The organism is Streptacidiphilus monticola (assembly GCF_042658505.1).
GTDB classification, from domain to species: domain Bacteria; phylum Actinomycetota; class Actinomycetes; order Streptomycetales; family Streptomycetaceae; genus Streptacidiphilus; species Streptacidiphilus monticola.
Genome location: NZ_JBHSQJ010000013.1, coordinates 1 through 52,700 on the forward strand (window position 1 = coordinate 1; position 52,700 = coordinate 52,700).

The window sequence follows — 52,700 nt, forward strand, 5'->3', positions numbered from 1 at the left end:
CCGCCTCCGGAGACGGGGCGACGGTGGCGGCGGCGTCCGGCCGGAGGGCTGCGGAGGAGGCGGTGGTCCCGGTGGGGGCCGGTGGCGCCGTCGGGGCGAGGGTGGCAGCGCCGGCTGTCCCGCCGGCCGGGGGCAGGGGCTGATGCGAGGTCAAGGACACGACGCCTTCCGCCGACTGAAGAGCCGTCAGCCACAGCTCCGGGAAGGACGACGGGGGCCGACGGCCAGGGAGCAGGGGCGGGGCGGTCTCCAGGGCGGCGCGGGCCTCCGCGTCGGTCAGGGCGGGGAGGACGGACTGGAGGAGCCCCATGGCCGTCGTGTCGGGCTGGGCGGCCAGGGCGATCGGCGGACAGGCGGCGGCCAGTGCCGCGGCCTCGCGGCGGTCCGCCGCCGTGGGCGCGGGGGACCAGCGCGCCTCCGGCCCCCCACGGCCGGAACGCAGCGCGGGCAGCACCCGGCCGCGGCCGACCAGTCGCCATGCCAGGTCGTGCACGCGGGTGAGCCAGCGCAGCGACGCGCCGAGCGGCACGTCCTGCAAGCCCTCACCCGGGAGGTCCGCCGTCACCGCCGCGTGGCGGGGATCGTAGAACTCGCCGAGCAGTTGGGCGGCTTGGGCGGGGGTCAACAGCAGGCCCGGCACCGCCCACGGGGCCGGCACCGCCGCGTCCGACGCGCCGTCGAGCGGACTCAGCTCGGGTGAGGGGAGCGGGCGGCTGCCGACGGTGGGCAGCCGCAGCCCGGTGTCGTCCTCGTCGGTGTGCCCGGCCAGCCAGCCCAGGCCGGGGCCGATCCGGCCCAGCAGATCGCGCAGCACCTGCGGGGGCGCGGCCAGCGGGTGCACGCCAGGGGCGGCCACGCCGCCCTCGGGCGGCGCGGACTGCTCGGCCCAGAGGGCCAGGCGACCGTCGGGCCGCCAGATCGCGTGCAGAACGAACACCGGGCTCCCGCCTTCCCCTCGCGCGCTGCTTCCGTGGAAGCCACAGTAGGCGCGGGGTGTGACAGGAGCCCGGTGTGCGGTCTCGCCTGTGGACGACTCAGCTCTGGTTGTAGAACCCGGACTCGTCGGACGCGTTGTCGACCACCAGGACCTCGACCTCGGGCGGCGCCAGCAGGAACACGCGGCGGGCGATCCGCTCGATCGCGCCGCGGGTACCGAAGGTGAGGCCGGAGGCGAAGTCGATGAGCCGCTTGGCGTCCGGGTCCGCCATCTCGGTCAAATCCATGATGACCGGGGTGCCGACCCGCACGTGCTCGCCGATCTCCCGCGCCGACTCGAAGCCGGTCGGGCGGACCCGCACGATCTGCGGAGCCCGGGGGGCGGGGGCGAGCTCCGGCGAGTCCCAGGGCTCCTCGAAGTCCGGCACCGCCACCGGGTAAGTCCCGGAAGGCGCCAGCCACCCGCGGTAGTCGTCACGCAGTGCCGCTCCCATGCCCTGCCTCCCCATCCGTCCTGCTGCCCCGTGTGGCGCACCGCGTTCTCACGCAGTGCGCTTGTTGCCGTACTTTCCCACCGTGCTGTCCGAGTATCGCATTGATCACCGACAAGGCACCCGTCCGGACGCGCGGACGCGCCGTTCGTGTCAACCGATCTGACGATTCGTTCGGACGTGATTGCGAATCAGTTGGTTCCATTCGCACAGCTGTGCGAATTTTCTTTCACTGGATCTGCTGACCTGCGCTGAGCATGAGTTTTCCTTCCCCCATGTCGGGGATGCTGGAGTATCGGACTTGCCGCCACGGATCACTCCTGCCACCCCGTGCCCCTCATGATTCCGCGTCAGTTCGTTTCAGGCCATGGGATTAACCATTGCTGTACAGGATTGGCATATTCAAAATCGGCCAGATGTTCGATCACTTGCGGCCACAAGCCGACTTCCGGGGACGGACGGTGACGGCGCGTCAGGCCTTGCGGTCGGGGGAGAGGATGCCGGCGCCCAGGACGAGGCCGAGCATCAGCGCGGTGACGACGGCGAAGGACACCGGCAGGGAGGTGCCCTGGGCGATGGCGCCCACGGTCGCCGGAGCCACCAGTCCCGAGGTGTAGGTGACGGTCGCGACGCCGGCGATGGCGCGACTGGGGTTGTCGCCCGCGTGGCCCGCCGCGGCGAAGCAGAGCGGCACCACGACGGCGATGCCGATGCCCACCAGGGCGAAGCCGCCGATGGCCGGGCCGGGCGTGCGGGCCAGGACCACGAGCAGGCCGCCGAGCAGTCCGGTGACGCCGCCCAGCCGCACCGTCAGAACGGCGCCGAGGCGGCGCACCAGCATGTCGCCCGCGAGCCGGGCGGCCGCCATCGTGCACGCGAAGGCGGTGTAACTGGCAGCCGCCACACCAGCGTTCGCGCCCGCGACGGTGTGCAGGTAGACACCGCTCCAGTCGCCGCTCGCGCCCTCCGCGAAGACGGCGCAGAAGCCCACCAGTCCGATCGCGACGGCGGACCGCGGCGGCAGGGTGAACCGCGGCGGCGCCTCCTCCTCGGCCTCCGGCCGCAGGTCGAGCAGGCCCTGACAGGCCGTCAGGGCGAGCAGCAGCAGGACGCCGGCCATCACCCCCAGGTGGACGGGCGCGCCGATGCCGACCGCGGCGGCGATCGCGCCGACGCCCGAGCCGAGCAGGCCGCCGAGGCTCCACATGCCGTGCAGGCCGGACATGATCGACCGCCCGTAGCGGGCCTCGACTTCGACCCCCTGCGCGTTCATGGCCACGTCGGCCACGCCCGCGCAGCCGCCGAAGACGAAGAGGAAGAGGACGAGCAGGGGGAGGTTGGGGGCGAGCGCGGGGAGCGCGAGCACGGCGCACCACAGCCCCATCAGCAGACGCAGGGCGTTGCGGTGCCCGAGCGAGTGGACGAGTCGCCCGGCGAGGGGCATGGCGACGAAGGAGCCGATCGCCGGTGCCATCAGGGCGAGCCCCAACTGCCCCGCGCCGAGGTGGAGATGGTCCTTGATCCACGGGATCCGGGTGGCGAAGTCGCCCTGGACCGCGCCGTGGACGGCGAAGATCGCGGAGACGGAGCGGCGGGCACGCCGCAGGACGGGGGCGGGCGCGGACACCTGGGCACTGGCTGCGGGCAGGGTGGACATGGGCTGCGGCACTCCGGTTGATCGACTGCGCCCCACGCTAGCGAAAGCGCTCTCCCGGGAGGAAGGCGGCCGGGACCGCGGGCCGACGCAAGCCCCGCTGACGGTGGGCGGGGCGGCGGGCATCGCGCCATGCACCAGCCCCGTGCGGGCGCGTGGGGACGCGCCCCCGGTGCCGGCCCTGCCGGGCCCAGCCGGGGCGCTCCCCGCTTCCGCCGAGGCCGGGGCCGGGGCGGAAAGGCAGACGGCGGCGGAGGCCGCTTGTCGGGTCGCACGTGCGAGGGATTTCCCTTCCGATCCCTCGCCTGTGCCATGCTACGAGTGACCACGTCCCAGCAGTTGCGACAGGATGACGCCTCGTGAACAGCGTGAATCGCTACCGGATCGGTGAGGCCGCGGGGCTGTTGGGTGTCAGTGCGGACACCCTGCGCCGTTGGGTCGACAGTGGGCGGCTCGCCGCCGAGCGGGACGAGCACGGTCACCGGATCATCCCAGGGCGGGAGTTGGCGGCGTTCGCACGTGAGCTCGCGAAGCCGGAGGCACGGGCGGCCGAGGGGCTGCCCTCGTCCGCGCGGAACCGGCTGGCCGGGATCGTGACCGAGGTGATCCTCGGTGACGTCGCCGCGCAGGTGGAGATCCAGGCCGGTCCGTTCCGGGTGGTCTCTCTAGTCAGCAGGGAGTCCGCGGAGGAGCTCGGGTTGGAGCCCGGGGTGCCCGCGGTCGCTGTCATCAAGTCCACCAATGTCGTCGTCGAGCGTGGGGGTAACTGATATGAAACTGCGGGTCGTTGGGATCGCCCTGGCGGGTGCCGGCCTGCTGGCCGGGGTGGCCGGCTGTGCCTCGTCATCGGGAGGGTCGGCCACTGCCGCGTCGAGCGGCAGCCCGTCCTCTGCCGCATCCGCCGCGCTGACGGGCAAGGTCACCGTCTTCGCGGCCGCGTCCCTGAAGAAGACCTTCACCGAGCTGGGCAAGGAGTTCCAGGCCGCCCACCCGGGCGTGACCGTCACCTTCAGCTTCGGGGGCAGCGACACCCTCGCCCAGAGCATCGTCGGCGGCGCCCCCGCCGACGTGTTCGCCAGCGCCAGCCTGGCCACGATGAAGACCGTCACGGACGCGGGCGACGCCGCCGGCGCGCCGGTGGACTTCGCCCGGAACCAGCTGGAGATCGCGGTCGCCGCCGGTAATCCGAAGAAGATCACCGATCTGAACGGGCTCACCGCCAAGGGCGTCAAGGTGGCGTTGTGCGCGAAGACGGTCCCCTGCGGCGCCGCCGCGGTCAAGGCGCTCAACGCCGCGAAGGTCTCGCTCACCCCGGTCACCTACGAACAGGACGTGACCGCCGCGCTGACCAAGGTCGAGCTCGGCGAGGTGGACGCGTCGCTCGTCTACCACACCGACGTGCAGGGCGCGGGCGGTAAGGTCACCGGCGTGGACTTCCCCGCCGCCGCGCAGGCGATCACCACCTACCCGGTGGTCGCGCTGAAGAACGCGCCCAACTCGGCCGCCGCGCAGGCGTTCGCCGCCTTCGTGGCCTCGGGCCAGGCGCAGCAGGTGCTGACGGCCGCGGGCTTCCAGAAGCCGTGAACCGCCGCCCGCCGCTCGGACTGCTGCTCCCGGGACTGGTCGGGCTGGCCTTCCTGGTGCTGCCGCTGGTGGGTCTGCTGGTACGGACCCCCTGGCGGCGGCTCCCGCAGGAGCTGAGCGGCGGCGTGGTGTGGCCCGCGCTGCGGCTGTCGCTGGAGACGGCGACGCTGGCCACGGCGGTGGCCCTGGTGCTTGGCGTGCCGCTGGCGTGGCTGCTGGCCCGGACCGAGTTCCCCGGGCGGCGGCTGGTGCGCACCCTCGTCACCGTGCCGCTGGTGATGCCGCCCGTCGTCGGCGGTGTCGCGCTGCTGCTGGTGTTCGGACGCAACGGCGTCGTGGGGCGATGGCTCGACTCGGCGTTCGGAGTGACGCTTCCCTTCACGACGGCGGGCGTGGTCGTGGCCGAGGCGTTCGTGGCGATGCCCTTCCTGGTGCTGAGCGTGGAAGGCGCGCTGCGGGCCGCCGATCCCCGCTTCGAGGAGGCGGCCGCGACCCTGGGCGCCTCACGGATGCTGACATTCCGTCGGGTCACGCTGCCCCTGGTCGCCCCGGGCCTGGCCGCGGGCGGCGTGCTCGCCTGGGCGCGGGCGCTCGGGGAGTTCGGCGCGACGATCACTTTCGCGGGCAACTTCCCGGGCACGACGCAGACCATGCCGCTAGCCGTCTACCTGGCCCTGCAGGACGACCCGGCGGCGGCGATCTGTCTCAGCGTCGTGCTGCTGACGGTCTCGATCGCCGTCCTCGCCTCCTTGCGAGGGCGGTGGTCCACGGCGTGAGCGCGGAGCAGATGCCCCACGCCCCGGGCCCGCGGCCAAAGCCGATGCGGGAGGAGGAGGGGGCGCCGGCGGGTGACGGCGGGCTGGACGCCGACCTGTGGGTGGAGCGGGAAAGCTTCACCCTTCACCTGAGCTTGAGGGCTGCCCCCGGCGAGGTCGTCGCGCTGCTGGGGCCGAACGGCGCGGGCAAGAGCACCGCGCTGCGCGCGCTCGCGGGGCTGGCTCCGCTGACGCGGGGTCAGCTCACCCTGGACGGGCGGGTACTGGAGGAGCCGGGGCTGCGCACCCGGACGGCGCCCGAGGAGCGGCCGGTCGGCGTCGTGTTCCAGGACTACCTGCTCTTCCCGCACCTCTCCGCCCGGGAGAACGTCGCCTTCGGCCTGCGCGCCCGCGGTCTGCCCAAGGCGCGGGCCCGCGCGGAGGCGGACGTCTGGCTGCGGCGCGTGGGCCTCGAGGAGTTCGGCGGGCGCCGCCCCGGGGCGCTGTCCGGCGGACAGGCGCAGCGGGTCGCCCTGGCGCGGGCGCTCGCGCCGCGCCCGCGCCTGCTGCTGCTCGACGAGCCCCTGGCCGCCCTCGACGCCCGCACACGTCTGGAGATGCGCAGCACGCTGCGCCGCCATCTCGCCGACTTCGAGGCCGTCGCGATCCTGGTCACCCACGATCCGCTGGACGCCATGGTGCTGGCCGACCGCATCGTCGTGCTGGAGGCGGGGCAGATGGTCCAGGAGGGCACGCCCGCCGAGATCTCCCGGCACCCGCGCAGCGACTACGTGGCCCGGCTGGTCGGCCTCAACTTGTTTCGGGGGCGGGCCGCAGGACACACCGTCAGCACCGCGGCCGGCGTGGAGATCCAGGCCGCGGACGCCCTCGACGGCGAGGTCCTGGTGGCCTTCCCGCCGGCCGCCGTCACCGTCCACCGGCACCGGCCTGAGGGGAGCGCGCGCAACCTGTGGCGGGCGACCGTCGTCGGCATGGAGCTGCACGGCGACCAGGTCCGGTTGGACCTGGACGGTCCGCTGCCGTTGTTGGCCGACCTGACCCCGGCTGCCGTGGGCGAGCTGGGCCTGGTGGAGGGCAGCACCGTGTGGGCGGCCGTCAAGGCGGCCCAGACGCACGCCTATCCGGCCTGACCGCTCCGGCCCGGGACGGCCCGAGCGCCCCGCCGGTCGGCCTGACCGTGCCGGCCCACGACGCCCTGACGCTCCGGCCAGGGCGGCCCGAGCGCCCCGCCGGTCGGCCTGACCGTGCCGGCCCAGGACGCCCTGAGCGCCCCGCGCCGAACGGCCTGAGCGCCCGGCGCCGGACGGTCCGTGTGCCCCGGTCGCCCGCCAGTCGGTCGGGTGTCCCGGCGTGCCCCGGGCGCACCGGGCGGCGAGCATGGTCGCGTGGCGGTGGAGCTGACGGGTGTGCCGGAGACGATGCTGTGGACGCTGTGGTTCCGCGCGGCGGAGGCGCGGCGTCCCGACACCGTCCTGGCCGACCCGGAGGCGGTGCGCGCGGTGGAGCGCACCGACTTCCCGTTCCGGGAGCGCTTCGGGCCGCCGCACGAGTTGATGGCCCAGCAGATGGCACTGCGCGCAGCCGCGTTCGACGCCGTGACCCGGGAGTTCCTCGACGCCTACCCCGAGGGGACCGTCGTCGCCCTCGGCGAGGGGCTGGAGACCTCGTACTGGCGCGTGGACAACGGGCGCCTGCACTGGCTCACGGTGGACCTGCCGGAGTCGCTGGCGCTGCGCACCCGGGTGCTGCCCGCCGCGCCTCGGCAGCGCACGCTGGCCTGCGACGCCCGCGACCCGCGCTGGCTCGACGGGCTGGATCCGGACGCCGGGGTGCTGGTCACGGCGGAGGGGCTGTTCATGTACCTGCGGCCGGCGGAGGTCCGTGACCTGATCCGGGCCTGCGCCGAGCGCCTGCCGGGCGGCGGACTGGTCTTCGACGCGGTGCCGCGCTGGTTCGCCGCCCGCTCGCGGCGGCAGCAGCTTCGGATGCCCACCGGCTGGACCGCCCCGCCGATGCCCTGGGGCATGGACGCGGACCAGCGGCCCGCGCTGCGCCGGGTGCATCCCGCGGTGGCCGAGGTGCGCGAGGTGCCACTGCCGCCGGGGCGGGGGCTGTTCTGGGGACGGCTGGCGCCCTGGGCGGCGGGGACGCCGCAGCTGGGGCGGCTGTGGCCCACGGTGACCCTGCTGCGCTTCGGCAGCAGGCGGCGGACGACAGGCCGGGCAGGCGAAGAGGCGGACGAGACATGAGGGAGCGTCAGTGATGAGGAGCCGCATGGTCCTTGGCGCGGCGGCGGTGCTGGCCCTGGTCAGTGCCTGCGGCAGCGGGCACCCCGGCAGCAGCGCCGCCGGGACCCCGTCCTCGGCGGTGACCGCCGGCCCGTCCGGCAGCGCCGTGGTCACCTCCCTGCCCACCCCCTCGCCGTGGCTGCAGGCCCGGTTGCAGAAGGCCGTCTCCGACCACGGCGGCGACTCCCGCACCGCGCGGAGCACCACCGTGACCGCGCGGGTGGGGGCGCTCTTCTCGCACGAGGGCGGCACCGACCACTTCTGCACCGGCAGCGTCGTGCAGAGCAGCGGTGGGAGCCTGGTGGTGACCGCAGCCCACTGCGTGCACGGCGGCAAGGGCGGCGGCTACAACACGGACGTCGTCTTCGTGCCGGACTACCGCAACGGCAGCAGGCCGGAGGGGGAGTGGCCGGTGTCCCGGATCGTCGTCGACCAGCGCTGGGCCGACTCCAGCGACCCGGACCTGGACGTGGCGTTCCTGGTGCTGGGCACGGTGGACGGGAAGAAGGTCAGCCAGGTGCTGGGGGCCAACAAGCTCGGCATCGGTCTCGGCTTCACGCACACCGTCGTGCTCACCGGCTACCCCAGCACCGCCGACGCCCCGCTCGGCTGCATCAACACCACCAGCCGGCAGAGCACCTACCAGCTCAGGATCGCCTGCAAGGCATTCTCCGGCGGCACCAGCGGCAGCCCGTGGCTGACCGGCTTCGACAGGGCGACCCACACCGGCACGGTGATCGGCGTCATCGGGGGTTACCAGGAGGGCGGCGACACCGCCGACGTCTCGTACAGCCCCTACTTCGACAGCGACGTGCTCACCCTCTACAACAAGGCGGTCTCCCTGGGCGGCTGAGCCGCCGTCAGCTGTCTGCTGACGGCGACCGCCGCCGCGCGTCCGGCGCGGTTGGCGCCGATGGTGCTTGCGGAGGGGCCGTAGCCGAGCAGGTGCACACGGGGGTCGCGGGCGGCGCGGGTGCCCTCCAGGCGGATGCCGCCGCCGGGCTCGCGCAGGCCGAGCGGGGCCAGGTGGGCCAGCGCGGCGCGGAATCCGGTCGCCCAGACCACCGCGTCGAAGGGCTCCTCGTGCCCGTCCGGCCACACCGCTCCGCGCTCGGTGAACCGCTGCGGCAGGGGGACCCGGTCCAGTGCGCCCAACTCCCGGGCGCGCAGCAGCAGTCGGGTGGGCGGCAGTCCGGTGACCGAGACCACGCTGGCGGGCGGCAGACCGGCGCGCACCCGCTGCTCCACCAGGGAGACGGCGGCGCGGCCGAGTTCGGGGGTGAACCGGTCGTCGCGGAACCGGGGTTCGCGGCGGGTGGCCCAGCGGGTCTTCGCGACCTCGGCCGCCTCGGCCAGGATCTGCACGGCGGAGGCCCCGCCGCCGACGACGAGCAGCCGCTGCCCGGCGAACTCCGCCGCGCCCTGCCACTGCGAGGAGTGCAGTTGACGGCCGCGGAAGAGGTCCGCCCCGGGGTGGCGAGGGACGAAGGGACGGGTCCAGGTGCCGGTGGCGTTGATCAGGGCGCGGGCGGACCAGTCGCCCCGGTCGGTCTCGACGAGGAGCCGTTCGCCGAGGTCGTGCACCGCGCGGACGCGGACCGGGCGCAGCACGGGCAGCCCGAAGCGCCGCTCGTAGTCGGCGAAGTAGCCGGGCAGCGCGTCGCGGGCCGGGACGGTTCCCGGAAAGTCCGGAACCGGTGCATCGGGCAGGGGGTGGAAGCCGTGCACGTCGGCCATGGTCAGCGACGGGGAGCGGTGCTGCCAGGCGCCGCCGGGAGCGGGATCGGCGTCGAGGACGACGAAGTCCGCGCCGGGCACCAGTCCGCGTCGGCGCAGGTGGTAGGCGGCGGACAGGCCCGCCTGCCCGGCTCCGGCCACCACCGCGTCCACGATCGTTGCGCTTTCCACAGTCACGCTCCCTCAACGCGGAACGGTTCGTTCACCTTCCCGGAGCCGGTTTGTGTGGCAACGATGTGCGGAACATATGGGCGAAGCTTGAATGAATCCGTGTACATGCCAGACCGCTTTGAGCCATGATGGCGGTCCGCACTGAACTCCCCCGTACCTCCCTTCAGTGCCACTGGCACATGCCGCCCGACCGACTCCGGGAGCGCCGAAACCGTGGGACGCCACTCGACCGAGACACCACCCTCGCCCGCCATGACCCGCACTCAACTGCGGGTGCTGTCGACGCTGTTGGCCCGCCATGCCGCCGACCTGCCGGACGAGGCGCTGCAGGACGCGGGGCAGCAGGACGCGGTGCGGTTGCTGGCCTGGTCCACCTCCGCCGCCGCGCTCGCCGCGGCCGCCCTCTCCGAGACCGACCCTGAGCAGGCAGGCCGCTACCGCGCCCAGGTCCGCGCCACCCTCGCCGAAGCGCACGCCCTGGCCTGGTACCCGCACGGTTAGGCGCTCGTCGCTTTGGTAGCGTCGCCCGCATGACCTTGATGGGGGAACTGCGCCGGATCGTGCGCTCGGCCCGGACCCGCACCCTGCCCGCCGTGACCGCGACCGAGCACGGCCGCGGCGGGGTCGTCGACTCAGCCGTGTACCGCAAGGGGCGCCGGGTGGAGACCCGGGAGGACCCCCTCGACCTGCCGCGCCGCCTGCGCGGCGAACCCGGCAACTTCGTCTGGATCGGCCTGTTCGAGCCCACCGCCGAGGAGTTGGCCGGCCTCGCCGAACGTTTCGGGCTGCATCCGCTCGCCGTCGAGGACGCCGTCCACGCACACCAGCGCCCCAAGGTCGAGCGCTACGACGACGTCCTGTTCACCGTCTTCAAGACGATCGGCTACGTCGAGCACGACGAGGTCACCGCGAGCGCGGAACTGATCCAGACCGGGGAGCTGATGGTGTTCACCGGCCCCCACTTCGTGATCACCGTCCGGCACGGACGCCACGGCGGCCTGCACGCGCTGCGCCGCCGCCTGGAGGACCAGGCCGCCCGCGGCGAGGGGCTGCTGCAGTACGGCCCCAGCGGGGTTCTGCACGCCATCGCCGACCAGGTCGTGGACGACTACCTCGACGTCACCGACGCGCTCGGGGTGGACGTGGACGAAGTGGAGGCGAGCGTCTTCTCGGGCCGCGGCGGGCGTGGTGTGGACGCCGGCCGGATATACCAACTCAAGCGCGAGACGCTGGAGTTCAAGCACGCCTGCTGGCCGCTGCTGCGGCCGCTGCAGCGGCTCGCGGAGAACGAGGACGAGCTCGTCGCGCCGCAGGTCGCCCAGTACCTGCGCGACGTCGCCGACCACCTGACCCGGGTCAACGAGCGGGTCGGCGCCTACGACGAGCTGATCAACTCGATCCTCCAGGCCCACCTCGCCCAGGTGTCGGTGGCGCAGAACGAGGACATGCGCAAGATCACCGCGTGGGCCGCGATCTTCGCGGTGCCCACGGTGGCCACCGGTGTCTGGGGGATGAACTTCCAGGACATGCCCGAGCTGCACTGGGCCTACGGCTATCCCGTCGCGATGGCGGGCGTGGTCGCCGTCTGCGTCGCCATCTACGTGCTGTTCCGCCGCTCGGGCTGGCTCTGAGGTTGGCCGGCCCGGGGGGACTGAGGTGGTCGGCCCCCGGGGGGACTGACACGCCGTCAGGCGCGGTCGCAGAGCCGGTGTTCGCGCACCAGCCAGCAGATGGCGGTGAGCCGGGCCACCGCGTAGTCGTGGCCCACCGGCTCGACCCAGCCGATCTCGTCCAGGGCGTCGAGGAACCCGAGCGCGTAGTCCGACAGGTCCTCGGCGTCCGGCGGTGGGACCTCCAGGCCGGCCGGGCGGGGGCTCAGGTACTCCGAGATCTCGGCCGCGTGCTGGTCCACGGCCGCCACGAAGCCCGGCTCGAAGGCGAACTCCGCGAGGCGCGGCGCGAAGGCGGCGCAGACGCGGGCGAGCGGGGGCAGGGCGATGGGTCCGACGGGCATGCGCTCCACCGTACGGGAGCGCTCCGGCGGGGCGGACCCGCGGAGCGGGCCCGGTTTCTGAGACCTTCGCCACGCACGACGGGCGGTCCTATGATCACCAGATGATCGACCAGCAGATGCCGAGCGCCCCCGGGCTGCGGCTGCGCCGATGGCGCACCGGGGACCTGCCCGCGCTCGTCCGTGCCCACCAGGACCCGCTGATGAGGCGCTACCTGGGCACCCACGTGCCCGACCTCGACGCGGGCCGGCACTGGCTGGCCGCCCAGGAGGCCGGCTGGGCCGCGGGCACGCGCCTGGCGTTCGCCGTCGTCGGGGAAGAGGACGGCGCCCTGCTGGGCCATGTGGTGGTCAAGGGGCTGGAGCCGGAGTCGAGCGTCGCGGAGGACGGCTACTGGACCGCGCCCGAGGCCCGCGGCCGCGGCGTCGCCTCGGCGGCGGTGCGCGCGGTCACCGCCTGGGTCGCGGACCTGCCCCGGCCCACGCCGCTGGAGCGGATCGAGCTGATCCACGACGTCGGCAACGCCGGCTCCTGCGCGGTCGCCCGCGCCTGCGGCTACCCCCTCGAAGCGGAACTCCCCGCCCATCCGCCCCGCTGGCCTTCGTCGGGACACCGGCACGCCTTCGTCCTCCCGGGGCGCTGACGGGCCGTCAGCCGGAGGGCTGCGCGGGCGCCCGGGCGGTGGCCCCGGCATCCGCCCCCCCATGCGGCAGCGTCAGGTGCTGTTCCCGGCCCGCGGCGGGGCGCTTCGGGCGGGGCCGGGAAAGGATCAGCGGGCGCGCCTCGGCAGCGGAAGGAGTGCAGCGCACAGGTCCAGGCGGCGGCCGTGAAGTCGGAAGCGGGACCGGCCTGTTCGACAAGCGTGCCGCCGAGGCATGGCCGAGAGGCCAGCACCGGCTGGCGGGGGAGGCCCCGCTCCGCTGATTATGATCAAGGTCGTTCGTCAGAACCGGGCCCGGCCAGGGCGAGAGGATTGCGGGGGGCGCATGCGCACGATCGGACAGTTCCGCCTCTCCGAGGCCGACGCACTCACCAGCACTGTCCAGGAGGCGGCCGAACCCACCCCTGGGCCAGGGCAGTTGCTGGTCCGCACGGAGGCCCTCGGCGTGGGGCTCGGCCTGCTGCGGATGCTGCGGGCCCAGCGTGACACCAGGTCCGCGCCGGTTTCTCCCGGCGGCGAGATGGTCGGCGCCGTGACGGCGGTGGGCGAGGGCGTCACGGGCTACGGCGTCGGGGACCGCGTCGGCGGCGTCGTCTTCGACGGCCTCTACGCGGAGTCCGTGCTCGCGCTGCCCGCGCTCGTCTCCCCGGTGCCCGAGGACGTCCCGGCGGCTGCCGCGCTGGCGCTGGTGCGCGGTGGCCTGGTGGCTCTCGGGGCGCTGCGTGCGGGGGAGTTGACGACTGGCCGATCGGTGCTGGTGACCGGTGCGGCGAGCGGGGTCGGCCACCTGGCCGTGCAGCTGGCCAGGGCGGCGGGCGCGGAGCGGGTCGTCGCCGCGGTCGGCCCGACGGCCGCGGCGGAGAAGGCCGAACTGCTGCGCGGCCTGGGCGCCGACGCGGTCGTCCGCTACCCCGACGAGGACTGGGGCGCTCCGGTGGATCTCGTCCTGGGCGGTGTCGGCGACGACCTGGTGCAACGCGGCGTGGACCTCCTCGCACCCCACGGACGGCTGGTCGCGTTCAGCGCAGGAGGCGGCAGCGTCGACGCGGGAAGCCTGCTGGGCGGGCTGAAGACGGTGACGGGCTTCTCGGTCGGGCTGCTCAGCCGGGAGCGCCCGGAGCTGCTGGGCGCCTACCGCGAGGAGCTGTGGCGGTTCCTGGCGGACGGCCGACTCCGGCCGGTGACCGCCGAGTTCGGCTTCGCCGAACTGGACCGCGCGCTGGCGCTGGTCGCCGCCCGCGCGAACCTCGGCCGGGTGGTGCTCCTGCCGTGACGGCGGTCAGCCGTTCCGGCCGCCGAGGAAGAAGAGCAGCATGATGAACGCCGCGAAGACGTGCAGACCGATGACGTAGACGAAGACGCGGACGTTGACGCGGCGGGCGGTGCGGTTGCTGCCGTCCTCGGCGCCGGTGCGGAACACGGAGGCCATGGCGGATCGGATCCCTTCAGGGAAGGCAGAGTTCGGCGTGCGGGCTCTGCAGCAGTGAGTGGACGAAGAGCAGGTCGACGCCGCCCCGGTGCGGGGCGACCAGGCGGTGCGGACGCATCGAGTCGAAGTGCGCGGCGTCGCCCGGGCCGAGCAGGTGCTGCTCCCGGTCGAGGGTCAACTCCAGCGTCCCGGACAGGACATAGAGCCACTCCTCGCCCGGGTGCACCCGGACCACCGCGTCCTGGACCCTGGGCGGGACGTGGATGCGCAGCGCCTGGAGTGCGCGGCCGGGGGCACCGGCGGGGCGGTAGGTCCAGCCGCCGGCCGGGGCGGGTTCCGGGGCGCCACCGCGGATGATCGCGGAGGCCTCGGCCCGGCCCTCGCCGAGCAGGCTCTCCATCGGGACGCCGTAGGCCCGGGACAGCCCGAGCAGGACGGGCAGCGACGGCTGCCGCTTGGACGTCTCGAGCCGGGACAGATGGGCGGGCGACAGCCCGACCCGCGCCGCGGCGGCCTCCAGCGTCAGACCGCTGCGGAGACGGCGCTCGCGCAGGCGCGTGCCGAGAGCCGCGAGGTCCGCGGCGAGCGCGTCCTCGTCGAGGGCCCCGGTCTCGGCCGCGCGGAGTGGTGCGGTGGCGTCGTCCATGGGCCCAGTGCACACCGGGGGGATCCAGGAGGCAAGTTTCTTGCCTCAGAGGCAAGTGGCCGCCTGACCCAACGATGCCGGTTCAGCCGCGGTTGGCCTTCGGGCGCCCGGCCTGCGCCGGGTTGCCGTGCGGCGGAGCGTGCCGGGGTTCCGGCGAGGTCGCGGGGGAGACCCGGGACCCGTGCGGGGTGTCGCTGTGCCCGACGGGTGCGGAGCTCCCGGCGGTGGGCTGCGCCCCGCTGCCGAGCTGGTGCAGCCGGGCCCCGAGGAGCTGCAGGACGGCGGCCCGGTTGCCGTGGCCGCGCTCGTGGACCACCAGGTCCTGCAGGGCGTGGGCGTCCAGCGCGCGGATCCGGTGTTCGAGCTCGCCGACGGCGAGGTGGTCGTAGTCGGGAAGCGGAAGGCTGTCGTCGTGGTGATGGTGATGGCTCATGGAGCGCGCCTCTCCCCGCGCGGGCATGCGAAACCGCGAAACCGCGCGGGGCGGCGTGGGTCGCGGGATCCTGACGCCATGGCATACGACGAGGCGCTGGCGGACCGGGTCCGGGCGGCACTGGCCGACCACCCGGAGATCGACGAGAAACGGATGTTCGGCGGCCTGGCGTTCCTGCTCCGCGGCAACATGGCTGTCGCCGTCCGCGCCGACGCCCTCCTGGTCCGCGCGGACCCGGACGCCACGGACGCCCTGCTGGCCGCCCGCCCGGGCGCCCACCTGGCCCTGATGGGCGGCCGCACGATGAAGGGCTGGCTCGAGGTCCCCGCCGAGGCCCTGACGGAGGACGCGGCCCTGACGGACTGGATCACCACGGGCACGGCCTACGCAGCGACCCTCCCACCCAAGTAGTCCCTGTGCTGGGCCCACCGTCCAAGGCCCCTGGCTCAGGAACGTTGACCCCGGGCTTCCCGCAGGGCCGCGCGTCGGGGAGCGGTTACGGGGGGCTGGGTGGCGCACCACGGGGACTGCCGGACGGACGAGGCCGCCCCGGTCGGGCGCAAGGTGGGTGCGGGCGACCGGGGCGGCGGGCCCGTGGGCGGTCAGCGGGGTTGGAGGGCGGCCAACTGCTGGGCGAAGGGGATGAGTTCGGCCTCCGCGTCCTGCTGCCCGCTGGGCTCGGTGCCCGGGCGCGGAGCGAGGAGCGTGGCGAGCTCTGCCGCCGCGCGGTCGATGCGGTGGGCGAGTTCCTCGCTGCCGACGGTGGCGCCCGAGCCCCAGTCCTCCGAGGCAGCGAAGACCGCCGTAGGCACGACCACCGCGTGCAGGTAGGCGAAGAGCGGCCGCAGCGCGTGCTCCAGGGCCAGCGAGTGGCGGGCCGTGCCGCCGGTCGCCGCGGCGAGGACGGGCTTGCCGTTCAGCGCCTGCTGGTCCAGGACGTCGAAGAAGGACTTGAACAGGCCGCTGTACGAGGCCGAGAAGATCGGCGTCACGGCGATGAGGCCGTCCGCGTCCGTGACCAGGTCCACGGCCTCCCGCAGCTTGCCCGCCGGGAAGCCGGTGAGCAGGTTGTGGGCGATGTCCACGGCCAGGTCGCGCAGCTCGACCACGTGCAGCTCGACCTCCCGGCCGTGGCCGGCCAGTTCGTGGCGGGTGGCCTCGGCCAGGCGGTCCGCGAGCAGACGGGTCGAGGAGGGCTGGCTCAGCCCGGCCGTGACGACGACGAGTCGCAGCGGGTTCATCAGCTGACCTCCTGTCAGGCGTGCTGCGCGGAGGCAGCGTTGTCGGTGTTGGCGGGGTTGGCAGCCTTGCCGGCGACACGGCTCGCGTGGGTCGGGGCGGCGGGGACGTCCGCCGGGCGGCCGATCGCGAACTCCTTGCGCAGCACCGGGACGACCTCCTCGCCGAGCAGGTCGATCTGCTCCAGCACGGTCTTCAACGGCAGGCCGGCGTGGTCCACCAGAAACAGCTGGCGCTGGTAGTCGCCGACGTAGTCGCGGAAGGAGAGCGTCCGCTCGATCACCTGCTGCGGCGAGCCGACGGTCAGCGGGGTCTCCCGGGTGAACTCCTCGAGCGAGGGGCCGTGCCCGTACACCGGCGCGTTGTCGAAGTACGGACGGAACTCGCGGACCGCGTCCTGCGAGCTCCTCCGCATGAACACCTGGCCGCCTAGGCCCACGATGGCCTGCTGCTCGCTGCCGTGGCCGTAGTGGGCGAAGCGCTTGCGGTACAGGGCCACCATGCGCTGGGTGTGCTCCTTGGGCCAGAAGATGTGGTTGTGGAAGAAGCCGTCACCGTAGTAGGCGGCCTGCTCCGCGATCTCCGGGGAGCGGATGGAGCCGTGCCAGACGAACGGCGCGACGCCGTCCAGCGGGCGCGGGGTCGAGGTGAAGGACTGCAGCGGGGTGCGGAAGCGGCCCTCCCAGTCGACGACCTCCTCGTCCCAGAGGCGGCGCAGCAGCGCGTAGTTCTCGATCGCCAGCGCGATGCCGTTGCGGATGTCCTGGCCGAACCACGGGTAGACCGGGCCGGTGTTGCCGCGGCCCATCATCAGGTCCACCCGGCCTTCGGCCAGGTGCTGCAGCATCGCGTAGTCCTCGGCGATCTTCACCGGGTCGTTGGTGGTGATCAGCGTGGTGGAGGTGGACAGGATCAGGTGCTCGGTCTTGGCGGCGATCCAGCCCAGCATCGTGGTCGGTGAGGACGGCACGAACGGCGGGTTGTGGTGCTCGCCGGTGGCGAAGACGTCGAGGCCGGCCTGCTCGGCGTGGCGGGCGATGGTGACCATCGCCTTGATCCGCTCGTGCTCGGAGACGGTGGTCCCGGTCGTCGGGTCCTGCGTGACGTCGCCCACGGAGAAGATGCCGAACTGCATGCCGCTCGCGTCCGTGGTGCGGGTCTCCGTGCTGGGGCTCGTCGTCATCGTGCTGCGCCGCCTCTCATCTTGTTGACGCTTCAACTATCCGCCTCAACAGGGTACCGACGGCGGCTATTCCCCCGGCGGCCGCCCCGGCCGCCAGCCGCTCAGGCGGCGCGCTGACGCCGGTGCAGTGCACGTCGGCGGGCCAGGACGGCGCGGCGTTCGTGCTCGGTGAGCCCACCCCAGACGCCGTAGGGCTCGCGGGTGCGCAGGGCGTACTCCGCGCAGGGCTCCCGCACCGGGCAGCCGGCGCAGACGCGCTTGGCCACGGCGTCGCGGTGGTCGTGGGCGGGACCGCGCTCGCCGGCCGGGTGGAAGAAGAGAGCGGGATCGACGTCTCGGCACCTGGCCTGCTGCTGCCAGCTCCACTCGTCGACGAAGGGTCCGGGCAGTCGGGACACGTCGGTCATCGGATGAGGCCTCCCCATGTGTTCGATGCGTGACAACCCCCGACGGAGCGTGTAACCCCCGAATCGGGGTGCATGCCCCCGGAATCAGCGGGTACGCGGGGTAGGAAGGACAGTTCCGAGTACGGCGAAGAAAGGAATGTCATGGCTGCGGCTCTCCAGCAGACCCAGGCGACGACGCTTCCTGACCCAGCCCCCGAGGCGCCGCGGCAGGTGGCGCCGGCGGACGCCAAGCAGCTCTCCGTCAGCCTGTTCGCGCGGCTGCGCGAGGTGGAGGAGGGCAGCGCGGAGTACTCCTACGTGCGCTCGACCCTGATCGAGCTGAACATGTCGCTCGTCTCCTTCGTCGCCGGCCGCTTCCGCGGCTCCTCGGAGCCGATGGAGGACATCGTGCAGGTGGGGACCGTGGGCCTGATCAAGGCGATCGACCGGTTCGAGCCGGAGCGGGGCGTCGAGTTCACCACCTTCGCGGTGCCCACGATCGTTGGGGAGATCCGCCGCTTCTTCCGCGACACGACCTGGGCGGTGCACGTGCCCCGGCGACTGCAGGAGCTGCGCCTGCTGCTGGCCCGCAGCCGGGAGGAGCTGGAGCAGACGCTCGGGCGCGAGCCGACGGTCGCCGAACTCTCGGAGGCGCTCAGGATCCCCGAGGAGGAGGTCATCGAGGGGCTGACGGCGAGCAACGGCTACACGGCCGGCTCGCTGGACCTCGGCGACAGCGACGAGGGCGGCGAGAACCCCCTCGCGGACCGGATCGGGGCGCCGGACCCGGAGTTCGACAAGGTGGAGAACCTGCACGCGCTGAAGCCGCTGATCGCGGCACTGCCGGACCGGGACCGGCTGATTCTTTCGCTGCGCTTCTGCTCGGACCTGACCCAGAGCGAGATAGGGGAGCGGCTGGGGCTGTCGCAGATGCACGTCAGCCGACTGCTGGCCCGCTCCCTGGCCAAGCTCCGCGCCGGCCTGGACGCCGAGTAGCCCCCGCCTGCGCCCCGAGGCGGCGCAGCCGCCAGGGGCGCGAGGAACGGCGCGAGCAACCCGCCACCCAGGAGGTCCGACCCCATGGAGCGGGGCGGACCTCCCTGGGTGGCGGGTTGCTCGCGCAGGGGGCACCTCCCGCCCGAAAGGGTGGGGGATCCTCAGGGTGGGGGATCCTCGCGCCCCTACGGGGCTACTCGGGCTGGCAGTGGGGGCACCAGTAGGTGACGCGGTCGTCGCCGCCGTCCGTGGGGGCTTGACGGCGGATCAGGGTGCCGCAGCGCAGGCAGGGTTGGTGGGCGCGGCCGTAGACCCAGTTGCGGCGGCCGGGCCGCAGATCCCCGGTGGTGACGTGCCCGTGGCGCAGCCGGTTGGCGAAGAGCAGGCGGTGCGCCAGGTCCACGGTCCGCCGCAGGTCCGGGGCGTCGCCGACCGGGCGCCACGGCGCCATCCCGCGCAGGAAGCACAGCTCGACGCGGTAGACGTTGCCGATGCCGGCCAGGTTCCGCTGGTCCAACAAGGCGTCCCCGATGGGGCGTTCGGGCTCGGCCGCGAGGCGCCGGACGGCCTCCTCGGCGTGCTCGGGGCCCCAGGCGGGGTCGAGCAGGTCCGGACCCAGGTGGCCGACGAGGGTGGACTCCTCGTCCGTGCGCACCAGGTTGAGCACTGGCAGGCGGTAGCCCACCGCCGTGTGGCTCGCGGTGCCGAGGACCGCGCGGATCTGGTGGGCCGCGCCGCCGCGCCACGGTTCGCCGTGGCGGAACAACCGCCAGCGGCCGTCCATCTTCTGGTGGCTGTGGAGCGTCCAGCCGTCGTCCAGGCGCATCAGCAGGTGCTTGCCGCGCGGCAGCACCTCGGTGACGGTCCGTCCGGTCAGATCGGCCGTGGCCAGGGCGGGCACCCGCAGCTCCGCGCGGGTGAGCCGGGCTCCGGCCAGCGCGGGTCGGAGCTCGGCGGCCAGCTTGAACAGGGAGTCACCTTCGGGCACGCTTCCCATCCTGCGCCATCCGGCGCGCGGTCCGGCGGAGTTGGTAGATCCGGGCGCTGCCCGGGATGGCCACCAGCAGCACCCCGCCCGCCGCGGCGAGCAGCAGGGCCACGCCCAGGCTGATGTGGCCGTTGAAGCCCAGGTACGAGACCTTCACCTTCTGACTGTTCTGGATGATGAAGATCAGCAGCAGCACCAGCAGTACCGCCGAGACGATGGCGCCGACCCAGGCCGAGCTGAAGCGGGTCCGTTTCACCTTCGCCTTCGGTGGCGTCGTCGGCGCCGCCGGTTGCGGGCCGGTGGGTGCGGCGGGGCCGGGCGCACCGGTCGTACCGGGCACTCCGGGCGTGCCGATCGGTCCGGGTCCGGCTGCGCCGGCGGGTCCGGGCGGGACGAGGGGCTCCTGGTCGGTCACGGCTCCACCTCCCTGGTGCGGTCGCGGTGGGGATCACATGGATGTCCCATTCGAATACTTTGTACCCGCTCGACCGGCACCGACGCCGGGCCGGTTGCGCCGGTCGGAGTCATACCGCCGTCAGCGGACGGGCCAGGCTCTCCAGGCTGCGCCGCTCCGCGCGGACGCCGATCGCCGCCTCGACCAGCCCCGCCGCCACCATCAGCGCCGCGCCGATGCAGAAGGCCAGCGTGGTGTCGGCCGGCTTGCCGCTGCTGACCAGGCCGTTGAAGAGCAGCGGCCCGGTGATGCCGCCCAGCGCCGTGCCGACGGCGTAGAAGAACGCGATGCACAGCGCCCGGGTCTCCAGCGGGAAGACCTCACTGACCGTCAGGTACGCCGAACTCGCGCCCGCGGAGGCGAAGAAGAGCACCGCCGTCCAGCAGGCGGTCATGGTGACCGCGGTCAGGTCGCCGCGCTGGAACAGCCAGGCCGTGCCGAACAGCAGCACTCCGGAGAGCACGTACGTCCCGGAGATCATCGGCTTGCGGCCGACGCTGTCGAAGAGGGGGCCGAGCAGCAACGGGCCCAGGAAGTTGCCGACGGCGATCACCACGAAGTAGTAGCCGGTTGACCCGTCCGGCACCTTGAAGAAGGTGGTCAGGATGACCGCGTAGCCGAAGGTCACCGAGTTGTAGAGGAAGGCCTGGCCGACGAAGAGCGACAGGCCGAGGACCGTGCGCCGCGTATAGGCGCGCACCACGGTCCGCGCGATGGTGACGAAGCCGATGGACCGGCGCGGGTGCACCGTGATCGGCGGCTCGTCCGGTTCCGGCAGCGGCTCGCCGCGCTGCCGTTCCACCGTCCGCTCGATGTCGGAGACGATGGCTTCCGCCTCCTCCTCCCGGCCGTGGGTGAACAACCAGCGCGGGCTCTCCGGGACATGACGGCGCACCAGCAGGATGGCCAGGCCGAGCACCACCCCGATGCCGAAGGCCAGTCGCCAGCCCACGTCCGTGGCGAAGAGCGCCGTGTTCAGCAGGGCGATCGAGGCCAGCGAGCCGACCGCGGCGCCGATCCAGAAGGACCCGTTGATGACGATGTCGATCCGGCCGCGCACCCGCGCCGGGATGAGCTCGTCGATGGCGGAGTTGATGGCCGCGTACTCACCGCCGATGCCGAGGCCGGTGGCGAACCGGCACAGGAAGAAGAACCACGCGGTCCACGACAGCGAGGTCACCGCCGTGGCCGTCAGGTAGAGGGCGAGGGTCGCCATGAACAGCTTCTTGCGCCCCAGCCGGTCCGTCAGCCAGCCGAAGAACAGCGCTCCGCAGCAGGCGCCGGCGACGTAGAGGGCCGCCGCGAGCGTGGTCACCTGGGTGGCGGAGATGTGGATGCCGCTGCCCTTCTCGGCGAGGCGTGAGGCCATGTTGCCCACGATGGTGACCTCAAGGCCGTCCAGGATCCACACCGTTCCCAGGCCCACCACGACCCGCCAGTGCCACCGGGACCAGGGCAGCCGGTCCAGCCGGGCAGGGATGTCGGTACGGATCTCCCGGGGTAGCGCGGTACCGGCCCGCTCGCTTCGTGTGCTCATGAGCGTCGCCTGCCCCGGATCTTCACAGGCACGCCGGCATGGCGTCCGGACCAGCGGCTAGGCGGCCCGGATGACACTCTGGTTGCGCAAACTGCTCCGGCCGACCGTGTCGCTCCTGGTCGTGGGTGCGGCCCTGGCGGCCATCCCCTGGATACACCCGGGGCGCTGGGAAGGGCCGGTGCGCCACGCGCTCGTGCTGGCCCTCCTCGCGGCGGCGGCCTGGTGGCTGTCGCGGGCGCTGCGCCTCTTCCTCGACCTGTCCTTCCAGCAGTACGCCACCGACCGGCGCGACCCGGCCCGGGTCCGGCGGGTGCGCACGCAGACGGCGCTGCTGGGCCGGATCCTGACCGCGGCGGTCTGCGTCGTGGCGGTCGGCGCGGCCCTGCTGACGTTCCGTGAGGTGCGGCTGGTGGGCACCAGCCTGCTGGCCTCGGCGGGCATCGCGGCTGCCGTGGCCGGTGTCGCCGCGCAGAGCACGCTCGGCAACCTCTTCGCCGGGGTGCAGGTCGCCTTCGCGGACATGGCGCGGATCGGCGACCAGGTGGTGATCGACGGGGAGTGGGGCACCGTCGAGGAGATCACCCTCACCTACGTCGTCGTCGCCACCTGGGACCAGCGCCGACTGGTCATGCCCGTCTCGTATCTGACGACCCGTCCGTTCGAGAACTGGACCCGGCACGATCCCCGGCTCACCGGGACCGTGCTGCTGCACCTGAGCCATCGCACGCCGGTTCCGGCGCTGCGCGCGGAGTTCGAGCGGCTGCTCAAGGAGACCCCGCTGTGGGACGGCCTGGGCAGCGCGCTGCAGGTGGTGGAGACGACGCCGACGACCATCGTGGTGCGGGCGCTGATGACCGCGCGGGACGCCGGGCAGGCATTCGACCTGCGCTGCTGGATCCGGGAGGAACTGCTCGCCTACCTGGCCCGGGAGCACCCCGAGGCCCTGCCCCAGCTGCCGCAGGCGCCTGGAAGCCCGGCCATGGGACCCGTTTGACCTGCGGTTGTGCGGGAAGCCGCAGTGCCATGGCAGAGATCGGCTACACCATGATGACCGAGCAGGCCGGACCGCGGCAGCTGGTGCGCGACGTGGTCAGGGCCGAGGAGGCCGGCTTCGACTTCGCGGTGGCCTCCGACCACTACTTCCCCTGGCTGGAGGAGCAGGGCCACGCGCCCAACGTCTGGCCGGTGCTGGGCGCGGCCGCGCAGGCCACCTCCCGGATCCCGCTGATGACCTATGTGACCTGCCCGACCATGCGCTACCACCCGGCCGTCGTCGCCCAGCTGGCGGCGACCGTGCAGCTGCTGTCCGAGGGCCGGTTCCGGCTCGGGCTCGGCGCCGGGGAGAACCTCAACGAGCATGTGGTGGGCGGAGGTTGGCCGCCCGCTGACGTGCGGCACGAGATGCTGCGCGAGGCGGTCGGCATCATCCAGGAGCTGTTCAAGGGCGGCTATGTCAACGCCCGCGGCCGCCACTTCCAGGTGGAGTCGGCCCGCCTCTGGGACGTGCCGGACACCCCGCCGCCCATCGGCATCGCCGTGTCCGGGCCGAGCAGTCTGGCGCTGGCCCGCGAGCTGGCCGACCTGGTGATCGCGGTCCAGCCGCAGGCGGAGCTGGTGCTCGGCGACCGGCCGGCCGTGGGCCAGCTCCCGGTCAGCTTCGATCGTGACCGCAAGCGCGCCGTGGCCCGCGCGCACGAGCAGTTCCGCTGGTTCGGCGGCGGCTGGAAGGTCAACGCCGAACTGCCCGGACCCGCCTCCTTCGACGCGGCCAGCGCGTTCGTGCGGGAGGAGGACGTGGCCGAGTCCATCCCGTGCGGCGACGACCCCGGCGCGGTGGTCGAGGCGGTGCGGGCGTTCACCGAGGCCGGCTTCGACCAGGTCGCCCTGGTGCAGGTCGGCGGGGACGCCCAGGACGCGTTCCTGGACTGGGCCGGGGAGGAACTGCTCCCGGCACTCCGCGCGCGGTGAGGGTCGTTCGTCCGAGTGAGCGGAGATTTGTCATAGTCTTCCCGGGGCAGGGGCGAGGCACAGGCGGAATCCCGACCGACCGAAGGATGGACGACACCATGGCAGTCCGGCACACCGTTTCGGCCTACCCGGCAGCGCCGAGCTGGATCAGCCTGAACGCCAACGAGCTGGACACCGCCTTGGAGTTCTACGGCCCGCTGATGGGCTGGTCGTTCCGCCCCGGCCCGGAACGCTGGGGTCCCTACATGCGCGCCGAGGTGGACGGGATCCCGGTGGCCGGCATCGGCACCGGCGGCCACCGACAGCTGAACCTGCCGGTGAGCTGGACCACCTACTTCGGCATCGAGGACATCGAGGCCTCGGTGCGCGACATCCACGACCGCGGCGGCACCGTCGCCGTCGGCCCGCTCACCGTCTCCACCGGCCGCATCCTGATCGCCGCCGACCCCACCGGGACGCCCTTCGGCGTCTGGGAGGGCCGGCCCGGGATCGGCGACCGGCCCCTGGGCCCCGGACTGCCGGTGACCGTCGAACTGCGCACCCCCGACCCCTTCGCCGCGGCCATGTTCTACGCCGAGGTGTTCCGCTGGGACGACCGCGACCCGGAGCGCTTCGAGGTTCGCTGGGAGCACAACCGGGTGCTGCTGCGCGTGGACGGCCTGCCCACGGCCTCGCTGCGCTCCTCCCGCACGCCCAGCCACCGCTGGGACGTCTACTTCACCGTCGGCGACGTGGAGAAGTGCTCCGCCCACGCCGAACGGCTCGGCGGCACGGTCCTGGAGGGTCCGCTGGTCAGCCCCTACGGCATCGTCGCGCGGCTGCGCGATCCGGAGGGCGGCGAGTTCCTGGTGACGGCGGCACAGGAGTCCGGCCGGCCGGAGGACTAAGGCCAGGCCGGCGGAGCTTTCCGGATCAGCCCGCGTCGTTCCCCGCCCTTCGGGCGGGAGGCGCCCCCGGGTGCGGCCGGATCCAGGCCGGCGGAGCGCCCTCGTACTGGACGTACGTGGGCGTTTCGACAACGCAGGGTGGGGACAACTCCAGCCCGAAGGGCGGGGAACGACGCGGGTCCGGGAAGACCCGGCGGACAGGCCCTGAGCCCCTGTCAGTGCGCCGCGCCACACTGGGGGCATGTGCCGAAGCATCAAGACCCTGCGCCCGCCGATGACCCCCGAGGTCACCCGGGACGACATCCACGCCGCCGCACTGCAGTACGTCCGGAAGATCTCCGGCTTCCGCGCCCCGGCCGCGCACAACCGGGAGGCCTTCGACGCCGCCGTGGACGCGGTCGCCGAGGCCACCCGGGAGCTGCTGGAGACCCTTCAGGTGCGCGGGCAGCAGCCGGTCACTGCTCGGGAGTGACCAGCTCGTTCGGCCCCGATCCGCCGGCCTCGCCGGCCACCGCGGCCAGGTCGGCGCCGTGCGACTCGGCCGTGCCGCCCTTGGCGGTCCTGCGGCCGCCGGTCAGCGCGGAGGCCGCAGCGGCGACCACGCACGCGCCTGCCGCGAACCAGAAGGCGATCACCAGGCCCTGGTGGAACGGGCCGGAGATCAGGTGCGGGAAGAACTGCTGGTTCGTCAGGCCCTTGCCGCCACCCGGGAGTTGGGCCAGCCGGTCGGCGCCCAGCAGCTGCTGCAGCGGGTTGTAGCCGAGGAAGGCCGCGAAGAGCACCGCGATCGGCGGCAGCGCCGCGATCTGGTGCGCCTGCGCCGCGGGCACGCCCTGCTGCACCAGCCCCGACTGCATCGCCCCGGGCAGGCTGTGCGAGAGGCCGGCGATCATCAGGCTGAAGAAGATGCCGATGGACAGCACCATCGAGGAGTTCTGGAAGGTCGCCGTCATGCCCGCGCCCGCGCCGCGCGCGTCGGCCGGGACCGCGTTCATGATCTCGGCCCGGTTGGGGGAGGCGAACAGGCCCGAGCCCAGGCCGTTGACCAGCAGCAGCACGGCGAAGACTGGGTAGCCGAAGTCGGTCGGCAGCGCCATCAGCGCGACGAAGCTCGCGCCGGTCACCAGGGCGCCGCCGACGGTGAAGGCGCGGGCGCCGAAGCGGTCGGAGAGCCAGCCGGAGACCGGCGCCGACAGCAGGAAGCCGACCGTCAGCGGGATCATGTAGATGCCCGCCCACAGCGGAGTCTGCTCGAAGCTGTAGCCGTGCAGCGGCAGCCAGATGCCCTGCAGCCAGATGATCAGCATGAACTGCAGACCGCCGCGGCCCAGCGCGGTGAGCAGGCTGGCGATGTTGCCCGCGGTGAACGCGCGCAGCCGGAACAGCGAGAGGCGGAACAGCGGCTCGGGCACGCTCCGCTCGATCAGTACGAAGGCGACCAGCACGGCCGCGCCGCCGGCGAGGGCGGCGATCACCCAGGGGTTGCCCCAGCCCATGGCGGAGCCCCCGTAGGGCTGGATGCCGTAGGTGATGCCGACCAGGACGGAGATCAGGCCGACGGCGAAGGTCAGGTTGCCCCACCAGTCCATCCGGGCCCGGCGGCGCACCCCGGTGTCGCGCAGCTTGAACCAGGCCCAGATGGTGCCGAAGATGCCGAAGGGCACCGACACCAGGAAGATCAGCCGCCAGTTGGTCGGTGCCAGCACGCCGCCGAGCACCAGGCCGATGAAGGAACCGGCGATCGCCGCAAGGGAGTTGATGCCCAATGCGGTGCCGCGCTGCTCGGCCGGGAAGGCGTCGGTGAGGATGGCGGTGGAGTTGGCGAACAGCAGCGCTCCGCCGATGCCCTGGGCGATGCGCCAGCCGATCAGCCACAGCGCGCCCGCGCCGCCGTGCAGCCAGGTGACGGAGAGCAGGATCGAGCAGACCGTGAAGACGGCGAAGCCCATGTTGTACATCCGTACCCGGCCGAACATGTCGCCGAGCCGGCCGAAGGTCACCACCAGCACGGCGGTGACCACCATGAAGCCCATCAGCATCCACAGCAGGTAACTGGTGTTACCGGGGTCGAGCGGGTCGAGGTGGATGCCGCGGAACACGTCCGGCAGCGCGATCAGCACGATCGACTGGTTGATCATGACCATCAGCACGCCGAGCGTGGTGTTGGACAGGGCTATCCACTTGTAACGGTCGTCGGTGCGGGATCCGGTCACGGGCGTGCCCCCCAGAGTGACGCTGTTCTGTTGCTTGCTGCACACAACATATCGCGCCGGGAGGGCTCATGGTGTCAGCCGGTTGGCGTTCTGCGGGGCCGCGTAGTAGTCGCCCAGGCGGGAACGGAAGCTCTCGAAGTCCCCGTCACGCGCCGGGTCGTACTGCGGCGCGCCCTTGACGTCCTGGCGGCGCCGGTCCAGCCGCAGCACCCGGCGGTCCGCGTCGATGGACGTCACGGCCCCGGCCGGGACCACGACCTCCTTGCCGAAGATCCACGGGCCAGTGCCCACCACCAGGCGGGCGGACCCGGCGACGTCCACGGCCTCGTGGACGGTGCCGATCCGGCCGTCCACGCCTTCGACGGTCCAGCCGACCAGATCCGTGATCCGGTCGCGTCCGGTGTCCTGGCGGTAGGCCCACAGGTCGGGCTGAGGGGCGGTCATGAGGGGGCTCCCTTCTCGGAGTCCTGCTCGGACTCCTTCACGAGGTCGGTCTTGGCATCCGGGCCGGCGGAGGCACCGTCGCCGCCGGCTACGTCGGCGCGGAAGCGGACGTCGATCTCCTGCTCCGGCCGCCGCTGCTCCTGCTGCACGAGGTCGGTCAGCACCTGCTCGTCCGCCCGGGTCAGCGGCGGCTGGAGCAACGCCCGCGGCCACAGCCTGCGGGCCCGGACGGCGTTGGCCTCCGCCGCGTAGACGGTCAGCTGCGCCGCCAGGTACAGCCAGGAGAGCAGCCCGATCACGGTGGCGAAGAAGCCGTACACGGCGGTGGCGTGGCGCAGTTGATGGGCCACCAGCAGGCCGCCGAAGGTCTGCAGCACCGTCCACGCCGGGCCCGCCACCAGGCACCCCGGGACCAGGTCCCGCAACGGGATCTGGCGCGGCGTCAGCACCCGGAAGCACATCAGGTAGAGGCCGGTGTTGACGACCAGCGACAGCACCACCGCGCCCACGCGCGCCGCCGGTCCGCCGAGCGTCCCGCCGACCAGCGCGGCGGCACCGGTGCTCACGACCAGCCCGAGGCCGAGCACGACGAAGAGCAGCAGGCCGCGGGCCAGCCGCGCCCACCAGCCCGGCCGCTGCGCCTGCGGCACGTTCCAGACCTGCGCCATGGTGAACTGCAGCACCTGCGCGATGCCCTGGGCGCCGTAGAGCAGGCCGAGCCCGCCGACGATCACCGCCAGGGCGCTGCCGTGGAGCGAGTGGACGTTCTGCCGCAGCTGGTCGCCGATGATCGGGAAGTCCGCCAGAGCCGAGTTCACGACGGCGTGCTGCGCGTCCGGCTGGCCCTGGAGCACGAAGCCCAGCACGGTGCTGAGCAGCAGCATCAGCGGCAGCAGTGAGAGGAAGCCGTAGTAGGCCAGCAGCACGGCCAGTTGGCCGCCACGGTCGTCGCCGTACTTCTTCACCACGCCCAGCAGGAAGGCCGGCACCCGGTGCCGCTGCTGGAACTCGTCGAGACGGCGGAGCAGTTGGTCCACGGCGTCGGATCAGTCGGTCTCGGGCCGCCCGTGGGCGGTGACGTCCTCGGCCTCCGGCGGCTGGCCGCCCTCGGCCTTCTCCTCGTCCTGCGCGTGCAGGTTCTGCTGCGAGGTCTCGCCCTCGAGCGGTGCGTCGAGCTGTTCATCGTCGCTGACACGTTCGGTGGTACCCATGCCGGGCGTGTGCCCGCGCGAGCGGCGGTGAACCGGGTTTGAGCCGAACGGGAGGGGTGAGCCGACAGGAGAACCGACATGTGAGGAGGTGCGGTGTGGCTGGAGCGACGACGGAACGCGCCGTGGCCGGCACGCTGCCCGAGGGCGACGTGATCGCGATACTGCTCGACCAGCACGCCCGGATCCGCGAGCTGTTCGCGGATGTGCGCAGCGCGACCGGCGAGCACAAGCAGCAGGCCTTCGACGAGCTGCGGGCGCTGCTCGCGGTGCACGAGACCGGCGAGGAGATGATCCTTCGCCCGGAGGCGGCCAAGGCCGCGGGGCGGCGTGAGGCGGACGCGCGCAACTCCGAGGAGAACGAGGCCAACCACGTGCTGGCCCGACTTGAGGAACTCGACGTCCACAGCGCCGAGTTCGACGCGATGATCGCCGCCTTCGAGCGGGACGTGGACCGGCACGCCCGGGCCGAGGAGACCGAGGAGTTCCCGGCCATCCTGCAGGCGTGCGACCAGCGCCGGCGGGAGAAGATGGGCAGCCGGCTGCGGCTGGCCGAGAAGGTCGCCCCCACCCACCCGCACCCGGGCGCGGCGGGCTCGCCGGCCAAGCAGTGGACCGCGGGGCCGTTCGCCTCCCTGGTGGACCGCGCCAAGGACGCCCTGCGCACGGAGGACTGAGCGCCGCTGCTTAGACTCGGCGGGTGACCAAGCTCTTCCTCGTCCTCCACATCCTGGCCGTCATCGTGGCCATCGGTCCGGTCGCCGTGGCGGCCAGCATGTTCCCGCCGGTGGCCCGGCGACGCCTCGCCGAGCCCGGTCCGGGCGCGGCCGAGGCGGGCGCGCAGCTGCGGCTGCTGCACCGGATCTGCCAGGTGTACGCGCTGGCCGCGGTGGCGGTTCCGGTTCTCGGCATGGGTGTTGCCGGGATGATGAAGGTGACCGGCGACACGTGGGTGGTCGTCTCCATCGTGCTGACGATCATCGCCGCGGTGGTGCTGGGCGCGCTGGTGCTGCCCCGGCAGGGCGCGCTGCTCGCGGAATCCGACCCGGCCCCCGCGGAGGGCGGTGCGGGCGCAGGCGTGGGCGTGGTGAAGCGGACGAAGCAGCTGGCCATGTACACCGGCATCTTCAACCTGCTGTGGGCCGCCGTCACCATCATCATGATCGTCCGCCCGGGCTCCAGCCTCAATCACTGACGCGCTCCCGCGCGGGGTCGGCCACCCCTGCGCGCCACCCGCCCATGGGCGGGCCCGGCCGGGGATGCCTGGCCCGCGCCCGTCGGGCGGCGGAGCCGCGCGAGACAGCGAGAACGGTCGCGCCCTTGCGCGGCCGCAACGGCCCTGCGCGCCGCCCGCCGGGGCGGGGTACAAGCCCGTTGGTCCGCCGGGACGGCTCCTGCACTTCGCCGGAGGCGGCGACGGTGGCCGACCCCGCGGCGCGCGGGGCCACTGTCCGGCCCCGCGCCGCCTGCGCGGCGGAGCCGCGCAGGGCGCGAGGAGGGCTGCGCGATCCTGGTTCGCGAAAGCCCCGGCGGCGGAGCCGCGGGCCGCCCTGAAGGCCCCTGCGCGTGGTTGAGTCGTCCGCCGCAGCGGGGTCCGGTTGCCGCCCGGCGCTGGAGCCGCGGGCAGCGGGGAACCCCCCAGTAGGGGGCGGCGATCCCCCGGGGGCGGCGTCGGGCGGAGGCAGGTGGGCACGCGCGGGCGGCGGAGCCTACGTGCCGCGGAGCCCTACGTCCCGGCGAGGGTGCGGGCGGCGACGGTGAGGTCGGAGACGAGGGAGGCGTGCATGGCGCCGCGGTCGGGGGAGCGGAGGACCGCGGAGGGGTGGATGGTGGCGAGCACGGGCGGGTTGCCGGGCTGGAGCTCGCCGCGGTGGCGGGTGAGGCGGAAGTCGCTGCCGAGCAGCCCGCGGGCCGCCGTGGCGCCCAGGGCGACCACCAAGTCCGGTGCCAGCAACGACAGTTCCGCGTCCAGCCAGGGACGGCACGCACGCACCTCGCGGAGCGACGGGCTCTCGTGCATCCGGCGCTTGCCTCGCTCCTCGCGGACCGTGAACTTGAAGTGCTTGACCGCGTTGGTGATGTAGGCCAGCTCCGGGTCGATCCCCGCCTCCTCCAGCGCGCGGCTCAGTTCGCGCCCGGCCGGGCCGACGAAGGGGTGGCCCTGTCGGTCCTCCTGGTCACCGGGCTGCTCGCCGATCAGCACGACCCGGGCGTCCGGGCTGCCCTCGCCGAAGACGGTGCGGGTGGCCGCCTCGTGCAGGGGGCAGCCGCGGCAGTCGGCCGCCGCGCGGGCGAGGCCCGCGAGGTCGGCGTCCTCGGGCACGAACGGCCCGGCGTCATAGGCGGCTTCGGGGGTGGACGCGGCGTTCATGGCACGCGCCTACCCCCGACCGCCCCGCGTCAACTCACAGCAGCTCGGGCGTCCTGGGCGCCGTCGTCATCGCGTAGAGGTAGCGCATCAACGCCATCAGCACGTCCCGGGCCGAGCCGCGGCTGCGGGCGTCGCACACGACGATGGGGACCTGCTCGGGCAGGTCCAGCGCGGTCCGCAGGTCGTCCACCGGGTAGCTCGGCGACTCCGGGAAGTCGTTGACGGCCACCACGAAGGGCACGCCCCGCTCCTCCAGCCGGCCGATCACGTCGAAGCTGACCTCGAGACGCCGGGTGTCCACCAGGACGACCGCCCCGAGCGCGCCTTCGAACAGGCCGTTCCAGAGGAACCAGAAGCGCTCCTGCCCGGGGGTGCCGAACAGGTAGAGCACCAACTCCTCGTTGATCGAGATGCGCCCGAAGTCCATCGCGACGGTGGTCTCCGTCTTGGACTTCACCCCGCGCGGGTCGTCGACGCCGACGCCCGCCTGGGTCATGGTCTCCTCGGTCGTCAGCGGCCGGATCTCGCTCACCGCGCCGACCAGGGTGGTCTTGCCGACACCGAATCCGCCCACGATGACGACCTTGACGGCGGCCGCCGCCGAGTCCGGCAGCATGTCCTCGCTGCGCGGCGCGTGGAACGGTTCAGAGTCTCTGTAGTCCATGGATCACCGCCTCCAGCAGGGCAGCATCAGGGAGCATGGCCAGGGGCACGGGGGCGCGCACCTCGACGCGCCCCCGGTCGAGCAGGTCCGCGACCAGCACCGTGATGACGCTCACGGGCAGCCGCAGGTAGGCCGAGATCTCGGCCACGGACAGGGGGGACCGGCACAGCCGGAGGATCGCCGCCTGCTCGGGCTGGAGCAGCGGGTCCGCCTCGGCGCGGGCGACGACCAGGGAGACCAGGTCGATGGCCGCCCGGCCGGCCCAGGCCGTACGGCCTCCGGTGATCACGTAGAGGCGTTCCGGGCCGCCCTCGTCCCAGCTCTCGTTCTGGTGCGGGCTCCGGGGGTCCTGGGGGTTCCGTGGGTTCCGTTCGGTCATCCGGGAGATCCGTCCAGTCGGGGCGGGGTGGTCAGGTGCTCGCCGATGCGGGCCACCAGGTCCCGCATCCGCTGGCCCATCAGGCCCGCGTCCACGCCTTCCTGCGCCAGCACGGCGAGGTAGGCGCGGGGTCCGGCGGCCATCAAGTAGAAGAAGCCGCCGACGAGTTCGATGACCACCATACGCATTCTGCCGTCCCCTTGCGGGAGTTCGGCACCGACCGCCCCGGCCAGGCTCTGCAGGCCCGCGCAGGCCGCGGCCAGCCGGTCCGCGGCGTCCTGGTCGTCGCCGTGCTGGGCGATGCGCAGCCCGTCCGCCGAGAGCACGACGACGTGGCGGGTCTGCGGGACGCTCTCCGCGAGGTCGCGGAGCATCCAGTCCATGTTCGGAAGATTGCTGACGTGCTGGGAGATCACTGCTGTCCACCCCTGCCTGACGATCCTGACGCTTCGTCGCTGTCCTCGCCCTTGATGCCGCTCGTGAAGGCGTCGAGCCACATGCCCGGCTGCACCGGCTCGGCGTCCGTGGCGGGCCGCTGCCGCAGCGCGTCCTCACGCAGCGCCCGGCGGCGCCGCTGCGGCAGTCCGGCGGGCGAGCGGGTCAACCCGCCCTCGCCGTGCGCGGGTTCGGCGGTCACCGGGCCGGCCGCATGGCGGCGGCGGGGCAACTCGTCCGGGGCCTGGCGCGGCTCGGGCGCCAGCCAGGGCTCGGGCGCGGGCCGCGGCTCGGGGGTGGCGGGGCGCGGCCCCGACGCGATGCCGATGCCGTGGGCCATGCCGGTGGCGGGGGTGCTGGTGATCAGTTCCTGGGGCACGATCAGCACGGCGCGCACGCCGCCGTAGGCGGAGGGGCGCAGCGAGACCTGGAAGCCGTATGCGTGCGCGAGCCGGCCGACGACGGCGAGGCCGAGACGCGGGGTCTCGCCCAGGTCGTTGAGGTCGATGCCGGCCTGGGCTTCGCGCAGCATCCGCTCGGCGCGGGCGCGGCCCTCCTCGCTGAGGCTGAGGCCGCCGTCCTCGATCTCGACGGCGATGCCGGTCTGCACCTCGACGGCGGTGAGGTGGACCCGGGTGTGGGGAGGGGAGTAGCGCGTGGCGTTGTCCAGCAGCTCGGCCAGGGCGTGGATGAGCGGCTCGACCGCCGGGCCGACGACCGCGACGCCGGTGACCGGGTGCAGCTGGACCCGCTGGTAGTCGAGGATCCGGGACATCGCGCCGCGCAGCACGCTGTAGAGCGGCACGGCCTTGCCCCACTGGCGTCCGGGACGCGCGCCGCCGAGGACGGCGATGCTGTCGGCGAGCCGGCCGACCAGGGCGTTGCCGTGGTCGAGCCGGAGCAGGTCGTCGAAGACGGCCGGGTCCTCGCCGTGGCGGTCCTCCATCTCGCGCAGGTCCTGGGCCTGGCGGTGGACGATCGCCTGGACGCGGCGGGCGATGTTGACGAAGGCGCGCTGCGCCGACTCGCGCAGCCCCTCCTCGTTGTCGACCGCCTCGAGCACCGTGCGCAGGGCGGCCTGGGCCGCGGCGCGGAACTCGGGGGTGGTGGTGCCCGGCCGCGGAGCCAGGTCCTCCAGGATGTCCTCGAAGAACTCGCCGCGCTGGATGCGGGTGACCGCTTCCGGCAGCAACTTCTCGGCGAGCAGCAGGATCTGGACCTCCTGCTCGGCGAGGCGCTGCTGCAGGGCGGCCTCCGTGGCGCGCTGCTGGACGCGGAGCCGGTCCAGGGCACGGCCACGCCGCGCCGTCTCGGCGCTCAACGCGCCGACCGCGAGGGCGGCGACGACTCCGGCCACGGCGACGGACCAGCGGGCCGAGGCGGGGACGAGCAGCACGGCCACCAGGGTGGCCAGAGCGAGGACGACGGGCAGGGCGAGGAGTGTACGACGTTCGGCGATACCGGGTGATCCAGTTGGAACCATCTGGGTCCTTGGGGCGGAATGGCGGGAGTATGGCAGGACTTCGCGCGTGAACGACGGGCAGCATAGTGACTTCAGGTGAAGCCTGAAGCGGAATCAATATGCTTTTGGCATATTGACTCTGACGCTCCGTCAGTTTGCTAGGGTACGCACCGTCGCGAAGGTGTCCGCCTCCAGGGGGCCCTTGTCCGAGCGGTACCGCAGGACGCGCGCGAAGCGCAGGGCGAGTCCGCCGGGGTAGCGCGGGCTGGTCTGCAACCCGTCGAACGCGATCTCCACGACGAGTTCCGGACGCACGTGCACGGTCCAGTCGTCGCGGTGCGTCTCGCGGGCGAGCAGCTCGCGGGTCTGCCATGCGAGCAGTTCGTCGGTGAGCCCCTTGAAGGTCTTGCCGAGCATCACCCAGGGGCCCAGCTCCTCGTCGCCGCGGGCGCCGAGGTGCAGGTTGGACAGCCACCCGCGGCGTCGGCCGCTGCCCCACTCCGCGGCGAGGACGACCAGGTCCAGGGTGTGCCGGGGCTTGACCTTGATCCAGCCGGCCCCGCGCCGGCCGGCCTGGTAAGGGGCCGTCAGATCCTTGACGACCAGGCCCTCGTGGCCTCGGGACAGGGCCTCCCGGAAGAACCCGGCGGCCTCGTCCGGGTCCCCGGTGACGGTGCGTCGGACCAGCAGTGCGGGGGGAGCCGAGTCGGCGAGGGCCGCGAAGCGCTCCGTCGCCGGGCGGTCCAGGAGGTCGTCGCCGTCGCGGTGCAGCAGGTCGAAGAAGTTCACACTCAGGGGTACTTCGGTGCGCAGTCGGTTGACGTCCTGACGCGAGGCGGTGCGGGCGGCCGTCACCTGGAAGGGGCGCGGCCGGCCCTCGGGGTCGAGCGCGATGGCTTCGCCGTCCAGGACGGCGGAGCGGACCGGCAGGGCCAGGGCCGCCTCGACCACCTCGGGAACGCGGGCGGTGATGTCGTCCAGGCTGCGGGTGAAGACGGCGACGTCTCCGCCGTCGCGGTGCACCTGTACCCGGATGCCGTCCAGCTTCCAGTCCAGGACCGCCGGGGTGATCCGCTCCAGTGCGGTCGGCAGGTCGGGTGCCGAGGCGGCGAGCATCGGGCGTACCGGGCGGCCGAGTTGGAGGCCGAAGGCGCGTAGTGCGGGAGCTCCGCCGGTGACCGCGGCGGCGGCCACGGCGGCGGCCGAGCCGCGGAACATCAGCGCCCGGCGCACGTCCGCCACCGGTACCCCGGCGGCCTTGGCCACCGCGTCGCCGACCAGGGCGTCGAGGGCGCCCTGGCGCAGGTCCCCGACCAGCACCGCCCGCAGGAAGTCCTGCTCGACCGCCGTGGCGCGGGCGAAGAGGCCGTCGAGCAGGGCGCGGCGGACGGCCTGCGAGCCCGGCCCCTGGGCCTGCGCGAGTTGCAGCAGGACCGCCTCGGTCTCGGCGATGCCGAGGGTGGGCCGCTCGGCCGGAGGGGGCAGCTCGCGCAACGAGGCCCAGCCGACGCCGACGCGCATCCGGCGGGACTCGCCGGACAGCAGCGAGACGGCGGCGCGCAGGTCGGCCTCGTCCAAGTCCCGGAACAGGGTGGCCAGGAGCGCCACCTTGGCATTGCGCCCGGCTTCCGATCCGGTCGCCCGGGAGGTCTCCGCAACCCGCTGCAGCAGCATGGGCCCATTCTCACCGGGGGCCCCGCTCACGGCGAGTGTCAACTGACGGTTGACATCCCTTCGCATGTCAACCTATGGTTGACATATGAGCCAACCGCTTCCGTTCACGAGTCCCGTGCGCCTCGACGACCTGATCGAGGCCATCAAGAAGGCCCACCAGCAGCCGCTCGACCAGCTCACCGACGCCGTGATCGCGGCCGACCACCTGGGGGAGCTGGCCGACCACCTGATCGGCCACTTCGTCGACCAGGCCCGCCGCTCCGGGGCGTCCTGGGCCGACATCGGCAAGAGCATGGGCGTCACCCGCCAGGCCGCCCAGAAGCGCTTCGTGCCCAAGGAGGGCGGCGAGCCGGCCGAACTCGACCCAGCGGCCGGGTTCGCCCGGTTCACCCCGCGCGCCCGCAACGTCATCGCCGCCGCGCAGAACGAGGCGCACGCCGCCGGCAGCGCCCAGATCACCCCGGCGCACCTGGTGCTCGGCCTGCTCGCCGATCCCGACGGCCTGGCCGCCCAGGTGATCACCGGGCTCGGCGCGACCCTCGACGGCGTCCGTGCGAACGCCACCGCCGCACTGCCGCCCCGGGTCGAGCAGCCGCCTGCGGTCACCCCGTACGACGGCCCCTCGCGCAAGGCCCTGGAGCTGACCTACCGTCAGGCGCTGCGCCTGGGCCACAACTACATCGGCACCGAGCACATCCTGCTCGGGCTGCTGGAGCAGGAGGACGGCACCGGTCCGTTGCATGCGGCCGGCGTTGACCGCGAGCGCGTCGAGCAGGCGGTGGTGCAGACGCTGGCCGCCATCACCTCCGTCAGGACCCAGCCTCCGGGCGCCTGACCGGGGCGAGCCGCCGGCCGGGGTCGGGCGGTCACCCGGCGGCCGCGCCGGGGTTGCGGCGGATCAGCGCATCGACGAGTGCGTGCCCGGGATAGTCAGTGAACACGATGCCGGTGCGCGGATCCGCTCCGCCGGCCAGGCGGTCGAGCAGCCGCTGGTTCTCGCCCGTGCCCCACAGGTAGCCCCCCGCGACGTCGGCGGGGCCGGCGCCGAAGGGCGCGCAGTTGGCCGAGGTGTACGTGGTCCACAGGTGGCCCGACGTGTCCGCGCTCGCGCGGTCCAGGTTGGCCTGGACCTCCGACCACTTCGCGCCGAGGTCGCACTGCTGGTAGTCGTTCTCGACGTACCGGCCCCAGTCGCCGGTGGTCAGGTCGGTCAGGCCGTATCCCGGGTAGACCTCACCGCGCGGGCCGGTGAAGGCCGTCAGCACGACGTGACCGCGGACCTGGCTCAGGGCGGGCGTGGCGGCGGTGCTGCTGCCCGTGACGCCGGGCGCCCAGAACAGGCCCGGATAGCGGGCCAGGTAGCCGCGGAAGACGGCCTGACGCTGATCCGCCGTCAGATCGCCCGGGTCGTCCGCGCAGTGGCCGATGGAGCTGCTGCCGCTGCCGCCCTCGGTGCTGTCGCCGTCGCACTCGCCGTGCAGGTTGAGCAGCACGGTCTCGCGCGGGTGGTCGGCGAGGAAGGCCGCCAGTCGGGTGAGCACGTCGTCGAAGTTGGCGTTCTGGTAGACGTCGGTGTGGTGGATCGCGAACGCGGTGCCGCCGTCGACCACGCGCACCCGGATGTCCACCACCCGGATCCCGGCGAGGAGTTGGGCGGTGAGCGTCTGCGCGCCGTCGCCGTGGTCCTCCTGCGCCTCGTAGGCCCACGGTGCCAGGCCGCCGTGGATGGCGAGCGTGTCATGGGTGCCGGGCAGGGACAGGGTCGCCAGCCCGGTGGCGTCCGGGACGGAAGCCATCCAGTCGGGGTGGCTGCCCCCGGTCAGGCTGTTGAACGCGCCGGTGGAGCCCGAGGGTTGGGCCACGGCGGGGGTGCTCGCGGGGAGCAGCGCGCCGAGCCCGAGGGCGAGGGCGGAGAGTGCGGTGAGAGCCGGGCGCAGGCGGGGCATGAGGGCGCCTTCCTGATGGGCCACCGGTGCTACCGGGCGGTAGCCGGATCCCTCAGGCTGGCGTGCTCCCGTCAACTGCATCAAGGGTCCGACAGGGTGGCTGGGTGCCGGGCGGTGACGCGCGGTCGGCGCAAGCCTCGACGGGCGGTACGGCGGAACGGGGGCTCGGGGTAGCCCACATGGACACCTGGGCGTGCGTCTCCGATTGCCGCTCCGTGGACGGGCGGGCGACGGTGGGCGGGCGAGGTCGGCCGACCGCAGCTCAGTGCGGCAGAGGGCAACGATGCCCCCGCCGAGTCATGTTCGAGACATGGAGGAACAGCGCACATGCGTCCCACACGCCCCCGCACCGCCCTGGTCGCGCTGATCACAGCGGCCGCCGTCACCGCAGGCGGCGCCGCGACCGCCGCGACGGCTCTGGCCTCCGGGGCCGCGCCGCAGCCCGCCACGGCCGGCCACGCCACGCCCCAACTCCCGGTCGCCGCACCGGATCCCGCCAAGCAGATCGCCGGCCTCGGCGCCCTCGGTGCGGTCACCCAGCAGGTGCAGAGCCTGGTCGGCGCGGCGACCGGCAAGACCCCGCCGAGCCCGGCGGACCTGCAGGCGCAGGCGGACAAGGTGAAGTCCGCGCTCGACACGCTGGTCGCCACCGTCCCGGCCCCGGCGACGGCACGCGGCACGGCGGAGCGCCCGCCCGGTGACCTGGTCCCGCTGCCGAGCCCGTCGCTCAGCGCTCCGGTGCCGGTCCCCAATCCGGTGAAGGACGCGGCTGCCAAACTGCAGGCCGACGTGGCCGCCCTGCTCGACGCGGTCAAGTCCGCCGACCCGACGAAGGTCGTCGCCGCGGTCGCCGCCATCGCCACCGACACGCTGGCGCTGGCCGTCGCCACGGTGACCGGCCTGGGTGGAACCCTGCCCGTGTGACGCGCCGTCCGCGCCCGCGCCGCCCTCTCGGGCGGCGCGGGCGCGCTGCGGCTCAGCCCTTGAGGCCGCTCAGCTGCTTCGCCAGGTCCACCGTGTCGGAGGGGGCGGGCGGAGTGACGGTGACCGGGGTGTTGCTGTAGTCCGAGTAGTCGATCGTGACGTCCATGACGACCTTGGCCGTGGCCGGGGTGCTCTGGTGGATCTTCACCGGCCGGTTCTGGCCGTCCACCCACAGGTCCACGTTCATGGTGTCGATGCCCAGCTTGGCGTCCTGGTCGAGCACGGACTTGAGGTCGGCGTCCAGCCCCTGCTTGGCCGCGGCCTTGGCCAGGTTCACCGTGCCCGCGTAGTGGGTGGCGGTCACGCCGTTCACCGTCTCCGTGCCGACGCGCTTGAGGTCGTTGGAGGACGTGGCGAGCTTGACCTGGCTGGCCGGGTCCTGCCCGCTGGCCTTGTTCAGCTGCTGGGCCATCGCCCGGCCGGCCGCCCCCATGGACGAGAAGTCGAGCTTCATCCAGTGCTTGCCGTCCATGCCCTTCGGGGCGGCGCCGGTGAAGCCCATGTACATCGTCGTGCCGGTCATCAGCGTGCGGATGTCGGACGACCCGAGCTGGGCCGCCAACTGCGAGCTGTGCATGGTCATATCCATCGCCAGCGGCTTCCAGGACATCGCGCCGTCGCCGGTCACGTTCACGTTGTTGCCCTGGACCTGGATCTTCTCGTCCAGCGAGATCTTGACCGAGCGGTACTGCTGGGTGGACTTCGTGGTCAGCGCCATCGCCTCGGCCACGCTCTGCACGGCCTTGTCGACGCCCTTGGCGGCGGTGGTCCCGGTGCCGGCCGTACCGCCGCAGGCCGCCAGGCCGAGCAGCCCGACGCCCGCCACCGCGGCCGTACAGTACGTCTTGACGGTGCGCATGAGGGTCCTCCCCCTGAGAAGTGTCTGTGCGAACCAGGACGCTACACCCGCGCACTGACGGATCGTCGGCCCGGTGACGAACAGCACGTCGACTATGACCGGACTGCAACATTCACCGGCGGCGGTCGGCCCCGAGTCCTCGCCGACCGGTCGGGTGCACTGCGGTCGTGTCCGGACGGTGCCCGTGGAAGAGTGGAGCCACCTCCCGCGGATCTCCGGCGGCACAGAGGGGAGCGCATGGAACCCGACGCAGCACTCGACCGCATCGCCTTCCTGCTGGAGCGGAGCGGGGCCGAGACCTACCGGGTCCGCGCCTTCCGCACCGCCGCCGCCGAAGTGCGCCGGGTCGACCGGACCGAACTCCGATCGCTCGCGAATGCGGGCGAGTTGACGGTGCTTCCGGGCGTGGGCGCGAAGACCGCGCAGGTGATCTCCGAGGCGCTGGCGGGCAAGGTCCCCTCCTATCTCGCGGACCTGGAGCAGCGACCGGCCGCTGTGGACGGCGTCGCCGGGGGAGCGGAGCTGGAGGCGCTGCTGCGCGGCGACTGCCACAGCCACTCCGAGTGGTCCGACGGCGGCAGCCCCATCGAGGTGATGGCGGAGGCGGCGCGGCAGCTGGGCCGCGAATGGCAGGTGCTCAGCGACCACTCGCCGCGGCTGACGGTGGCACGCGGGCTCTCCCCGGACCGGCTGCGGCAGCAGCTGGACGTGGTCGCCGCCGTCAACGCCGAGTACGAGCGGCAGGGCGTCGACTTCCGGCTGCTGACCGGCATCGAGTGCGACATCCTCGACGACGGCTCCCTGGACCAGGAGGACGAACTGCTGGAGCGGCTGGACGTGGTGGTGGCGTCGGTGCACTCCAAACTGCGCATGGAGGCGCGGCAGATGACGCCCCGTCTGCTGGCGGCGGTCGCCAATCCGCACACGGACGTCCTCGGCCACTGCACGGGCCGGCAGATCACCGGGAGGCTCCGGCCCCCGTCCGAGTTCGACGTGGACGCCGTGCTGGCCGCGTGCGCGGAGCACGGCACCGCCCTGGAGATCAACTCACGGCCGGACCGGCTGGATCCGCCGATGGCGATGCTGAAGCGGGCCGCGGAGATCCCGGAGTTGCTGTTCAGCGTGGACAGCGACGCGCACGCCCCGGGGCAGCTCGCGTGGCAGCGGTACGGCTGCGCCCGCGCGGAGGAGGCGGGCATCGCTCCGGAGCGGGTGATCACGACGTGGTCGAGGGAGCAACTTCTGGAGTGGGCGAGGTAGTTGCAGGCCCCGTCAGGGGCGCGAGGAACTGCGCGAGCGACGCACCAACCGGGGAGGTTCGTCCTGCACACGGGGCCGGACCTCCCCGGGGGGGGGTGTGTGTTGCTCGCGCAGTTCCTCGCGCCCCCGTAGGGGCCCCTGACGGGCCCCTACGGGGCCGGGCGGCGGGCGCGGCTGGGTTGGACCCGGGGGGGCTCGCCGGGCATCTTGGGGTACTCCGGGGGATACGGCAGATCGCCCAGGCCGTGCTCGTGCTCGTCGCGCCGTGCGAGCTCCAGTGCCGCGTCGAGGCGGCAGGGGGCGGAACCCATCGCCGCGTGCACGTCGCCGACCTCCGCGTAGCGGCGGGGCATGGTCACCAGGTCGAAGTCGCGCGGCACCGCCGCGTCCAGCTCCTCCCAGCGCAGCGGCGCGGAGACGGGGGCGTGGGGGAACGGGCGGACCGAGTACGCGGAGGCGATCGTGCGGTCGCGGGCGGTCTGGTTGTAGTCGACGAAGATCTTCTCGCCGCGCTCCTCCTTCCACCACTTCGTGGTCACCTGGTCCGGCATCCTCCGTTCCAGCTCCCGGGCCACGGCGATCGCGGCCCGCCGCACCTGCACGAAGGTCCACTCCGGGACGATGGGCACGAAGACGTGCAGGCCCCGCCCGCCCGAGGTCTTCGGCCACCCTTCCAGGCCCAACTCCTCCAGAAGCGGCCGCAGTTCGTGCGCCGCGCGGACGGCGTCCGCGTAGTCCGTGCCCGGCTGCGGGTCGAGGTCGATGCGCAGTTCGTCGGGGCTGTCGGTGTCGTCGCGGCGGACCGGCCACGGGTGGAAGGTGAGGCAGCCGCGGTTGGCCGCCCAGACCACCGCCGCGGTCTCCGTGGGACACATCTCGTCCGCGAACCGGCCGGAGGGGAAGGAGATGCGCGCGGTGGGGATCCAGTCCGGCATGTCCTTGGGCGCCCGCTTCTGGAAGAAGGACTCGCCGCCCACGCCCTCGGGGTAGCGCTCAAGAGTGGTCGGCCGGTCGCGCAACGCGCGGAGGATGCCGTCGCCGACGGCCAGGTAGTACTGGGCGAGGTCCAGCTTGGTCAGGCCGCGCTCGGGGAAGTAGACCTTGTCCGGATGGGTGATCCGCACCGTCCGCTCGCCGACCTGGAGTTCCTGCGCGTCGCTCATGCCGTCACGTTAGGCCGGGCCCGGTGGGTGCGCCTGCCGAGCGACGGCCGGTGGGCGGACGCACAATCGCGGTATGGATCTTCCGGTGATGCCCCCGGTGCTGCCGATGCTGGCCAAGTCCGCCACGCGGATCCCGTCCGGCATGCAGTACGAGGCCAAGTGGGACGGCTTCCGGGCGCTCGTGTTCCGCGACGGCCCCGAGGTGGAGATCGGCAGTCGCAACGGCAAGCCGCTGACCCGGTACTTCCCCGAACTGGTGGACGCGCTGCGGGCGAACCTGCCGAACCGGTGCGTCGTCGACGGGGAGATCGTCATCGCCCGTGACGGGCGGCTGGACTTCGACGCGCTGACCGAGCGCATCCATCCGGCGGAGTCGCGGGTACGGCTGCTCGCGGAGACCATGCCCGCGTCGATGGTCGTCTTCGACCTGCTGGCGCTGGACGACCGGGACCTGATGGAGGTTCAGCAGCGGGAGCGCCGCGAGCTGTTGGAGCAGGCGCTGGCCGACGCCGGGCCCCCGGTGCACCTGGCGCCGGCCACGCTGGACCAGGCGGTGGCGCAGCAGTGGTTCGAGCAGTTCGAGGGCGCCGGCCTGGACGGGGTGGTCGCCAAGCCGCTGGACCTGCCCTACCGCCCGGACCAGCGGGTGCTGGTCAAGGTCAAGCACGAGCGGACGGCGGACTGCGTGGTCGCGGGCTTCCGCTGGCACAAGAGCGGGCCGGTGCTGGGCTCGCTGCTGCTCGGCCTCTACAACGGCGAGGGGCGGCTGCAGCACGTGGGGGTGTGTGCGTCCTTCCCCATGAAACGCCGTCAGGAGCTGGTCGCGGAGCTGGAACCGCTGCGGATGGAGACGGTGGCCGGCCACCCGTGGGCCGAGTGGGCGGACGCGGAGGCCCAGGAGAAGGACCGGCTCCCCGGCGGCCAGAGCCGCTGGACCGGGAAGAAGGACCTGAGCTGGCAGCCGCTGCGCCCGGAGCGGGTCGTCGAGGTCGCCTACGACCACATGCAGGGCGACCGCTTCCGGCACACGGCGCAGTTCCGCCGCTGGCGCCCCGACCGCGAGCCGCGCAGTTGCACGTACACCCAACTGGAGGAACCCGTCAGCTACGACCTCGCCGACGTCCTCACGCCGTAGCGCTCCGCCCGGCCGGATCGGCGGGGCCCGGAGGACGGGGGGAGAATGACGCCAGGGCTCCCAGTACAGGAAGGAGCGGTCATGGCCACGTTCATGGACGTACACAGCGGCATGACCGGCATCACCGAGGAGCAGTTGAAGGAGGCGCACGCGGCGGACCTGGCCATCGAGGGCGACGAGGGGGTCCACTTCGAGCACGCCTGGATGGACCCGAAGTCCGGCAAGGTCTTCTGCCTGTCGACGGGACCGGACCGGGAGGCGGTCATGCGGGTGCACGAGCGGGCCGGGCACCCGACCTCGGAGGTGTACGAGGTGCCGATCGAGGTGTGAGCCCGGACGCCGGACGCCCGGCGACGTGGAAGGGTGCCTGGCCCCGCCGAGCCGGCGGGACCGGGCACCTGCCGCGTCACTTGGCCAGCAGGGCCGCCGTCTCCCGCAGCGCGTCGTCCAGCGGCTCGGGGGCGAGCCCGAACTCGGCCTCCGCGGCCCGGGAGTCGATGGTGAAGGGGCGGACGAACTGGTAGCGGGTGTGCCGCAGTTCGCGGACCATCGGGTCGAACAGGCCGTAGGTCCACAGCGCCGGGTAGGGCAGCACGGTGAGCTTGGGCGCCGGGAGTCCGTTGACCTCGGTGAAGCGGGTGGCCAGCTGACGCACCGTCAGCGGCGCGTTGGTGGGCACGTGCCAGACCCGGCCCCAGGCGCGCTCCTCCCCGGACACCACGGTCAGCAGCTTCGCCACGTCGTTGATCGAGGTCCAGCTGTGCGGGACGTCCAGGGCGGTCGGCGTGTAGGCGCGTTTGCCGGCCAGCAGCGGGGCGCCGATAGCGAAGGTGAAGATGCTGTTGGCCTGGATGTAGTCGCTCGCGCGGACCTCCACCGCGCGGACCCGCCCGGCCTCGTGCGCGGACCTGATGGTCTCCCACATCTCCGCGCGCAGGCGGAGCTTGGGGTGGGTGGCGACGACGGGGGTGGACTCGCTGATCGGGCCCTGGCTCGCGTCGTAGCCGTAGAGGTTGCTCATCACCGCGTAGACCGCGCCGGTGCGCTCGGCGGTGGTGAGCAGCGCGGCGGCGAGCGGCGGCCAGTCGGTGAACCAGCGGTAGTAGAGCGGGCTGGCGCAGTTGTAGAGGGCGGCGGCGCCGGTGGCGAGTTCGGTGAGCCGGTCGGCGTCGGTGGCGTCCGCCGCGACCCGCTCCACGGCCGGGTGCTCGGGGCCGCCGCCGCTGCGCGTGACGATCCGGACTTGCTCGCCGCGCTCGGCCAGCTGCAGGGCGGTGGCGGACCCGATGGGTCCGGCGCCGACGATCACGTGGAGCGCCATGGGTGTTCACCTCGTGTGGGGAGTGCTGCGGACTGCTGCTCTGTTCCGAGAGCAATGATCTGGTACCGGCGCTCTCCCTGTCAAGAGCACTGCTCTCGCATCAGTGCGGTGCTTCATCGGACCTGCCGCCGACGGCCGCGGTCAACGCCAGCGCGCCCAGGGTGATCACCGCGCCGAGCATCAGCGCGGCCGCCTCCGCGTCGTCCAGCAGGTGCGACTGGGTACCGAGCGCCGCCGCCGAGACGGGGATGCCCATCTGCGCCGCCGCGACCACACCGGCCCGCAGCGGCTGGCCGGTCAGCCGCATCGCGGCGTGGACGGCGAGCGCGGCCAGGCCGAGCAGTGCGCCGAGGAGCAGGTCGGCCGGATGCCGCCCGAGCTGACGCAGGTTCAGCGAGGCGCCGAGCCAGAGGAAGAACAGGGGGCCGAGGAAGCCCTCCGTCAGTGCGAAGAGCTGCTTGGCGAGGCGGCGCGGCTCGCCCACTCCGGCCACCGCCAGGCCGAGCGTGAAGCCCGCCAGCATGATCGAGACATGGGTGGCCACCGCGAGCGCGGCCAGTGCGAACAGCAGGGCCAGGCTGAACCGCAGCTCCAGGGCGAAGCCGCGCGCCTGGGAGAGCCGGTGCACGCGCCGCCGCCAGCCGCGCTGCTCGACCTGACGCAGGATCAGGAACGCCGCGAACGCGCAGCCGACCACGGCCAGCGCGCCGAGCGCCGCCCGCCCCGCATGGGCGGGGTCGATCACCAGCGGCAGGGCGATGCTGCACGCCGTGTCCGCCACGGCCACCTGGGGCAGCAGTTGCAGGACGGCGGCGTCGCCGAGACGCAGCGAGTCGAGCGCGGGGAGGATCACCGCCGCGGAGGAGGAGGCGAACAGCACCGTGTACAGGGCGGTGTGGCCGGTGTGGAACGCCCGGGCGAGCGCCCAGGCCGGGAGCAGGGCGAGCCCGGCCACCGCGGCGGCGCGCAGCGCTCCGGCGCCCAGTCCCGACCGCAGGCGCCGGTCCCGGACCGGGACATGGGCTCCGGCGACGAACATCACCAGTGCGAAGCCGATGTCGGCCAGGAAGGTGAAGGTCCGGTCGTGCGGGTCCAGGTAGCCGGCGAGGGTCGGCCCCAGGAGGACGCCGGCCAGCAGCTCGCCCAGCACCACCGGAAGGTGCCAGCGGCGCGGCAGGGCCAGCAGCGGTCCCAGGACGGCGGCCAGGGAGACCACCGCCAGCGTGGCGAAGCTCAGCGCCGCTCACCTCCGCTCCACGCCCCCGGGGCGCCCCTGCTCGGCCGGGCCCCCGACAGCCTTACCCTGCGCGGCGGCTGACATGCCGTCAAACCGTGGCGTCCAGTGGAGGCCGGTCCTCCGGGGGAGTGTCCTCCGGGGCGTCGTCCTCGACGTGGTCACCGGAGTCGTCGGCCATGTCCCGGAAGCCGTGGAAGCCCGGGAAGTCGTCGAAGTCGTCCGGGTCGTCGTCCTCGACCTCCAGGGCGCGGTAGCGCAGCGGGACCGGGGCGAGGCCGTCGAGGCCGGGCAGGAGATCTTCCAGGCGCTCGGCGGTGAGCAACTCGCGTGCCTCCCCGTACTCCTCGCGGGCCAGCAGGAGCAGCAGTTCCTCGGCGAACTCCTGGACCTCCTCCTCGTACGGCAGGTCGCGGCCGTAGGCCGTGCGGGGACTGCGACCCCGCAGCGGAGCCCGGCCCGCCAGGGCCTCCCGCAGCCTGTGCCGCGCCTCCTCGTGGCGTCGCTCCCGCACCGCGGCGACGGCGAGCCAGACGTCGCGCAGGTCGGTCCGGTCCACGTCCAGGGCGGCCAGCTCCCCCAGATCCGTGGGCAGTTCGGCGAGCAGGGCCCGGCAGGCGAGGTAGAGCCGCAGGTCGGGATCCGGGTTCGGGTCCAGTTCGCGGGCGGTGATCAGGGCGTGGCGGACCACCTCGGGGTCCTCGTCGTCCCACCAGGCTGCCTGCAGCTCCAGGTGCACCACGAAGGGGCGCACCTGTGCGCAGCCCAGCTCCGCCGCCCGGCGGAAGTGCTCCCGGGCGGTGTCGAACTTCGCCTGCCGCAGGGCCATCGCGCCGACGTCGCACCACCAGTCCGCCTCGTCCAGCGGGCCCAGCGCGACGAGCAGCTCCATCGGCGGATCGGCGATCCGGGCCTCGATGCGGGCCTCGGCGAGGGCCAAGCGGAAGTCGGGCGGCAGGTCCTCGGCGGGGCGGCTCCGGCAGCGGTCGGCCAGGCGGGCGTCCAGTCCCCGGCCGGTGACGCCGAGGTCCTTGTCCAGGTCGGCCAGGACATTGCCGGAGAGCTGGACCCTGGTCGCCAGCCAGGTGTCGAGGGCCTCGTCCAGGAAGGCGTCGGTGAGCGCGTCCGGGTGGGCGGCCGTGTGGACGAAGATCGAGCGCAGCGCCAGCCCCGGGTCCTCCGAGACCGCCCGGAGCCACTGCTCCCGGAGCAGCGGCAGCAGCGGGGCCCGGCGCTCGGGGGCCAGGCCCAGCAGGAGTCGGGCGCCCTCCAGTCTCCGCCGGGCACCCACGTAGTCCCGGTCCGCCAGCGCGAACAACTTCCTGGCCTTCCGTACCGTCAGGACGTCCACCACGACCCCCGTCCGCTCGCTCTCGCCCCGGTGACACACCGTCATGATCCCGAGCGCCAGGATACGTTCGCGGTCAAGGCGGGGGCGGCCCGGGAGGCGAGCCGCATCCCGGTCGTCCGCTTCGCTCTGCTTGGATGGCGGCATGAACGACTCGCTCACCGCGGACACCATCCGCATCACCGGCCACGACGGGGACGAGATCGAGGCCTACTTCGCGCAGCCGCTCAGCAGCGCGGCGCGCGGCGGCGTGGTGGTGATCCACCACCTTCCCGGCTACGACCGGGCCACCAAGGAGATCACCCGCCGCTTCGCCGAACTCGGTTTCGACGCGGTCTGCCCCAACCTCTACACCCGCGAGGCCCCCGGGGCCGACCCGGCAGACGCCGCCGCGGTGGCCCGGGCGCAGGGCGGCGTCCCGGACGAGCGGCTGGTCGGCGACGTCGCCGGGGCCGCCCAGTTCCTCCGCCAACTCCCCAGCAGCAACGGCAAGGCGGGTGTCATCGGGTACTGCTCCGGCGGACGCCAGAGCGTGCTGGCCGCATGCCACCTGGATCTGGACGCGGCGGTCGACTGCTACGGCGCCTTCGTGACCGGTACCCCGCCGCAGGACTACCCGCTGCAGGTGCGCAACCTGGTCGAGGACCTGCCGCAGCTGCGCTGCCCGCTGCTCGGCCTGTTCGGCGCGGAGGACCGTTTCCCCGGCCCGGAGCAGGTCGCCGAGCTGGAGCGGATCCTCGACCTCAACGAGAAGACCTACGAGTTCCACACCTACGAGGGCGCCGGCCACGCCTTCTTCGCGACGGACCGCCCCTCCTACAACGTCGCCGCCGCGAACGACGGCTGGGAGCGGATCGCCGCGTTCTTCCGGACCCACCTGGAGGCCTGAGCATGTGCACCTACACGACCGTGCGCACCGAGGTCGACGGCAGCGCCAAGGGGCCGGGCGGCGCCTGGTTCCATGTCTCCCGCGCCACCGTGTACTTCGACCACCCGGTGCACGCCATGGCCGAGCACACGCTGAACATCGACTTCGCCGACCCGGACCGCGACCCGGCCAAGCGCGTCGCGCTAGAGCTGACGGCCGAGTCCGCCCGTGCGCTGGTCGCCGCCATCCAGGAGGCGCTGGCGGCCGTCCCGGAGGAGTTGCGCAGCTGAGCGGGAGGGAGCGGGACCGCATGAGCGCGCTGCTCGCCGCGCTCGCGCGGGGCGGCGGTGACTCTCCGGGCGCGCTGGTGGGGCGGGCGCCCACCGCGGTCGCCCTGTTCGACCGCGCCCTGGTCTGCCGCTGGGTCAATCCCGCGTTCGAGGAGATGACCGGGACGGCGGCGTCGGGACTGCTGGGTCGGGCCGGGGCGGAGGTGCTCGCCGCCTGGGCGGGCGCGCCCGAACTGCTGGCCGTCACCCTCGCCGAGGGGACCGCCGGACAGCTGGCCGGGACCGTGCCGGACCGCCCGGGCGGCGACGGCTGGTGGTGGATCTGCGCCTGCGCCCCACTGGAGGAGGCCGGGCGCGAGCCGTTCGGGGTCGCGGTGTACGCACTGGCCGCCAGAGCGGCTCCACGGGACGAACTCGTTTCGGCCCAGGCCCGGTTGGCCGTGCTGGCCGAAGCCTCGGAACGCATCGGCAGCAGCCTGGACGTGGAGACGAGCAGCGGCGAACTCGCCCGGTTCGCCGTACCCCGCTTCGCCGACCTGGTGACCGTCGAGCTGCTGACCGATCCGCAGGCGCCGGGAGGAACGGCCGCCGGGCCGGTGCGCGCGGAACGCACCGCCGTCGCCGACGCGACGGGCGCGGCCGCGGCAGCCGATCCGCCGCTGCGGCACGGCCGGGGCGTGCGCTACTCCCCGCAGGACGCCGCCGCACGCAGCCTGCGTGAGCGCCGGGTGGTGCTCTCCGCCGCGCTGCTGAGCGACGAGGACCTCGCGCAGTGGAGCACCGATCCGGCGCTCCGAGCCGGGTACACGGCGGCCGGGATCGGCACCGCGCTGGTCGTCCCGCTGCACACCCGCGGGCGGACCCTGGGCGTGCTCACGGCCGGACGCGCACGGACCCGGCCCGGGGGAGCCGCGTTCAGCGAGGCCGAGGTGCAGGTGCTGCGGGACGTCGCCGACCGGGCGGCCGTCAGCCTCGACAACGCCCAGCGTTACGCCCGCTCCCAGGGCATCACGCTGGACCTGCAGCGGGCCCTGCTGGCGGAGCCCGGCAGCCCGCACCCCAACCTCCAACTCGCCACCCGGTACCGCCCGTCGGGCACGGCGACCATGGTCGGCGGGGACTGGTTCGAGACCATCAGGCTCTCGTACGGCCGCACTCTGCTGGTCATCGGCGACGTCATGGGCCACGGCGTGGAGGCGGCCGTGGACATGAGCGCCTACCGCTCGATGCTGCGCTACGTCGCGGCGACCGACCTGCCGCCGCACCGGATCCTGCTCCAAGTGGACGCGCTCACGGCGGAGAACGAGGCCACCCGCCCCGCCACCTGCCTGCTGGCCCTCGTCGATCCGGGGCGGGCCCGGTGCACCTTCGCCAGCGCCGGGCACCTGCCGCCCGCGCTGTTCGGCGTCGCCGAAGGGACGACCGAACTGCTCGACGTGCCCACCGGTCCGCCGCTCGGCACCGGACTGGGCGCCTACGAGTCGGCCGTGCACCCGCTGACGCCCGGTCAGGTCCTGCTGATGTGCACCGACGGACTGGTCGAACGCCGCGGCGAGGACATCGACGCGTCGCTGGCCCGGCTCACGGAGCTCCGCCCCGACCCGTCGGCCCCGTTGGACGCCCTGCTCGACCTGGTGCTCCGTCAGGTGGCCCCGGAGACGGCCGAGGACGACATCGCCGTGCTGGCCGCCCGGGTGAAGGGCTGAGCTCCGACAGCCGCTCGGGTGCTCAGCCCTGCGTCACGCAGGCGCCGGCACTGTTCGACCAGAGGCCCTGGAGGTCGAAGGTGCCCGTGGACAGCGGCACGTAGGCGTCCATGTTCTCGCACTCGTCGCCGATCTCGCCGCCGCTGCCGTTCCAGCCGATGCTGGGCCAGAAGTCGGTGACCGTCTCGGCGTACTCGTGCGTCTCGGTGGACTCGATGCCCGAGAGCAGCCGTCCGTCGGTGAGGGTGGTGCAGGCTCCGGCGCCGAGGTCGGGGATGTAGGGGAGGTTGGTGTAGGCGAGGGTGCCGTAGCTGGAGCTGGTCTTGTCGTGCCAGGCGCAGAAGCCGGTGTTGGGGAAGCCGTCGGGGTGGGTTCCCGTCGGGGAGACCACGACGTACTGGGCGTTGAGGTTGGGCGTCTGCGTGGTGTTGCCGAAGTGGGCGGCAGCTGCGGCGGCTTCGCCCGCGAGCTGGCTGGCGGTGGCCTTCGAGGGCGCGGCGGCGGCGTTGTCGAACCACACGCCCGCCAGCGGCGCGGCGGCGGGATGGGTGACGTGGACGCCGCTGCTCCCGCAGGTGGACGTGCCCTTGGGCACGCCCTCGCAGTACTGGGTGAGGATGGTGCCCCAGGTGTCCTGCGCGCCGTAGAGCCCGCGGAACATGCTCTGCAGGTCGGCGGCCACCCCGGCCGGGTCGCTCGACCACTGGGAACCCCAGAACACCAGGTACACCCGGGGGTTGGGCGACACCACACCGGTGCTCCGTGAGGAGCGGACGGTGAGGGTCGAGCCGGTCGCCGCCCGGGTCGCGGCGGGCGCGCCGCCGGCCCGCAGCGGCTTCACGCCGAAGTGGGCGGAGACGGAGAGCGACTGGCCCGCGGGAGCAGGTCGGGCCGTGGCGGCGGGCGCCAACGCGGTGGCTCCGAGCGCGGCGACGGCGAGCACGGCGGCGGAACGGAGGGCGGTCCTGAGGGAAGGCAGACGCACGGATTCCTCCTGGCGAGGGCGAGTTGGCGAGGCGCGAGGGCCAGGAGGTAATCAACCAGGCTGTGGTTCCTCTGTCTAGAACATGTCAGAAACCTGTGTGGGAAGGGAACTGACGGCACCTCAGAGCGCGCGTGCGGGAGGGGAGGAGGAGGCTGAGGACGTCAGTCCAGACGTCCGGGAGCGCCGTAGGGGATCCGGCCCGGAGGCGGAAGCGTGACGAGCAGCCAGACGGCCAGCCACGCATAGGCGTTGGCGCCCAGGAAGGCCGGAACGCCCGAGCTGTCGAAGCGCCACAGCCAGACCAGGCTGCTGCAGAGGACGACGTACACCGCACCGGCCGCGATCCGGTGGCCGCGCCGCACCAGCAGAGCGAGCGCGGGCAGCAGCCAGACCAGGTGGTGCACCCAGGTGACGGGGCTGAGCAGGCAGGCGGCCGCGCTCGTGAGGGCGAGGCCGGTGGCGTCGTCCGACCGGCGCACCCCGCGCAGCCAGAGGGCCAGGGTCACGGCGGCGAGTGCCAGCCAGAGCGGCGTGCCGCCGCCCGGGTCGCCCAGCCGGGCGACGACGCCGCGCAGCGACTGGTTGCTCACGTAGGACAGGTCGCCGATGCGGTGCGTGTCCCACAACTCCCGTGTCCAGTACCGGTGCGAGGCCCGCGGGGCGAGGAGCCAGGCGAGGGCGGAGGTGGCGGCGGCGGTCGTCGCGGCCAGGGCCGCGGCCCGATGCCGCCCGCCGGCCAGCAGTCGTCCGACGAACAGGAGGGGGGTCAGCTTGACGGCGGCGGCCACGCCGACCAGCACCCCGCACCAGCGGCCCAGCCGCTCGTCCAGCAGCACCAGCGCCAGCAGGAGCAGGTTGACCTGGCCGAAGCTGAAGGTGTCCCGGACCGGCTCCAGCATCACGAACAGGCATGCGGCCACCGCCAGGTGGCGGAGGCTCAGCCGTCCGAGCAGCAGCCGCAGGACCAGGAACGAGGCGGCGGTGTTGGCGAGGAACATCGCCGTCACCGCGGCCCAGCGCGGGACCAGGGCCAGTGGGGCGAGGCAGAGTGCGGCGAACGGCGGGTAGGTGAAGCCGTAGCCCGTGCCGGGCAGCCGGTACCCGTAGAGGCTGGTGCCGTGCAGGATCCAGGCACCCACCGCTCCGCGGTACACGTACAGGTCGAACCAGCCCCGGTAGAAGGGGACTTCGAGCATGAACAGGGTGGTCGCGGGGACCAGCAGCAGCGGCAGCGTCCAGGCGCGGACGGGGCGCGCGCTCATGCCGAGGCCATCCGCGGCCCCCGCGACGCGCGCAGGGCGAGCAGCGCCAGGACGGCCGTCCCGGCGCCGGCCACGGCGAGCGCCAACTGCCTGGCGTCCGGCGGGAATCCGCTCGGAAGCACGGTCAGGGAGAACAGGCAGCTGGCGGCCGCGGCGCACCGGCGGGTCCGGCCGGGAGGCGCCGCCGCGGCCAGCGGGACCAGTCCCCACAGCAGGTACCACGGGCGCAGGGCGGGACCGAGCAGCGCCAGGGCCAGCAGCACGAGGCCCAGCGCGTGCACCGGGCCGAGCCTGGCGCGATGGCGCCAGGCGGCCAGTGCGGCGCAGCAGGTGACGGCGAGTCCGGCCGCCCGCCAGGCGGGCAGGGCCTCCGGTCCGGCCAGAGGCGCCGTGAGCCGCCCGAGCAGACCGGTCAGGGACCAGTTGTCGCTCGTCACCGGGGTGCCGAGGGCACCGACCCAGCCGTAGCCGGTCCCTGCCGCCGCGGTCACGGCGGCGGCGGTGACCGCGGCCACGGCCAGGGCGCCGAGCAGTCCGCGCAGGGTGCGCAGACGGCCCGTCAGGTCCGCCGCCCATACCGACGCGACGACGCCGAGCCCGAGCGCGGCGGGTGCCTTGACCAGCGCGGCGAGGGCGACGAGGACGGCGGCGAGCACCGGACGCGAGTCGAGCGCGGCGCGCAGGGCGGCGGCGGCCAGCGCCAGCATCAGCGCGTCGTTGTGGGCTCCGGCCACCAGGTGGAGCAGGACCAGCGGGTTGAGCGCCCCGAGCCACAGGGCTGCCGCCGGGTCGACCCCGCACCGGCGCGCCAGCGGCGGCAGCAGGGCGGCCAGGAGCACCACCGCGGCGAGGGCGAGCAGGCGCAGCCCGAGCACTCCCGTGGGCTCGAGGGCGTCGGCCACGGTGAGGAAGACCGGGCCGTACGGCGCGGGCGTGTGCCGCCAGGCGGGGGCGACGTCCCGCAGCAGCGGACCGCCGAGGAGGTCCGGGCCGTGCAGGTAGACGTCCATCCCGGCCCGTGCCATGGCGCCCT

The 52,700-nt window shown here is 73.4% G+C and carries 58 protein-coding genes and 1 pseudogene (1 of these 59 running past the window's edge); 26 read left to right on the plus strand and 33 right to left on the minus strand.

Annotation, left to right across the window (positions count from 1 at the left end):
- From ACFP3V_RS04450 to ACFP3V_RS04460, 3 genes and pseudogenes are all read right to left on the minus strand, one after another.
- Positions 1-937 (minus strand): annotated as a pseudogene (locus ACFP3V_RS04450) (hypothetical protein); the annotation flags it as partial.
- Positions 938-1,034: 97 nt separating this feature from the next.
- A complete protein-coding gene (locus ACFP3V_RS04455; protein ID WP_380579915.1) occupies positions 1,035-1,430 on the minus strand; it encodes a cell division protein SepF in 396 nt (131 codons plus the stop codon).
- Positions 1,431-1,899: 469 nt separating this feature from the next.
- Positions 1,900-3,084, minus strand: coding sequence for an MFS transporter (locus ACFP3V_RS04460; protein WP_380579917.1), 1,185 nt, complete (start codon positions 3,082-3,084; stop codon positions 1,900-1,902).
- 365 nt (positions 3,085-3,449) lie between these two features.
- Between ACFP3V_RS04460 and ACFP3V_RS04465 the strand changes: the two genes are divergently transcribed.
- The 6 genes from ACFP3V_RS04465 to ACFP3V_RS04490 all read left to right on the plus strand — a co-directional run bounded on the left by ACFP3V_RS04465 (position 3,450) and on the right by ACFP3V_RS04490 (position 8,582).
- Positions 3,450-3,851, plus strand: coding sequence for a TOBE domain-containing protein (locus ACFP3V_RS04465; RefSeq protein WP_380580099.1), 402 nt, complete (start codon positions 3,450-3,452; stop codon positions 3,849-3,851).
- A gap of 1 nt (position 3,852) precedes the next feature.
- Positions 3,853-4,665, plus strand: coding sequence for a molybdate ABC transporter substrate-binding protein (gene modA, locus ACFP3V_RS04470; RefSeq protein WP_380579919.1), 813 nt, complete (start codon positions 3,853-3,855; stop codon positions 4,663-4,665).
- The gene (locus ACFP3V_RS04475) at positions 4,662-5,441 is read left to right on the plus strand and encodes an ABC transporter permease (protein WP_380579921.1); all 780 of its coding nucleotides are present in this window, start codon (positions 4,662-4,664) and stop codon (positions 5,439-5,441) included. The genes modA and ACFP3V_RS04475 overlap by 4 nt, the downstream gene beginning before the upstream one ends.
- A 44-nt stretch (positions 5,442-5,485) precedes the next feature.
- Positions 5,486-6,571 (plus strand): ABC transporter ATP-binding protein, encoded by a 1,086-nt coding sequence (locus ACFP3V_RS04480; RefSeq protein ID WP_380579923.1) that lies wholly within the window; start codon positions 5,486-5,488, stop codon positions 6,569-6,571.
- Positions 6,572-6,826: 255 nt separating this feature from the next.
- Positions 6,827-7,690 (plus strand): class I SAM-dependent methyltransferase, encoded by an 864-nt coding sequence (locus tag ACFP3V_RS04485; RefSeq protein ID WP_380579925.1) that lies wholly within the window; start codon positions 6,827-6,829, stop codon positions 7,688-7,690.
- 13 nt (positions 7,691-7,703) lie between these two features.
- Positions 7,704-8,582 (plus strand): trypsin-like serine peptidase, encoded by an 879-nt coding sequence (locus tag ACFP3V_RS04490; protein ID WP_380579927.1) that lies wholly within the window; start codon positions 7,704-7,706, stop codon positions 8,580-8,582.
- On the opposite strand, the gene ACFP3V_RS04495 is transcribed toward ACFP3V_RS04490, so the two are convergent.
- Positions 8,552-9,643 (minus strand): NAD(P)-binding domain-containing protein, encoded by a 1,092-nt coding sequence (locus tag ACFP3V_RS04495; protein ID WP_380579929.1) that lies wholly within the window; start codon positions 9,641-9,643, stop codon positions 8,552-8,554. The genes ACFP3V_RS04490 and ACFP3V_RS04495 overlap by 31 nt on opposite strands.
- Positions 9,644-9,889: 246 nt before the next feature.
- Here ACFP3V_RS04495 and ACFP3V_RS04500 point away from each other — a divergent pair, with 246 nt between their 5' ends.
- Both ACFP3V_RS04500 and ACFP3V_RS04505 read left to right on the plus strand, forming a co-directional pair.
- Positions 9,890-10,138 carry a hypothetical protein gene (locus ACFP3V_RS04500; protein ID WP_380579931.1) on the plus strand — a complete coding sequence of 83 codons (249 nt, stop codon included), beginning with the start codon at positions 9,890-9,892 and terminating at the stop codon, positions 10,136-10,138.
- 29 nt (positions 10,139-10,167) lie between these two features.
- Entirely contained in the window at positions 10,168-11,268 is a 1,101-nt protein-coding gene (locus tag ACFP3V_RS04505) for a magnesium and cobalt transport protein CorA (RefSeq protein WP_380579933.1), read from the plus strand.
- A gap of 56 nt (positions 11,269-11,324) precedes the next feature.
- Here ACFP3V_RS04505 and ACFP3V_RS04510 read toward each other — a convergent pair whose 3' ends face one another.
- A complete protein-coding gene (locus ACFP3V_RS04510) occupies positions 11,325-11,651 on the minus strand; it encodes a DUF6401 family natural product biosynthesis protein (protein ID WP_380579935.1) in 327 nt (108 codons plus the stop codon).
- A gap of 101 nt (positions 11,652-11,752) precedes the next feature.
- On the opposite strand from ACFP3V_RS04510, the gene ACFP3V_RS04515 reads away from it, so the two are divergent.
- Entirely contained in the window at positions 11,753-12,292 is a 540-nt protein-coding gene (locus ACFP3V_RS04515; protein ID WP_380579937.1) for a GNAT family N-acetyltransferase, read from the plus strand.
- Positions 12,293-12,635: 343 nt separating this feature from the next.
- Positions 12,636-13,583, plus strand: coding sequence for a quinone oxidoreductase family protein (locus tag ACFP3V_RS04520; protein WP_380579939.1), 948 nt, complete (start codon positions 12,636-12,638; stop codon positions 13,581-13,583).
- A 6-nt stretch (positions 13,584-13,589) separates the two neighbouring features.
- Here ACFP3V_RS04520 and ACFP3V_RS04525 read toward each other — a convergent pair whose 3' ends face one another.
- From ACFP3V_RS04525 to ACFP3V_RS04535, 3 genes are all read right to left on the minus strand, one after another.
- Positions 13,590-13,739, minus strand: a complete 150-nt coding sequence (locus tag ACFP3V_RS04525) for a DUF6126 family protein (protein ID WP_380579941.1) — start codon at positions 13,737-13,739, stop codon at positions 13,590-13,592.
- Between the two features lie 16 nt (positions 13,740-13,755).
- Positions 13,756-14,385, minus strand: a complete 630-nt coding sequence (locus ACFP3V_RS04530) for a helix-turn-helix domain-containing protein (RefSeq protein WP_380579943.1) — start codon at positions 14,383-14,385, stop codon at positions 13,756-13,758.
- Between the two features lie 82 nt (positions 14,386-14,467).
- Positions 14,468-14,818 (minus strand): DUF8129 domain-containing protein, encoded by a 351-nt coding sequence (locus ACFP3V_RS04535; protein ID WP_380579945.1) that lies wholly within the window; start codon positions 14,816-14,818, stop codon positions 14,468-14,470.
- A gap of 78 nt (positions 14,819-14,896) precedes the next feature.
- Here ACFP3V_RS04535 and ACFP3V_RS04540 point away from each other — a divergent pair, with 78 nt between their 5' ends.
- The gene (locus ACFP3V_RS04540; RefSeq protein ID WP_380579947.1) at positions 14,897-15,229 is read left to right on the plus strand and encodes a TfoX/Sxy family protein; all 333 of its coding nucleotides are present in this window, start codon (positions 14,897-14,899) and stop codon (positions 15,227-15,229) included.
- A gap of 191 nt (positions 15,230-15,420) precedes the next feature.
- Here the strand turns inward: ACFP3V_RS04540 and ACFP3V_RS04545 are convergent, their stop codons facing one another.
- From ACFP3V_RS04545 to ACFP3V_RS04555, 3 genes are all read right to left on the minus strand, one after another.
- The gene (locus tag ACFP3V_RS04545) at positions 15,421-16,059 is read right to left on the minus strand and encodes an FMN reductase (RefSeq protein ID WP_380579949.1); all 639 of its coding nucleotides are present in this window, start codon (positions 16,057-16,059) and stop codon (positions 15,421-15,423) included.
- Positions 16,060-16,073: 14 nt separating this feature from the next.
- Complete coding sequence (locus ACFP3V_RS04550; RefSeq protein WP_380580101.1) at positions 16,074-17,192, minus strand: LLM class flavin-dependent oxidoreductase; 1,119 nt, start codon at positions 17,190-17,192, stop codon at positions 16,074-16,076.
- 149 nt (positions 17,193-17,341) lie between these two features.
- Positions 17,342-17,647: a WhiB family transcriptional regulator gene (locus ACFP3V_RS04555; RefSeq protein WP_380579951.1), complete on the minus strand. Its 306-nt coding sequence runs from the start codon at positions 17,645-17,647 to the stop codon at positions 17,342-17,344.
- 72 nt (positions 17,648-17,719) lie between these two features.
- Between ACFP3V_RS04555 and ACFP3V_RS04560 the strand changes: the two genes are divergently transcribed.
- Entirely contained in the window at positions 17,720-18,622 is a 903-nt protein-coding gene (locus ACFP3V_RS04560) for a SigB/SigF/SigG family RNA polymerase sigma factor (protein ID WP_380579953.1), read from the plus strand.
- 193 nt (positions 18,623-18,815) lie between these two features.
- Here ACFP3V_RS04560 and ACFP3V_RS04565 read toward each other — a convergent pair whose 3' ends face one another.
- The 3 genes from ACFP3V_RS04565 to ACFP3V_RS04575 all read right to left on the minus strand — a co-directional run bounded on the left by ACFP3V_RS04565 (position 18,816) and on the right by ACFP3V_RS04575 (position 21,601).
- Positions 18,816-19,610, minus strand: a complete 795-nt coding sequence (locus tag ACFP3V_RS04565) for an Fpg/Nei family DNA glycosylase (RefSeq protein ID WP_380579955.1) — start codon at positions 19,608-19,610, stop codon at positions 18,816-18,818.
- On the minus strand, positions 19,597-19,866 hold the full coding sequence (locus ACFP3V_RS04570; RefSeq protein ID WP_380579957.1) for a lipopolysaccharide assembly protein LapA domain-containing protein: 270 nt from the start codon (positions 19,864-19,866) through the stop codon (positions 19,597-19,599). The genes ACFP3V_RS04565 and ACFP3V_RS04570 overlap by 14 nt, the downstream gene beginning before the upstream one ends.
- Before the next feature lie 268 nt (positions 19,867-20,134).
- On the minus strand, positions 20,135-21,601 hold the full coding sequence (locus tag ACFP3V_RS04575; RefSeq protein WP_380579961.1) for an MFS transporter: 1,467 nt from the start codon (positions 21,599-21,601) through the stop codon (positions 20,135-20,137).
- Between the two features lie 70 nt (positions 21,602-21,671).
- Between ACFP3V_RS04575 and ACFP3V_RS04580 the strand changes: the two genes are divergently transcribed.
- The 4 genes from ACFP3V_RS04580 (at position 21,672) to ACFP3V_RS04595 (ending at position 24,928) form a co-directional block, all read left to right on the plus strand.
- The gene (locus tag ACFP3V_RS04580; RefSeq protein WP_380579963.1) at positions 21,672-22,595 is read left to right on the plus strand and encodes a mechanosensitive ion channel family protein; all 924 of its coding nucleotides are present in this window, start codon (positions 21,672-21,674) and stop codon (positions 22,593-22,595) included.
- A 29-nt stretch (positions 22,596-22,624) separates the two neighbouring features.
- Positions 22,625-23,569, plus strand: coding sequence for a TIGR03557 family F420-dependent LLM class oxidoreductase (locus ACFP3V_RS04585; RefSeq protein WP_380579965.1), 945 nt, complete (start codon positions 22,625-22,627; stop codon positions 23,567-23,569).
- A 98-nt stretch (positions 23,570-23,667) separates the two neighbouring features.
- Entirely contained in the window at positions 23,668-24,456 is a 789-nt protein-coding gene (locus ACFP3V_RS04590) for a VOC family protein (RefSeq protein WP_380579967.1), read from the plus strand.
- Positions 24,457-24,697: 241 nt separating this feature from the next.
- Entirely contained in the window at positions 24,698-24,928 is a 231-nt protein-coding gene (locus ACFP3V_RS04595; protein ID WP_380579969.1) for a DUF2277 family protein, read from the plus strand.
- Here the strand turns inward: ACFP3V_RS04595 and ACFP3V_RS04600 are convergent.
- The 4 genes from ACFP3V_RS04600 to ACFP3V_RS04615 all read right to left on the minus strand — a co-directional run bounded on the left by ACFP3V_RS04600 (position 24,912) and on the right by ACFP3V_RS04615 (position 28,324).
- Positions 24,912-26,600, minus strand: coding sequence for an MFS transporter (locus ACFP3V_RS04600; RefSeq protein WP_380580103.1), 1,689 nt, complete (start codon positions 26,598-26,600; stop codon positions 24,912-24,914). The genes ACFP3V_RS04595 and ACFP3V_RS04600 overlap by 17 nt on opposite strands.
- Before the next feature lie 135 nt (positions 26,601-26,735).
- Positions 26,736-27,113: a PRC-barrel domain-containing protein gene (locus ACFP3V_RS04605; RefSeq protein WP_380579971.1), complete on the minus strand. Its 378-nt coding sequence runs from the start codon at positions 27,111-27,113 to the stop codon at positions 26,736-26,738.
- Positions 27,110-28,150: a YihY/virulence factor BrkB family protein gene (locus ACFP3V_RS04610; RefSeq protein WP_380579973.1), complete on the minus strand. Its 1,041-nt coding sequence runs from the start codon at positions 28,148-28,150 to the stop codon at positions 27,110-27,112. The genes ACFP3V_RS04605 and ACFP3V_RS04610 overlap by 4 nt, the downstream gene beginning before the upstream one ends.
- Before the next feature lie 9 nt (positions 28,151-28,159).
- Positions 28,160-28,324 carry a hypothetical protein gene (locus ACFP3V_RS04615; protein WP_380579975.1) on the minus strand — a complete coding sequence of 55 codons (165 nt, stop codon included), beginning with the start codon at positions 28,322-28,324 and terminating at the stop codon, positions 28,160-28,162.
- A gap of 95 nt (positions 28,325-28,419) precedes the next feature.
- Between ACFP3V_RS04615 and ACFP3V_RS04620 the strand changes: the two genes are divergently transcribed.
- Together ACFP3V_RS04620 and ACFP3V_RS04625 are read left to right on the plus strand one after the other, a co-directional pair.
- Complete coding sequence (locus tag ACFP3V_RS04620) at positions 28,420-28,998, plus strand: hemerythrin domain-containing protein (RefSeq protein ID WP_380579977.1); 579 nt, start codon at positions 28,420-28,422, stop codon at positions 28,996-28,998.
- A 23-nt stretch (positions 28,999-29,021) separates the two neighbouring features.
- Positions 29,022-29,516 (plus strand): hypothetical protein, encoded by a 495-nt coding sequence (locus ACFP3V_RS04625; protein WP_380579978.1) that lies wholly within the window; start codon positions 29,022-29,024, stop codon positions 29,514-29,516.
- A gap of 531 nt (positions 29,517-30,047) precedes the next feature.
- Here ACFP3V_RS04625 and ACFP3V_RS04630 read toward each other — a convergent pair.
- The 6 genes from ACFP3V_RS04630 to ACFP3V_RS04655 all read right to left on the minus strand — a co-directional run bounded on the left by ACFP3V_RS04630 (position 30,048) and on the right by ACFP3V_RS04655 (position 35,306).
- Positions 30,048-30,692, minus strand: a complete 645-nt coding sequence (locus ACFP3V_RS04630) for a UdgX family uracil-DNA binding protein (RefSeq protein WP_380579980.1) — start codon at positions 30,690-30,692, stop codon at positions 30,048-30,050.
- A 34-nt stretch (positions 30,693-30,726) separates the two neighbouring features.
- Positions 30,727-31,356: a GTP-binding protein gene (locus ACFP3V_RS04635; protein ID WP_380579982.1), complete on the minus strand. Its 630-nt coding sequence runs from the start codon at positions 31,354-31,356 to the stop codon at positions 30,727-30,729.
- Positions 31,337-31,735, minus strand: a complete 399-nt coding sequence (locus ACFP3V_RS04640) for a DUF742 domain-containing protein (protein ID WP_380579984.1) — start codon at positions 31,733-31,735, stop codon at positions 31,337-31,339. The genes ACFP3V_RS04635 and ACFP3V_RS04640 overlap by 20 nt, the downstream gene beginning before the upstream one ends.
- Positions 31,732-32,118: a roadblock/LC7 domain-containing protein gene (locus ACFP3V_RS04645; protein WP_380579986.1), complete on the minus strand. Its 387-nt coding sequence runs from the start codon at positions 32,116-32,118 to the stop codon at positions 31,732-31,734. Before ACFP3V_RS04645 ends, ACFP3V_RS04640 begins: the two co-directional genes overlap by 4 nt.
- A gap of 29 nt (positions 32,119-32,147) precedes the next feature.
- The gene (locus ACFP3V_RS04650; protein WP_380579988.1) at positions 32,148-33,653 is read right to left on the minus strand and encodes an ATP-binding protein; all 1,506 of its coding nucleotides are present in this window, start codon (positions 33,651-33,653) and stop codon (positions 32,148-32,150) included.
- Between the two features lie 129 nt (positions 33,654-33,782).
- Complete coding sequence (locus ACFP3V_RS04655; protein ID WP_380579990.1) at positions 33,783-35,306, minus strand: ATP-dependent DNA ligase; 1,524 nt, start codon at positions 35,304-35,306, stop codon at positions 33,783-33,785.
- Positions 35,307-35,391: 85 nt separating this feature from the next.
- On the opposite strand from ACFP3V_RS04655, the gene ACFP3V_RS04660 reads away from it, so the two are divergent.
- Positions 35,392-36,141, plus strand: a complete 750-nt coding sequence (locus ACFP3V_RS04660; RefSeq protein ID WP_380579992.1) for a Clp protease N-terminal domain-containing protein — start codon at positions 35,392-35,394, stop codon at positions 36,139-36,141.
- 31 nt (positions 36,142-36,172) lie between these two features.
- On the opposite strand, the gene ACFP3V_RS04665 is transcribed toward ACFP3V_RS04660, so the two are convergent.
- Positions 36,173-37,252, minus strand: coding sequence for a phosphatidylinositol-specific phospholipase C domain-containing protein (locus ACFP3V_RS04665; protein ID WP_380579994.1), 1,080 nt, complete (start codon positions 37,250-37,252; stop codon positions 36,173-36,175).
- Positions 37,253-37,579: 327 nt separating this feature from the next.
- On the opposite strand from ACFP3V_RS04665, the gene ACFP3V_RS04670 reads away from it, so the two are divergent.
- Complete coding sequence (locus ACFP3V_RS04670) at positions 37,580-38,176, plus strand: hypothetical protein (protein WP_380579996.1); 597 nt, start codon at positions 37,580-37,582, stop codon at positions 38,174-38,176.
- Positions 38,177-38,228: 52 nt separating this feature from the next.
- Here the strand turns inward: ACFP3V_RS04670 and ACFP3V_RS04675 are convergent, their stop codons facing one another.
- Entirely contained in the window at positions 38,229-39,095 is an 867-nt protein-coding gene (locus ACFP3V_RS04675) for an SCO4651 family lipoprotein (RefSeq protein WP_380579998.1), read from the minus strand.
- A gap of 237 nt (positions 39,096-39,332) precedes the next feature.
- Between ACFP3V_RS04675 and ACFP3V_RS04680 the strand changes: the two genes are divergently transcribed.
- Positions 39,333-40,355: a PHP domain-containing protein gene (locus ACFP3V_RS04680; RefSeq protein WP_380580000.1), complete on the plus strand. Its 1,023-nt coding sequence runs from the start codon at positions 39,333-39,335 to the stop codon at positions 40,353-40,355.
- Positions 40,356-40,504: 149 nt separating this feature from the next.
- On the opposite strand, the gene ligD is transcribed toward ACFP3V_RS04680, so the two are convergent.
- On the minus strand, positions 40,505-41,518 hold the full coding sequence (gene ligD, locus ACFP3V_RS04685; protein ID WP_380580002.1) for a non-homologous end-joining DNA ligase: 1,014 nt from the start codon (positions 41,516-41,518) through the stop codon (positions 40,505-40,507).
- A gap of 73 nt (positions 41,519-41,591) precedes the next feature.
- On the opposite strand from ligD, the gene ACFP3V_RS04690 reads away from it, so the two are divergent.
- Positions 41,592-42,653, plus strand: a complete 1,062-nt coding sequence (locus ACFP3V_RS04690) for an ATP-dependent DNA ligase (protein ID WP_380580004.1) — start codon at positions 41,592-41,594, stop codon at positions 42,651-42,653.
- 81 nt (positions 42,654-42,734) lie between these two features.
- A complete protein-coding gene (locus tag ACFP3V_RS04695) occupies positions 42,735-42,983 on the plus strand; it encodes an SCO4226 family nickel-binding protein (RefSeq protein WP_380580006.1) in 249 nt (82 codons plus the stop codon).
- Positions 42,984-43,059: 76 nt separating this feature from the next.
- Here the strand turns inward: ACFP3V_RS04695 and ACFP3V_RS04700 are convergent, their stop codons facing one another.
- The 3 genes from ACFP3V_RS04700 to ACFP3V_RS04710 form a co-directional block, all read right to left on the minus strand.
- Entirely contained in the window at positions 43,060-43,974 is a 915-nt protein-coding gene (locus ACFP3V_RS04700) for an NAD-dependent epimerase/dehydratase family protein (RefSeq protein ID WP_380580008.1), read from the minus strand.
- Positions 43,975-44,074: 100 nt separating this feature from the next.
- A complete protein-coding gene (locus ACFP3V_RS04705; protein WP_380580010.1) occupies positions 44,075-45,190 on the minus strand; it encodes a cation:proton antiporter in 1,116 nt (371 codons plus the stop codon).
- A 109-nt stretch (positions 45,191-45,299) separates the two neighbouring features.
- On the minus strand, positions 45,300-46,604 hold the full coding sequence (locus ACFP3V_RS04710) for a hypothetical protein (RefSeq protein WP_380580012.1): 1,305 nt from the start codon (positions 46,602-46,604) through the stop codon (positions 45,300-45,302).
- Between the two features lie 97 nt (positions 46,605-46,701).
- On the opposite strand from ACFP3V_RS04710, the gene ACFP3V_RS04715 reads away from it, so the two are divergent.
- Genes ACFP3V_RS04715 through ACFP3V_RS04725 form a run of 3 tightly spaced genes read left to right on the plus strand, consistent with a single transcriptional unit; the run spans position 46,702 to position 49,420 of the window.
- The gene (locus ACFP3V_RS04715) at positions 46,702-47,445 is read left to right on the plus strand and encodes a dienelactone hydrolase family protein (RefSeq protein ID WP_380580014.1); all 744 of its coding nucleotides are present in this window, start codon (positions 46,702-46,704) and stop codon (positions 47,443-47,445) included.
- A gap of 2 nt (positions 47,446-47,447) precedes the next feature.
- Positions 47,448-47,714, plus strand: coding sequence for a DUF6295 family protein (locus tag ACFP3V_RS04720; protein WP_380580016.1), 267 nt, complete (start codon positions 47,448-47,450; stop codon positions 47,712-47,714).
- A gap of 20 nt (positions 47,715-47,734) precedes the next feature.
- On the plus strand, positions 47,735-49,420 hold the full coding sequence (locus ACFP3V_RS04725) for a SpoIIE family protein phosphatase (RefSeq protein WP_380580018.1): 1,686 nt from the start codon (positions 47,735-47,737) through the stop codon (positions 49,418-49,420).
- Positions 49,421-49,442: 22 nt separating this feature from the next.
- Here ACFP3V_RS04725 and ACFP3V_RS04730 read toward each other — a convergent pair whose 3' ends face one another.
- From ACFP3V_RS04730 to mptB, 3 genes are all read right to left on the minus strand, one after another.
- Positions 49,443-50,405: a hypothetical protein gene (locus ACFP3V_RS04730; protein WP_380580020.1), complete on the minus strand. Its 963-nt coding sequence runs from the start codon at positions 50,403-50,405 to the stop codon at positions 49,443-49,445.
- Between the two features lie 161 nt (positions 50,406-50,566).
- The gene (locus ACFP3V_RS04735; protein ID WP_380580022.1) at positions 50,567-51,667 is read right to left on the minus strand and encodes a glycosyltransferase 87 family protein; all 1,101 of its coding nucleotides are present in this window, start codon (positions 51,665-51,667) and stop codon (positions 50,567-50,569) included.
- A protein-coding gene (gene mptB, locus ACFP3V_RS04740) for a polyprenol phosphomannose-dependent alpha 1,6 mannosyltransferase MptB (protein ID WP_380580024.1) crosses the window boundary here: on the minus strand, positions 51,664-52,700 show its 3' portion. Its footprint extends 304 nt past the window's final position; 1,037 of the gene's 1,341 nt are visible here — the last part of the coding sequence; its start codon lies off the right edge, out of view; it ends in the stop codon at positions 51,664-51,666. The genes ACFP3V_RS04735 and mptB overlap by 4 nt, the downstream gene beginning before the upstream one ends.

Excerpts from the sequence above, each read along its gene's own strand:
- ACFP3V_RS04455 (WP_380579915.1), bottom strand. The coding sequence starts at position 1,430 with ATGGGAGCGGCACTGCGTGACGACTACCGCGGGTGGCTGGCGCCTTCC.
- ACFP3V_RS04460 (WP_380579917.1), bottom strand. The coding sequence starts at position 3,084 with ATGTCCACCCTGCCCGCAGCCAGTGCCCAGGTGTCCGCGCCCGCCCCC.
- modA (WP_380579919.1), top strand. The coding sequence starts at position 3,853 with ATGAAACTGCGGGTCGTTGGGATCGCCCTGGCGGGTGCCGGCCTGCTG.
- ACFP3V_RS04480 (WP_380579923.1), top strand. The coding sequence starts at position 5,486 with ATGCGGGAGGAGGAGGGGGCGCCGGCGGGTGACGGCGGGCTGGACGCC.
- ACFP3V_RS04490 (WP_380579927.1), top strand. The coding sequence starts at position 7,704 with ATGAGGAGCCGCATGGTCCTTGGCGCGGCGGCGGTGCTGGCCCTGGTC.
- ACFP3V_RS04500 (WP_380579931.1), top strand. The coding sequence starts at position 9,890 with ATGACCCGCACTCAACTGCGGGTGCTGTCGACGCTGTTGGCCCGCCAT.
- ACFP3V_RS04505 (WP_380579933.1), top strand. The coding sequence starts at position 10,168 with ATGACCTTGATGGGGGAACTGCGCCGGATCGTGCGCTCGGCCCGGACC.
- ACFP3V_RS04510 (WP_380579935.1), bottom strand. The coding sequence starts at position 11,651 with ATGCCCGTCGGACCCATCGCCCTGCCCCCGCTCGCCCGCGTCTGCGCC.
- ACFP3V_RS04515 (WP_380579937.1), top strand. The coding sequence starts at position 11,753 with ATGATCGACCAGCAGATGCCGAGCGCCCCCGGGCTGCGGCTGCGCCGA.
- ACFP3V_RS04520 (WP_380579939.1), top strand. The coding sequence starts at position 12,636 with ATGCGCACGATCGGACAGTTCCGCCTCTCCGAGGCCGACGCACTCACC.
- ACFP3V_RS04525 (WP_380579941.1), bottom strand. The coding sequence starts at position 13,739 with ATGGCCTCCGTGTTCCGCACCGGCGCCGAGGACGGCAGCAACCGCACC.
- ACFP3V_RS04530 (WP_380579943.1), bottom strand. The coding sequence starts at position 14,385 with ATGGACGACGCCACCGCACCACTCCGCGCGGCCGAGACCGGGGCCCTC.
- ACFP3V_RS04535 (WP_380579945.1), bottom strand. The coding sequence starts at position 14,818 with ATGAGCCATCACCATCACCACGACGACAGCCTTCCGCTTCCCGACTAC.
- ACFP3V_RS04540 (WP_380579947.1), top strand. The coding sequence starts at position 14,897 with ATGGCATACGACGAGGCGCTGGCGGACCGGGTCCGGGCGGCACTGGCC.
- ACFP3V_RS04545 (WP_380579949.1), bottom strand. The coding sequence starts at position 16,059 with ATGAACCCGCTGCGACTCGTCGTCGTCACGGCCGGGCTGAGCCAGCCC.
- ACFP3V_RS04550 (WP_380580101.1), bottom strand. The coding sequence starts at position 17,192 with ATGCAGTTCGGCATCTTCTCCGTGGGCGACGTCACGCAGGACCCGACG.
- ACFP3V_RS04555 (WP_380579951.1), bottom strand. The coding sequence starts at position 17,647 with ATGACCGACGTGTCCCGACTGCCCGGACCCTTCGTCGACGAGTGGAGC.
- ACFP3V_RS04560 (WP_380579953.1), top strand. The coding sequence starts at position 17,720 with ATGCCCCCGGAATCAGCGGGTACGCGGGGTAGGAAGGACAGTTCCGAG.
- ACFP3V_RS04575 (WP_380579961.1), bottom strand. The coding sequence starts at position 21,601 with ATGAGCACACGAAGCGAGCGGGCCGGTACCGCGCTACCCCGGGAGATC.
- ACFP3V_RS04580 (WP_380579963.1), top strand. The coding sequence starts at position 21,672 with ATGACACTCTGGTTGCGCAAACTGCTCCGGCCGACCGTGTCGCTCCTG.
- ACFP3V_RS04585 (WP_380579965.1), top strand. The coding sequence starts at position 22,625 with ATGGCAGAGATCGGCTACACCATGATGACCGAGCAGGCCGGACCGCGG.
- ACFP3V_RS04590 (WP_380579967.1), top strand. The coding sequence starts at position 23,668 with ATGGCAGTCCGGCACACCGTTTCGGCCTACCCGGCAGCGCCGAGCTGG.
- ACFP3V_RS04595 (WP_380579969.1), top strand. The coding sequence starts at position 24,698 with ATGTGCCGAAGCATCAAGACCCTGCGCCCGCCGATGACCCCCGAGGTC.
- ACFP3V_RS04600 (WP_380580103.1), bottom strand. The coding sequence starts at position 26,600 with ATGGTCATGATCAACCAGTCGATCGTGCTGATCGCGCTGCCGGACGTG.
- ACFP3V_RS04605 (WP_380579971.1), bottom strand. The coding sequence starts at position 27,113 with ATGACCGCCCCTCAGCCCGACCTGTGGGCCTACCGCCAGGACACCGGA.
- ACFP3V_RS04615 (WP_380579975.1), bottom strand. The coding sequence starts at position 28,324 with ATGGGTACCACCGAACGTGTCAGCGACGATGAACAGCTCGACGCACCG.
- ACFP3V_RS04630 (WP_380579980.1), bottom strand. The coding sequence starts at position 30,692 with ATGAACGCCGCGTCCACCCCCGAAGCCGCCTATGACGCCGGGCCGTTC.
- ACFP3V_RS04635 (WP_380579982.1), bottom strand. The coding sequence starts at position 31,356 with ATGGACTACAGAGACTCTGAACCGTTCCACGCGCCGCGCAGCGAGGAC.
- ACFP3V_RS04640 (WP_380579984.1), bottom strand. The coding sequence starts at position 31,735 with ATGACCGAACGGAACCCACGGAACCCCCAGGACCCCCGGAGCCCGCAC.
- ACFP3V_RS04645 (WP_380579986.1), bottom strand. The coding sequence starts at position 32,118 with ATGGACTGGATGCTCCGCGACCTCGCGGAGAGCGTCCCGCAGACCCGC.
- ACFP3V_RS04650 (WP_380579988.1), bottom strand. The coding sequence starts at position 33,653 with ATGGTTCCAACTGGATCACCCGGTATCGCCGAACGTCGTACACTCCTC.
- ACFP3V_RS04655 (WP_380579990.1), bottom strand. The coding sequence starts at position 35,306 with ATGCTGCTGCAGCGGGTTGCGGAGACCTCCCGGGCGACCGGATCGGAA.
- ACFP3V_RS04660 (WP_380579992.1), top strand. The coding sequence starts at position 35,392 with ATGAGCCAACCGCTTCCGTTCACGAGTCCCGTGCGCCTCGACGACCTG.
- ACFP3V_RS04665 (WP_380579994.1), bottom strand. The coding sequence starts at position 37,252 with ATGCCCCGCCTGCGCCCGGCTCTCACCGCACTCTCCGCCCTCGCCCTC.
- ACFP3V_RS04670 (WP_380579996.1), top strand. The coding sequence starts at position 37,580 with ATGCGTCCCACACGCCCCCGCACCGCCCTGGTCGCGCTGATCACAGCG.
- ACFP3V_RS04675 (WP_380579998.1), bottom strand. The coding sequence starts at position 39,095 with ATGCGCACCGTCAAGACGTACTGTACGGCCGCGGTGGCGGGCGTCGGG.
- ACFP3V_RS04680 (WP_380580000.1), top strand. The coding sequence starts at position 39,333 with ATGGAACCCGACGCAGCACTCGACCGCATCGCCTTCCTGCTGGAGCGG.
- ligD (WP_380580002.1), bottom strand. The coding sequence starts at position 41,518 with ATGAGCGACGCGCAGGAACTCCAGGTCGGCGAGCGGACGGTGCGGATC.
- ACFP3V_RS04690 (WP_380580004.1), top strand. The coding sequence starts at position 41,592 with ATGGATCTTCCGGTGATGCCCCCGGTGCTGCCGATGCTGGCCAAGTCC.
- ACFP3V_RS04695 (WP_380580006.1), top strand. The coding sequence starts at position 42,735 with ATGGCCACGTTCATGGACGTACACAGCGGCATGACCGGCATCACCGAG.
- ACFP3V_RS04700 (WP_380580008.1), bottom strand. The coding sequence starts at position 43,974 with ATGGCGCTCCACGTGATCGTCGGCGCCGGACCCATCGGGTCCGCCACC.
- ACFP3V_RS04710 (WP_380580012.1), bottom strand. The coding sequence starts at position 46,604 with ATGACGGTGTGTCACCGGGGCGAGAGCGAGCGGACGGGGGTCGTGGTG.
- ACFP3V_RS04715 (WP_380580014.1), top strand. The coding sequence starts at position 46,702 with ATGAACGACTCGCTCACCGCGGACACCATCCGCATCACCGGCCACGAC.
- ACFP3V_RS04720 (WP_380580016.1), top strand. The coding sequence starts at position 47,448 with ATGTGCACCTACACGACCGTGCGCACCGAGGTCGACGGCAGCGCCAAG.
- ACFP3V_RS04725 (WP_380580018.1), top strand. The coding sequence starts at position 47,735 with ATGAGCGCGCTGCTCGCCGCGCTCGCGCGGGGCGGCGGTGACTCTCCG.
- ACFP3V_RS04735 (WP_380580022.1), bottom strand. The coding sequence starts at position 51,667 with ATGAGCGCGCGCCCCGTCCGCGCCTGGACGCTGCCGCTGCTGCTGGTC.